The following is a 57,671-nucleotide window of genomic DNA, read 5'->3' on the forward strand; positions in this document are numbered from 1 at the left end:
GAAAATCGCTATGCCACAGCCTTGGCAGGCCATTGCGCAGCGATTTTGTTCAATTGGAATTTTGCGAAGGAGAGGTTTCAATGAAAAAAATCGGTTTAGGTATTGCGATACTACTTTTTGCTATCATAATTTCTCTTTGTTCATCAGGAATGGGGCTACTCGTTATCGGAATTGGGATTGTAGGGTTGATTTTTTCAATTATAGGATTTATAGAAAACAAGTAGTAGGAGCTTCCTGTATAATAAAAAGCGTAGACGTTGAAAATTGAAAATACCTCAGAGTACAATAAGACTACTGACTGGCAGGTTAGTAAAAATCTTATTGAACAGAGAGGTATCTACAATGAAGTCTAACACACAGAACGCAAAAATTGAAGCTATTACAGAAAAAACTTTGGTACTCGGAATCGATGTTGGAAGTGAAACGCACTATGCCAGAGCTTTTGATTACAGAGGAATCGAGTATTCGAAGAAACCATTTAAGTTTAGCAACACAGAGGCTGGATTTGTGACATTTAAGGAATGGATCCTGGATCTCAAAGATAGACATAAGAAGGATAAGGTGGTTCCAGGTATGGAACCGACTGGGCACTACTGGTTCAATCTTGGAAAGTTTCTACAGGATAATGAAATGAAACCGGTTCTTGTGAATCCTCACCATGTGAAAAAATCAAAAGAACTCGACGATAATAATCCAACTAAAAATGACCGTAAGGATCCGAAAGTTATAGCAGGATTAGTGAGAGAGGGACGTTACATGATCCCATACCTGCCGGATGGTGTTTACGCTGATCTTAGAACAGCATCAAACATAAGATTCCAGTTACAGGCGGAACTTACAAGAATTCAAAACAGGATCAGTCGTTGGTTCAATATATATTTTCCTGAATATAAGACGGTATACGGAAAGCCGGATGCCAAGAGCGGAATGCTGATCCTTAAAGCAGCACCACTTCCTGAAGATATCCTGATGTTAGGTATCGATGGAGTGAACCAGATCTGGCGGGATGCGAAGTTAAGAGCAGTTGGAAAAGCGAGGGCGAAGACCCTGATAGAAGCTGCTGAGCACAGCGTTGGAAGCAAAGAAGGTGCGGTGTCTGCAAGAATGGAAATCCGAATGCTTCTGGAGGACTATGAATCCAGAAATACGCGTCTACAGGAAGTTATGGTTCTAATTGAAGAACTGGTAAAAGGGATTCCGATGGCTGAAAAGCTGTTAGAGATCAAAGGTGTGGGAATCAGGACAGTGTCAGGGTTCCTTGCAGAAGTAGGTGATATTAGCCGCTTCAACAATCCGAAGGAACTGCAGAAGCTTGCAGGATTGGCATTGGTTGAAAATAGTTCTGGAAAGCACAAGGGCGAGACAACAATAAGCAGACGAGGTCGAAAGAGACTCAGATACCTGCTCTTTGAGGCTGCAATGTCGCTTGTGGCGAAGAACCCGGAGTTCAGGGAACTCCATAATTATTACACAACCAGGAGGCTGAATCCATTGAAGAAAATGCAGTCGCTTATGGTAATTGCAGCTAAGCTGATACGAGTCTTTTATGCCATGTTGACTAAAGGTGCGGATTATGATCCGAAAAAGATGGTCAGTGACATCAAGAGACCGGCAGTTTATCTACAGGCTGTGTAAGAAAGACAAGTAACTATAATGGAGGCTGTCATGTGGACAGCCACTGAATCAAGCGGAATGTAACAGATAACGTCCACTGATCACAGTGCTGGAACAGGAAGCGAGTCAGTAATCAATAATACAAAGAATGAGCCAGTAGTCGGAAGGAATATTTTCCATGGGGTGAGACCCCGTATAGGAGCATGGCTGACACCCTGGTTATGGGCAGGCAGGACGAAGGAAGTTAGGACCTCTGGAGACAGAGATGATCCTGGTGGATATAGGAGGTTAGCTGCCATAGAGGGAAGGGTATACACAAGGCCAGTAAAACGAAAACAAAGACGTTTTATTTCGTATACCATTCAACCACTATTTCAGTACCTGATACATCGAAATGCTCATAGCTGTGGCTTATTCGCTGAGATATGAAAGGTTGAAAAACCTTGAATTTTCAATAAAAAACACTTGATTATATGAGGAGGTGTTTTTATGTATGGATTGCTTGTTTTGAATTTCATCATACCTTTTGTAATGGTTTTTGTAGGATATATCTTAAAGAAGCACCCGGTAAAAGATATGACATCAGGTAACGGATACAATACGCCTACATCCCGGAAATCACAAGAGCATTGGGATTATGCACAAAGCATAGCGCCTAATATTTTTATTGGTACTGGCAAAACATTAGGTTTGGTAGAAATCGTTTTGTGTATATCCTTACTTCTTCTTAATATTTCCGCACAGTCTACCGTATTCGCAGGAGTAGTCGTTGGAATTATTTTTCTGATTTTGGGGTTTTATAAAACAGAAACAGGGATTACAAGTAAATTTGCGAACAAATAGCTTTCCATCTTCGGGCCAACATGACCCGAACTTTCAAAACTGAATACCAGCCGCCCACCGGCGGCACCACCGAGCAGGAAATCTTGAAACAGGTTCCCTGCTCTTTTTATGCCCGGACGCCGGGAGAAAGGAGGACACTGCTTGCCATGCCCGCACTTTGATGTGAAAATCATCCAGCGCAGCAAGCGCCAGTCAGCCGTTGCGTCTGCCGCCTATCAGAGCGGGGAACGGCTGTTTTCCGAATACGACCAGAAACAGAAATACTATTCCCATAAAAGCGAAATCGTCCACACCGAAATCATGCTGCCGCCCCATGCCCCGCCGGAGTACGCAGACCGGAATACCTTGTGGAACGCCGCCGAAGCGATTGAAAAACAATGGAACTCCCAGCTTGCCCGGAGGTTCGTGCTTGCCATACCGAGGGAACTTCCCCGGTCACAGTACGCCGACCTTATCCGGGACTACTGCCGGGAGTTTTTCGTTTCCAAAGGCATGATTGCCGACTTTGCCATCCATGACAAGGGGGACGGCAACCCCCACGCCCACATCCTTCTTACCATGCGGGCGATGGACGAAACCGGGAAATGGCTCCCAAAGAGCCGGAAGGTCTACGACCTTGACGAGAACGGCGAGCGTATCCGGCTTGCGTCCGGCAGATGGAAAAGCCACAAGGAGGACACCGTGGACTGGAACGACCAGAAGTACGCCGAGATATGGCGGCAGGGCTGGGCTGACACGGCAAACCGCTATCTGGAAGCCATCGGCAGCCCGGAGCGCCTTGACCTTCGCTCCTATGCCCGACAGGGGATTGATAAAATTCCCACCGTCCACATGGGGCCAGCGGTCAGCCAGTTGGAGAAGAAAGGCATACAAACCAACATCGGCAACCTGAACCGGGACATCAAAGCCGCCAATTCCCTCATGCAGTCTATCCGGCAGATGGTACGCAGCTTAAAGGGCTGGCTGTCCGGCCTGAAAGAGAAAAAGGCGGCGCTGCTGGAAGCGCTGGAACAGGCAAAGGAGCCGACCATCCCCGAACTGCTTTCCCGGTATCTGGATAAACGGAGCGAGGAACGCACCGACTGGACTTCCAAGGGGAAGCTGAAAGGCACTGTTGGAGATTTCAACAAGGTCATGGAAGCCCTTGACTTCCTGCGGCAGAAAGAGATTTCCACCGTGGAGAGCCTTGACGCCTATCTGGATGAAGCCAGCGCACAGGCCGTTTCCATCCGTGAGGAAATCAAGCCGATGGAGAAACGTGTGAAAGAGATTGACCGGCTGCTTTTCCATATCGGGAACTTTGAAGCAAACAAGCCGGTTCATGTGAAATATGCCGCTATCCGCTGGAAGAAACCCAAGGAGAAATATGCCGCCGACCATAAGGAGGAACTGGACGCCTACAACGCTGCCCTGCGGTATTTCAAGGTTCACCTTGATGGGGCGAAGTACAGCACAAAGAAGCTGGCCGGGGAACAGGCACAGCTTTCAGAGAATATCGCTTCCAAGACGGAAGCGCTGACTGCCGTACAGGAGGATGTAAAGATTTTGCGGGATGTGCGCCACTGGCTCAATCAGGTTTTGCCATCCGAGCAGTACCGCCAGACCGCAGAGCCGGGAAAGAAACCGTCCATCCAGCAGGCAGTCAAAGGCCGGGAGCAGCGTATCCGGGAGGAACAGGCAGAGAAACGCCAGCAGCCCCGCCGCCAGCAAAAACAGGATATGGAACTTTAACCAATCAGGCGCTTGCCTTTCCTTTGTGAGAATGGCAGGCGCTTTTCTTGTATCAGGAGGATTTGCCTATTGAATGTATTTGAAGCCGTGAAGCAGTCTGTTACCACCCGGCAGGCCGCCGAGCATTACGGCGTCCGGGTGGGAAGAACCGGGATGTGCGTCTGCCCCTTCCATGACGATAAGAACCCCAGCATGAAGGTTGACCGGCGCTTCCACTGTTTCGGCTGTCAGGCAGACGGGGATGTGATTGACTTTGTTTCCCGTCTGGAAAACGTCAGCCCCAAGGAAGCCGCCCTCATGCTGGCGCAGGACTTCTCCATCCCCTATGAGGATAAGGAGCCACCCGGCAGAAGCCGTCCGAAGCGAAAGCCCCGTCAGGAAAGCCCGGAGCAGCAATTTAAGAGCATGGAGCGATACTGTTTCCGGGTACTGTCCGACTATCACAATCTGCTGCGCCGCTGGAAGCGGGACTATGCCCCCAAGACGCCGAACGAGGAATGGCACCCGTTTTTCGTGGAAGCCTTGCAGAAACAATCCCATGTGGAATATCTGCTGGATGTGCTGCTGTTCTCCGATATGAGGAAACGGGCTGCCCTGATTGCCAGCTATGGAAAGGAAGTGAGGAACCTTGAGCGGAGAATGGCAGACCTTGCCGCCCGAACTGCGGCAGGCCGTGATGGACACCATCGAAGCCGCACCCCCGCCCCGGAGCGTTGAGGAAGTGAAAGCCATGCTGGAAAGCACCGAGAAAGGCGGCGTGCGCAACAGTATTCAAAACTGCCTGACGGTATTCCAGTATGACCCCATTCTTTCCGGGGCGGTTGCGAAAAATCTCCTGACCGAGCGTATTGACCTTCTAAAGCCCATCGGCAGGAAACGCAGAACCGGCAGCAAGGCCATGACCGATACGGACATGAAATATATCCGGCTGTATCTGGAAAAGACCTACGGCCTGACAAGCGAGAAAAGGATAGCGGACGCCGCCGACCTTGCGGCAGACGCCAACAGCTACCACCCCATCCGGGACTACCTGAACGGCCTTGTCTGGGACGGGAAAGAGCGTGTCCGCTACTGCCTGCGGCACTTTCTGGGAGCCGACACGGACAACTACACCTTCCAATCGCTGCGGCTGTTCTTGCTGGGAGCCATCCACCGGGCGTTCTGTCCCGGCTGTAAATTTGAAGTCATGCTTTGTCTGGTGGGCGGTCAGGGAGCCGGGAAGTCTACCTTCTTCCGGCTGCTGGCCGTGAAGGACGAGTGGTTTTCCGATGATTTGCGGAAGCTGGACGATGATAACGTGTACCGTAAGCTACAAGGCCACTGGATTATCGAAATGTCGGAGATGATTGCCACCGCCAACGCCAAGAGCATAGAGGAAATCAAGTCTTTCCTCAGCCGCCAGAAGGAGGTCTATAAAATCCCCTACGAAACCCACCCGGAGGACAGGCTGCGGCAGTGCGTGTTTGGCGGGACTTCCAACGCCCTGGACTTCCTGCCCCTTGACCGTTCCGGGAACCGGCGCTTCCTGCCGGTCATGGTCTACCCCGAACAGGCCGAGGTACACATTTTGGACGATGAAGCCGCTTCCAGAGCCTATCTTGAACAGGTATGGGCGGAAGCCATGACAACCTACAAAAGCGGCGATTTTAAGCTGTCTTTTACCCCCGAAATGATACAGTACCTCAAAGAACACCAGCGGGATTTCATGCCGGAGGACACCAAGGCCGGGATGATACAGGCATACCTTGACCGCTACACCGGCAGCGCCGTATGCTCCAAGCAGCTTTTCAAAGAAGCCCTGAACCACCCCTTTGACGAGCCGAAACAATGGGAAATCAGGGAAGTCAACGACATTATGAACCACGGTATCACGGGATGGAAGTATTTCTCCAATCCCCGGATATTTGAAGGGTACGGCAGGCAAAAGGGCTGGGAACGGGAAGCCCCGGCAACGGGCGCTGACAACGGGCGTGAAAAAACGCCGGACGGATTTGTGGAGGTCACGGAGCAGATGGAACTTCCCTTCTGAAAAATCCGGGGAAATGACAGCCGGTTGCCGACCCCGTTGCTATCCCGTTGCCGGGCTGGTTGCCGGGAAAAAGCCCGTAACTGCGGGCTTTTCTCCCCTCTGACAACCAAAGCAACAGAAAAATAAAAGAAAAAGTAATAAATAACCAAACCGCCAGACAGAGATTGTTTTCGAGGTTTTTTGAAGCCCGTTGCCGGACTTCGTTGCCGACCCTCTCCTGTCTGGCATATTTCATTTATGGAGGTAACTGCCTATGGCAAAAAACAAAACAGAAATCCATGTCACAACAGTATTTGACGGCGAACTGGACGCTACGGACGTTTTCGTGAGCCTGATTGCACAGAAATACAGCCAGAGAAATGATAAAGAATATCTTGCGAAAAAGCAAGATTTAGGATATAATAAAGACAAGGTTCAGAGTGACCGTGTTCCGTCTGGATTGTGCGGGTAACGGTTATGATGAACGGATTTGAATATACAGGCGTAGACGCAATACTGGCAGGCAGCTTCCGGGCGGCTATCTATTGCAGGCTTTCCAAGGACGATGACCTTGACGGGGAGAGCGCCAGTATCGCAAACCAGCGGGCTATGCTGGAAACCTACTGCGAGAAGCAGGGATGGGAGGTTGTTGCAGTCTATCAGGACGATGGCTACACGGGGCTGAACATGGAGCGCCCCGACCTGAAACGGATGTTGAAAGCCATTGAGCGCAGGCAGATAAACCTTGTGGTCACGAAAGACCTGTCCAGACTGGGTAGGAATTACTTGCAGACCGGCTTCCTGATTGAAGATTTCTTCCCCCGCAACGGCGTGCGGTATATCGCCATGAATGACGGTATCGACACCATGCGGGACAACAACGATATTGCACCGTTCAAGAACATCCTCAACGAGATGTACAGCAAGGATATTTCCAAGAAGGTTCATTCCTCTTATCTGCTGAAAGCGCAGAAAGGCCAGTTTACCGGCTGCCTTGCCCCCTTCGGGTATCGGAAAGACCCGGAGGACAAAAACCATCTGCTGATTGATGAGGAAACGGCTCCCATTGTCCGGCGTCTGTTTGCGTGGGCGCTGGAAGGACACGGCCCCAACTACATCCGGCGCAGGCTGGAAGATGAAAAAATCCCATGCCCGACCTACTGGAACCGGGTGCGGGGCTTTCGGAACGTGTCAACCAAGTGGGAAAAGAAAGACCCGGTAAACGGGCGGTATATGTGGGATTTCTCCGTGATTAAGGACATCCTGATGAACCCCGTCTACACCGGCGCTATCGCTTCCCAGAAGAAGGAATACCGCTTCAAAATCGGCACCATCGGGGAGAAGAAGCCGGAGGACTGGATTGTGGTGGAGAACCAGCATGAGCCGCTTGTTGACCGCAAGACCTTTGACATCGTGCAGCGCAAGCTGAAATCCCGGCAGCGCCCCCGCCAGACCGGGGAAATCAGCCTGTTTGCGGGGCTTATCAAGTGCGGCGAGTGCGGGAAGTCGCTCACTATCCGCTACACCAACGACAAGCACCCGAAGCAAATTTATTCCTGTAAAACCTACAATGCCTACGGCAAGCAGCACTGTACCCAGCACCGGGTTGAGTACGACACCCTTTACAGCCTTGTGCTGAACAAAATCCGGGAGTGCGCCAGAGCCGCCCTGATGGACGGGGAAGCCGTTGCCGGGAAGCTGACCGACACCTGCGAAGCCGAGCAGAAAGGCCAACGGGAAGCATTGGAGCGTTCCCTTACCAAAGACGAGGAACGGATTGACGTTCTGGAAAAGATGGTGCTGCGGCTGTATGAGGACATGGTTGCCGGGCGTATCAGCGAAGCGAACTTCAATCTGCTGATGGAAAAGACGCAGGCGGAACAGGCCGAGTTGAAAGCAAAGGTCACGGAAGGCCGGAAGAAGCTGGCCGATGAAATCCGGCTTGCGTGTGACGCCCGCCAGTGGGTGGAAGCCATTCAGGAATACGCCGACATCACGGAACTGGACGCCGCCACCCTTAACCGCCTGATTAAAGAAATCGTTGTCCATGAGAGCATAGACAGCGATAAGACAAGACACATTTCTATCGAAATTCATTTCAATCTCAAACCCATCCCGGAGGTGGAGCAGGTCACAGCCTGACCTGCCCCCGCCGGGGCGGTTCTTAAAAACTCCATAGATATTTCTTGACACGCCGCCGCCCGCCATCGAGCCGTTTTCCTACACCTATTTGGGGATAAAACAGCTTATGGCGGGCGGCGGCGTTGCCCTTATCGGCATGACCCTTGTACCGCTGCTTTCCGGGCTGTTCGGTTAAGAAGCGCGGGTAAAGGCTTATGCAGAGCATACTTGACGCGATTAACGAATGGATAAAGGAAATCCTCATAGGAGCCATAAACGGTAATCTGTCAACTATGTTCGGGGACGTAAACGAAAAAGTCGGCACTATCGCCGCAGAGGTAGGGCAGACCCCGCAAGGGTGGAACGCAAATATATTCTCCATGATACAGACCCTTAGTGAGAATGTAATCGTACCCATTGCGGGGCTTGTCATTACCTACGTCCTATGCTATGAGCTTATCAGCATGGTAACGGAAAAGAACAATATGCACGACGTTGACACTTCCATGTTCTTCAAGTGGGTGTTCAAGGCGTTTGTGGCAGTCTACCTTGTGACGCACACCTTTGACATCACTATGGCGGTGTTCGATATGGCGCAGCACGTTGTTTCCGGCGCGGCGGGGGTAATCGGCGGCAGCACAGAGATTGATGTTGCCGCCGCCCTTGCTTCCATGCAAAGCGGGCTTGACGCTATGGAAATCCCCGAACTGCTCTTACTTGTCATGGAAACAAGCCTTGTGAGCTTGTGCATGAAAATCATGTCCGTACTGATAACCGTTATCCTCTACGGGCGTATGATAGAAATTTACCTTTACTGTTCGGTATCGCCTATCCCGTTTGCAACTATGACTAACCGGGAATGGGGGCAGATAGGAAACAACTACCTAAAATCCCTGTTCGCTATCGGTTTTCAAGGCTTCCTCATTATGATATGCGTCGGCATTTACGCGGTTCTGGTAAACAACATGATAATAGCGGACAATCTGCACAGCGCGATATTCTCCCTTGCAGCCTACACCGTTATCCTCTGTTTCTCCCTGTTCAAATCCGGCGCACTGGCGAAGTCGATTTTTTCCGCGCATTAGCGGCGTGTCAAGGGCAGGGTGGAGATTTTCAGAGCGAAGCGGCGAAAATACGACCCGACCTTGACGCGGATAACCCCCATATAATACGGGCGGGCAAAGGGCATAGATTGACCTTTGCCTTGATTACCCTTATGGAAAATTACAGCAACACCAAACCCAGAGAAAGGAGGTTTTCACTTGGCGTATGTACCCGTACCCAAAGACTTATCCAAAGTCAAGACAAAAGTAGCGTTCAACCTTACCAAACGGCAGATTGTATGTTTTGCGGCGGCTCTCCTGTTCGGCTTGCCGCTTTTCTTTCTGCTCAAAGACAGCACAGGCACCAGCCTTGCGTCTATGGCTATGATTGCCGTCATGCTGCCCTGTTTCCTCTTTGCCATGTATGAGAAGCATGGACAGCCCCTTGAAGTGGTGGTGAAGAACATCATTCAGACAAAATTCATAGCCCCCAAAGAACGACCATACAGGACAGACAACTTTTATTCCGTCTTAGAACGGCAGAGAAAACTTGAAAAGGAGGTATCAGCGATTGCAAAAGGAAACACGAAGAAACAGCGCGGCGGGAAGCGCAAAGCCTAACCCGCCCCGCAAGCTCACCCGCGCCGAGAAAAAGCAGATTGCGGAAATCATCAGACAGGCAAAGGGCGACGGGAAAGCGCACACCGCGCAGCAGACAATCCCCTATATCCAGATGTACCCGGACGGTATCTGCAAGGTTACGCAGCGCAAATACTCAAAGACCGTCGCCTTTGAAGATATTAACTATCAGCTTGCACAGGCAGACGACAAGACCGCCATTTTTGAGAACTGGTGCGACTTCCTAAACTACTTTGACGCTTCCGTTTCGGTGCAGCTTTCTTTCATCAATCAGGGGACGCAGCGGGGCGAAGCGGAAAAGGCGGTCAATATCCCGGCACAGGAGGACGCTTTCAATTCTATCCGCACAGAATACCGGGATATGCTGAAAAACCAGCTTGCAAAGGGCAACAACGGGCTTGTCAAGGCGAAGTATATCACCTTTGCCATTGAAGCCGACAGTCTGGGCGCGGCGAAATCCCGCCTTGCCCGTATCGAAACGGACGTGCTGAACAACTTTAAGCTCTTGGGCGTAGCTGCCCGCCCCATGACAGGCTATGAACGCCTTAAAATGCTGCATGGCATTTTCCACCCGGAGGGCGGGCAGTTTTCCTTTGATTTTTCTTGGCTTGCCCCGTCCGGGCTTTCCACAAAGGACTTTATCGCCCCGTCCTCTTTCCGTTTTGGCGAGGGGCGTTATTTCCGCATGGGGCGCAAAATCGGCGCGGTTTCATTCCTTGAAATCCTTGCCCCGGAGTTAAACGACCGTATCTTATCGGATATTCTGGACTTGGAAACGGGCGTTATCGTCAATCTGCATATCCACAGTATCGACCAGACCGAAGCCATAAAGACAATCAAGCGGAAAATCACCGACCTTGACAAAATGAAAATCGAGGAACAGAAAAAAGCGGTACGCAGCGGCTATGACATGGATATAATCCCGTCCGACCTTGCCACGTTCGGCAGCGAAGCGAAGAACCTCTTACAGGACTTGCAGAGCCGGAATGAAAGAATGTTCCTCTTGACGTTCCTTGTGGTGAACATGGCGGACACGAAGCGGAAACTGGAAAATGACGTATTCGCGGCGGCGGGCATAGCACAGAAGAACAACTGCGCCTTAACCCGCCTTGACTACCAACAGGAAGCGGGGCTTATGTCCTCTGTACCGCTTGGGGAGAACCTTATCCCCATTCAAAGAGGGCTTACCACGTCAAGCACCGCTATCTTTATCCCCTTTATCACACAGGAGCTTTTCCAGACGGGCGCGGCTTTGTACTACGGCTTGAACGCCCTGTCTAACAACATGATACTCTGCGACCGCAAGCAGCTAAAGAACCCCAACGGCTTAATCTTGGGTACGCCGGGAAGCGGGAAATCCTTTGCCGCCAAACGGGAAATGACAAACGCTTTCCTCATTACAGACGACGACATTATTATCTGCGACCCGGAAGCAGAGTATTTTTCCCTTGTGCAGCGGCTTGACGGGCAAGTGATACGGTTATCGCCTACGGGCAAGGGCATTGACGGGAAGCCCCAGTATGTGAACCCTATGGATATTAACCTCAACTATTCCGAGGACGACAGCCCCCTTGCGCTGAAATCCGACTTTATCCTCTCCCTCTGCGAGCTTGTCATAGGCGGTAAGGAGGGCTTGCAGCCTGTCGATAAGACCGTCATTGACCGCGCTGTTAGGAACGTGTACCGCCCTTTCCTTGCAGACCCCGACCCGGAGAAAATGCCTATCTTGGGCGACCTCTACGACGAGCTTTTGAAGCAGCCGGAGCCGGAAGCGGCGCGTATCGCGGCGGCATTGGAGCTTTACGTTTCCGGGAGCCTTAACGTATTCAACCACCGTACCAACGTGGAGCTGAACAACCGCCTTGTCTGCTTTGACATCAAGCAGCTTGGGAAGCAGCTCAAAAAGTTAGGTATGCTCATTGTGCAGGACCAGGTATGGAACCGCGTCACCGTCAACCGGGCAGAAAGGAAATCCACCCGGTATTTTATGGACGAATTTCATCTTCTCTTGAAAGAGGAACAGACCGCCGCCTATTCCGTTGAAATCTGGAAGCGTTTCAGAAAATGGGGCGGCATACCCACAGCCATTACGCAGAATGTCAAGGATTTGCTTGCTTCCCGCGAAGTGGAGAATATCTTTGAAAACTCTGATTTTGTCCTCATGCTCAATCAGGCGGCGGGCGACCGGGCTATCCTTGCAAAGCAGCTCAACATCTCCCCGCAGCAGATGAAATATGTCACCCACACCGAAGCGGGCGAGGGGCTTATCTTCTACGGGAACGTGGTGCTGCCCTTTGTAGACCGCTTCCCGAAAGACACCGAGCTTTACCGGGTAATGACGACGAAGCCGGAGGAAGTAGGCGAAGCATGAACGGGCTGAAAACTGACACCATCATCAACCGCGACGCGCTCTATGCCTTGCGGGAGCTTCCAGAGGAAAGCGTACACTGTTGCGTCACAAGCCCGCCCTACTATGCGCTTAGAGATTATGGGCTTGATATGCAGATTGGGCGGGAGGACACGCCGGAGCAGTACATTGACAGGCTGACCGAGGTTTTCCGCGAGCTGCGCCGGGTACTGCGTTCTGACGGTACGCTCTGGCTGAATATCGCGGACACTTACTGCGGCACAGGAAATAAAGGCTACCATGCAGACCCGAAGAACCCGAAAGGCAGAAACGGACAGCAGATTGCAAGAAACAACCGCGTTTCCGGCTGCAAACAAAAGGACTTAATCGGTATCCCTTGGCTTTTAGCCTTTGCCCTACGCGCTGACGGGTGGTATTTACGGAGCGACATTATCTGGCAGAAAGAAAACCCCATGCCGGAGAGCGTGAAAGACCGCCCTACCCGCTGCTATGAACATATCTTTCTGCTTACGAAGTCAAAGAAATATTTCTATGACGCAGCCGCCATAGCCGAGCCGTTAGCCCCCACAACGGCGGCGCGGTACCGCACCGGGCGCAGCGCGGGACAGAAATATGCGGACGAAATACCCGGACAGGGGAAAGTACAGGGGCTTAACCGGGCGCGAAGCGGCAGCTACTACGACGAAGCCCTCATGCCGACCATGCGGAACAGGCGGGACGTGTGGCTTATCAATACCGTTCCCTACAAGGGCGGGCATTTCGCCGCGTTCCCGCCAAAACTTGCCGAAACCTGTATCAAGGCGGGCTGTCCGAAAGGCGGCGTTGTGCTTGACCCCTTTTTCGGCAGCGGCACGACGGGGGCAGCCGCAAGGCAGCTTGACAGGCATTATATAGGCATTGAGATAAACGCCGAGTATTGCGCCCTTGCAAGGGCGCGGATTGGAGGGACAGAAAAATAAAACAGTATCGAGCGCGTGAGAAAGTCACGCAGAAAATGACCCGCGAGGGGGCTGTCGAGGTAAACGCCGCCACCGGGAAAAAGAAACGTATCAGCAAGCGGATAAGGGACGCGGACTTTGCAAAGACCGAAGCACCGCAGCCGCCGGAACAGGCAGCGCAGCCCCTACCGGGCGGCGCAACTTCCCCGCCCTTAACCGACACGCCGCCACTTCCCCATGCGCCGGGGGCAGAACGGGAACAGGACACCGCCGCAGCCGAGCGCGTCTTGGAGCGTATCGACGGGGCGCGTACCAGAAAGGCGAGCAAAAAGGCGGCGAGGAAAGCACAGGCAGAAGCCACAGCAAAAGAAAAATCTTCCCGCTTGCAGTTTACCGACGAGGAACGGGCAACGCCGGAGCTTGAAAAGTATATCCGAAAATCGGACAAAGCAGCCGACCGTCTGGACGCGGCAAAGGCGGCTATCCCCAAAGAAAAGAAACTTGTACGGGAGCGCACCTTTGACGAAGCTACCGGGAAAGGCAAGACCCGCCTACGCTTTGAGGAACGGGAAAAGCCCATAGGAAAGAATAAGCCCCACAATAACCCGCTATCCCGCCCCGCACAGGAAGCGGGTATTTTCGTCCACAACAAGATACATTCCGTTGAAAAGGACAATTCCGGCGTTGAGGGGGCGCACAAATCCGAAGAACTGGCAGAGCGCGGCGCAAAGTACGGGGCGAGGAAAGTCAAGGAGGGCTACCGCAGCCACAAGCTGAAACCCTACCGGGCGGCGGCAAAGGCAGAGAAAGCGGCGTTCAAGGCAAATGTGGATTTCCAGTACCACAAAGCCTTACATGACAATCCGCAGATTGCGAGCAATCCCCTTTCCCGCTTCATGCAGAAGCAGCAAATCAAGCGGCAGTATGCAAAGGCAGCGAAAAAAGGGGGCGCAGCCACAGCAAAAAAGGCAGCGGAGAATACAAGGAAAGCGGCAAAGAAAACCGCCGAGGAAACCAAACGGGCAATCGCTTTTGTAGGGCGGCACCCGGCGGGCGTATGTATCGCCGTTGCCGCGCTGCTCTTATTCATCATGGTATCGGCGGGGCTTTCCTCTTGCGGTTCCATGTTCTCCGGCTTGATGAACGGCATACTTGGGACTTCCTACACGTCGGAGGACAGCGACCTTGTGGCGACGGAGAACAATTACGCCGCAAAGGAAAACGAGCTTCAGCAGCAGATTGACAATATCGAAAGCACCCACCCCGGCTATGACGAATACCGCTATGACCTTGACAGTATCGGGCATAACCCCCATGAGTTAGCGTCCTACCTCACCGCCCTTTTACAGACCTACACCCCGCAGAGCGCACAGGCAGAACTAAACCGCGTCTTTGCCATGCAGTACACCTTGACGCTGACGGAAGAAACGGAAATCCGCTACCGCACAGAAACAAGCACCGACCCGGAAACAGGGGAAACGACCACCGAGGAAGTACCCTACGAGTACCATATCCTTAATGTGAAGCTGACGAACAAGCCCATTTCCGAGATTGCGGAGGAACTTCTAACGCCACAGCAGCTTGAAATGTACCGCGTCTATCTGGAAACAAGCGGAAACAAACCGCTGATTTTCGGCGGCGGCTCCCCCGATATGGGCGCGTCCGAGGATTTAAGCGGCGTACAGCTTGTAAACGGCACACGCCCCGGCAACACCGCCGTTGTAGACCTTGCAAAGCGGCAAGTCGGCAACGTGGGCGGGCGACCCTTTTGGAGCTGGTACGGATTTAACAGCCGCGTGGAATGGTGCGCCTGTTTCGTTTCATGGTGCTACAATCAAGCCGGAAAGAGCGAGCCGCGCTTTGCCGGGTGCCAGTCACAGGGCGTACCCTGGTTCCAGTCACGCGGGCAATGGGGCGCGAGGGGCTATGAGAATATCGCCCCCGGCGACGCTATCTTTTTCGACTGGGACGGGGACGGGAGCGCAGACCATGTGGGGCTTGTTATCGGAACGGACGGGGAGCGCGTCTATACCGTCGAGGGCAATTCCGGCGACGCCTGCAAGATAAAGAGCTACCCCGTCAATTACTCCTGTATCAAAGGCTATGGGCTGATGAACTGGAATTAACATATTTTTGAGCAAAGAAAGGAGAAATTTATTTATGGCTATGAACAAAATTGAACGTATCGACAGGGAGATTGCAAAGACCCGCGAGAAAATCACCGAGTACCAGAACAAATTAAGGGGGCTTGAAGCGCAGAAAACCGAAGCGGAAAACCTGCAAATCGTACAGCTTGTGCGCTCCATGCGCCTTTCCCCGCATGAGCTTTCCGCTATGCTTTCCGGGGGCGGTATTCCGGGCATGGAAGCCGCGCCGGGCTACCCCGCAGAACCCGCAGACCATGACACCGAAGAAATGGAGGACACCGAGAATGAATAAGAAAATCCTTAGAACCTTGACCGCACTTTGCGCCGCCCTTGTACTTATGGGCGGCTTTTCCGTCACCGCTTTTGCACAGACCCCGGAGGGAGAGGACGACACCAACGACAGCGGCGTTGTCTACGAGGAACCCCAAAAGGAAGAACCCCTTACCCCGGACGGGAACGCGACCCTTGTAGACGATTTCGGCGGCAACAAGCAGCTTATCACCGTAACGACCAAAAACGGCAATTACTTTTATATCCTCATTGACCGGGACGACGAGGGCGAGGACACCGTACATTTCCTTAATCAAGTGGACGAAGCCGACCTCTTAGCACTTATGGAGGACGGAAGCACCGAAGCAGCCCCGCCCGCCGTTTGCAGTTGCACCGATAAATGCGAAGCCGGAAAGGTAAATGTGAGCTGCCCTGTCTGCAAGGACAACATGACCGCTTGCAGTGGCAAGGAAGCGGAGCCGGAAACCGAGAAACCAACAGAGCAGCCCAAAGAGAAAGGCAATACAGGCGGGCTTGTGCTTTTCCTTGTCGTGGCACTTCTTGGCGGCGGGGGCGCGTTCTATTATTTTAAGTTTATGAAGCCAAAGCAGAACGTCAAGGGCGACACCGACCTTGAAGATTTCGATTTTGACGATTACGACGAGGACGAGGGGGACGGGCTTTCTGATGAAGAACAGGAGGACGAGGAAGCATGAGGCTTTTCACCGAAAATCCTTTGGAAAAAATGATGGTACAAAGACCCACCGGGCGGCGTGACAGTGCGCCGCCCGTTCCAAAATCCCCGGCGTGTGTGCGCTGCCCTTATAAGGCGCAATCCCCCTGTATCGGCTATTGTCTGAAACAGGCACAGGAGAAGAAGCACACCGCGCCGGAACGCTGAAAGGAGGATTTTTTCATGGCACTTAGACTTGTGATTGCAGAAAAGCCGAGCGTGGCGCAGACTATCGCCGCCGCGCTTGGCGTTAAGGAAAAGAAAGACGGATATATCGAGGGCGTCGGCTACCTCATTTCATGGTGCGTCGGGCATTTGGTACAGCTTGCGGAAGCTGCCGCCTACGGGGAGCAATATAAAAAATGGAGTTTTGACAGCTTACCCATTCTGCCGGAGGAATGGCAGTACGCCGTTGACCCGGACAAGGGGAAGCAATTCAAGACCTTAAAAGAGCTTATGCACCGCGCCGACGTTTCCGAAGTGGTGAACGCCTGCGACGCGGGGCGCGAGGGAGAATTGATTTTCCGCTTTGTCTACGAAGCGGCGGGCTGCAAGAAGCCCATGCGCCGCTTGTGGATTTCCTCAATGGAGGACGGGGCGATTAAGGCGGGCTTTGCTTCCCTCAAAGACGGGCGGGACTACGACGCGCTCTTTGCGTCTGCCCTCTGCCGCGCAAAGGCTGACTGGCTTATCGGCATTAACGCCACCCGGCTTTTCTCCTGCCTGTATGGAAAGACCTTGAACGTGGGGCGCGTCCAGACCCCGACCTTAAAAATGCTCACCGACCGGGACGCGGCTATCTCCCATTTCCAGAAAGAAAAATATTATCATGTTCGCCTTGATTTATCCGGCGCGGAAGCGGCAAGCGAAAGGATTTCAGACAAGGCAGAAGCCGACGCGCTGAAAGGGGCTTGCGAAACAGAAACGGCGGTATGCGTTTCCCTTACCAGAGAGAAGAAAACCGCAGCCCCGCCGAAGCTCTTTGACCTTACCTCTTTGCAGCGGGAAGCGAACCGCATTTTCGGCTACACCGCGAAACAGACCCTTGACCTTGCACAAGCCCTTTATGAAAAAAGACTGCTTACCTATCCGAGGACGGACAGCAGCTTTCTTACTGACGACATGGGCGGCACCGCAGCGGGCATTATCGCGCTGCTTTGCGAAAAGCTCCCCTTTATGGCGGGCGCGGACTTCACGCCGGAGGTTGCAAAGGTAACAGACAGTAAAAAAGTATCAGACCACCACGCAATCATTCCCACTATGGAGCTTGCAAAGGCTGACCCGGACGCGCTGCCGGAAAGCGAGAGAAATATCCTCACCCTTGCGGGGGCGCGTCTGCTCCTTGCCACCGCCGAGCCGCATATCTTTGAAGCGGTTACGGCGGTTTTCTCATGCGCCGATACGGAGTTTACGGTGCGGGGAAAGACTGTTATTTCTGACGGTTGGAAAGAGATGGAACGCAGATACCGGGCGACGCTGAAAGATAAGCCCGAAGCGGAGGACGGGGAAAATGCAGACGTGACGCTGCCGGAGCTTTCCGAGGGACAGGGCTTTCCTAACCCCGCCGCAAAAGTAACGGAGCATATCACAACGCCGCCGAAGCCCCACAGCGAAGCAAGCCTTTTGTCGGCTATGGAACGCGCCGGGAACGGGGACACCGACCCGGACGCGGAACGCCGGGGGCTTGGCACTCCCGCCACCCGCGCCGCCGTCATTGAAAAACTGGTAAAGGGCGGCTTTGCAGAGCGCAAAGGCAAGCAGCTTATCCCCACGCAGAATGGAGCCGCCCTTGTATCAATCTTGCCGGATATGCTCACTTCCCCGCAGCTTACCGCAGAATGGGAAAACAATCTGACGCAGATAGCAAAGGGAGCCGCAGACCCCGGCGAATTTCTGTCCGGCATTGAAGCTATGGCGCGGGAGCTTGTGCGGACACACGCCGCAGCACTTGACGGGAAAAAGGATTTGTTCCGGGAGGAAAAGCCCTCTGTCGGCAAATGCCCCCGTTGCGGTTCCCCCGTCCATGAGGGGAAGAAAAACTATTATTGCAGCAACAAAGAATGTGCCTTTGTCATGTGGAAGAACGACCGCTTTTTCGAGGAACGCAAGACCGCTTTTTCCGCGAAGATTGCCGCCGCGCTCCTTAAATCCGGCAAGGCAAATGTAAAGAAGCTCTACTCCCCGAAAACAGGCAAGACCTACGACGGAACTATCGTTCTGGCTGACACTGGCGGAAAATACGTCAACTACCGTATCGAAGTACAGAAGAACTAAAAACTTGAATAGCAAGCATAGGAAGCGGGTACCCACTTCCGTAAATCCCCGTTGCGACGCTGACGCGCCGGACGGGGATTTTGCTTGTTGGGAAGTTTCCCAAACCCTCTTTTGCGGAGGGCTTCACCCTCTAAAAATTTTCAAAAATATTTGGCAGAAATGCGGGCGTACCCGTAGTAGACCATGCAGCCAAAAAATGCAGCTTATGACGCTGCCGCAGAGAAAGGAGGTTTTTCACTATGGCAAGTTTACGGGACACCGTAAAGGACTATCAAGACGAGCTTAGGGACGGTATCGCATGGGTGGCGTTCTGGAAACAGGGGCGTTCATGGAACGCGGAATATTTTCATCTTGATATGGACGATACGCTCTACCCGGAGGACAGGAGCCGGTTAGAGGAAATAAAAAGCATTGACCCCGCCGCCGTTATCTTAAACGGCTACTATTGCGGGCATTTAGGCGAGGACATGAGCCTTGACGAGCTGACCGCCGGAGTGCGTTACCACTACGAAAACAGCATGAACGACATTGACGGTTTTATCGGAGCGCATGACGACAGGCTTCCCCCGGAGGTTATCGAGGAAGCGAGGGCAGCCGCCCATGAAGCGGGGCTTCCCTTTTCCGAAAAGCCCTACCGGGACGGGGAGGATTTTAACCCCTATGTATTTGACGGGAGCATGAGCATTGAGGATTTTGAGCTTATGCACCGCATGATTGAAAAAGAAAGGAGCGAACAAATGGCAGAACCGATTTTAAGCGGCTATCTTTCCAATCTTGGGAAGTACACCGAGGGCAGACCCGCGGGCGAATGGGTGACATTCCCCACGACTGCCGAACATCTGAAAGAAGTCTTTGACCGTATCGGGATTGACTTCAAGCACTATGAGGAATGGCATTTCACAGAATTTCAATCCACTATCCCCGGCTTGACGGAGCATTTAAGCGAGTATTCCCACCCCGACGAGCTGAACTATTTAGGGAAGCTCTTGGAAATGCAGTTTGACGACGACCGGGAGAAATTCATTGCAGCCATTGAATACGGCGACCATGCCGACAGCTTACAGGACATTATCAACCTTGCACAGAACCTTGACTGCTACTGGATTTATCCGTCCGTCCACAATGAAGAAGAATACGGGCGTTATCTGGTTGATGAACTGGAAGAACCGGAACTTCCCGAAGAAGCGAAAAAGTATTTCATGTATGAGGAATACGGGCGGGACGCTTCCATTAACGACGACGGTATGTTTACCGAAAAGGGCTATATCTACAACAACCGCAACACCTTTACAGAATGGTACGACGGGCGCGACGTGCCGGAGGAATACCGGGTAACGCCGCAGCCCCCGCAGCCGGAAAGACCCGACCCGTCAAAGGTAGAAATGGACGCAGCCGCGCCGGGGCAGAGAACGGCGCAGACCGCAGAGCAGCCACAGGAGCCGCGCCCGGTTATCCCTATCGTGCTGACGAGCGAGAAGCCCGCCGAAAAGCTCAAAGAGATTACCGACCGTCTGGAACAGGGTATTGCGGAACTCTTTGACAGCGAGCGTTACCGGGAATATCTGAAAGTCATGTCAAAATTCCATAATTACAGCTTCCGAAACACCGTCCTTATCGCCATGCAGAAGCCGGACGCTTCCCTTGTGGCGGGCTTTTCCGCTTGGAAGAACAACTTTGAACGAAACGTGATGAAAGGGCAAAAGGGAATTAAAATCATTGCTCCGTCACCCTATAAAATCAAACAGGAAATGCAGAAAATCGACCCGCACACGCAGAAGCCCGTTATCGGCAAGGACGGGAAGCCCGTCACCGAGGAAAAGGAAGTCACCATACCCGCCTACAAGGTGGTATCCGTCTTTGACGTTTCCCAGACCGAGGGAAAGGAGCTGCCGGACATTGCGGTTGACGAGCTGACAGGCGACGTTGACCGCTACAAGGATTTTTTCGCAGCCCTTGAAAAGACTTCCCCCGTTCCTATCGCCTTTGAGAATATCGAGGGCGGCTCTCATGGCTACTACCACTTGGAGGACAAGCGCATTGCTATCAACGAGGGCATGAGCGAATTACAGACCTTAAAGACCGCTATTCACGAAATCGCCCATGCGAAGCTGCACGACATTGACCTCAACGCGCCAAAGGACGAGCAGCAGCCCCACGTTGACCGCCGCACCCGCGAAGTCGAAGCGGAAAGCGTCGCCTATACTGTCTGCCAACATTACGGGCTTGACACGTCGGACTACTCTTTCGGCTATGTCGCCGGGTGGAGCAGCGGGCGGGAGCTGTCCGAGCTGAAAAGCTCCCTTGAAACGATACGCAGCGCAGCCGCCGAGATTATCAATTCCATAGACGAGAACTTAGCGGAGCTGCAAAAGGCACAGGACAAGGAGCAGACCGCCGGACAGGAGCAGCCCACCAGAGAGGGACAGGAAGCCGCGCCGGAGAAGCCGGAGCCGGAAGCAGCCGCACCGGGAAAATCCGGCGCACAGGAAAAAGCGGGCGCAGCCCCGAAAGAAGCCTTTACCCCGGAAACGATTTACAGAGTGCGCCGGAACCTTTACAGCGACAGCCGGGAAAACAGCTACCTCTTGCAAGCCTATGTGACACAGGAGAACGGGCGGGCGAAAATGGGCGACGTGCTTTATACGGGAACGCCGGAGAAATGCCGCGAGCTTATGGGGCAGCTCAAAAGCGGCGAGCTGACCGAGGGCGACGTGAAGCAGCTTTACGCAAAGGCACAGGAAACGGCGCAGACCGCCGGACAGGACAAAGACACCTTTTCCATTTACCAGATAAAGGGCGGGGACGAAACAAGGGATTTCCGCTTTGAGCCATACGACCGCCTGCAGGCGGCGGGAAATGTGGTTGACAGGGCGAACTATGAGCTTGTCTATTCCGCGCCCCTTGCGCCGGAAACTTCCCTTGAAGATATTTACACCTGTTTCAATATCGACCACCCCAAAGATTTTAAGGGACACAGCCTTTCCGTTTCCGACGTGGTAGTGCTTCATCAGGACGGACAGGACGCGGCGCATTTCGTTGACAGTGTAGGTTTTCGGGAAGTGCCGGAGTTTTTACAGGAGCAAAAGCAGCTTACCCCGGACGACTTGGAAACGGGCGAAACTGTCAAGACACCGAGGGGGACTTTCCATGTGACCGCCATGAGCCGGGAGCAGATAGAAGCCGCCGGATATGGCTTTCACCACCAGTCGGACGACGGAAAGTATCTGATTATGGGGAATGGGACGCGGGCGTTTGCCGTTGCCGCAGAACAGGCGCAGCGGGACAATCCCTTGAAAACCGCCGAGCAGACCACAGAGCAGAACGGGAACATGATTGACGGTATCATCAACAACACCCCCACCGTTGACGAACTGGAAGCAAAGGTAAAGGCGGGCGAGCAGATTTCCCTTGTTGACCTGGCTAACGCTGTCAAAGCCGACAAGGAGCGCGGCAAGGGAGCGAAGCCGGAAAAGAAACCCTCTATCCGGGCGCAGCTTAGAGCCGACAAGGAAAAGGCACAGAAGAAAAACGCAAAGCAGAAGTCACAGGACTTGGAAAGGAGCTGACCCATGCCGGAACAGAGCAAATTTGAAAACATGGATTTGTTTGCTTCCCTTGAAGCGATTATGAAGCAGAACACAGGCTTTTACCAGAGCGACTTAGACATTGACAAAGAGATTATCGCAAAGGCGGCGGCAAGCCCCCACAGGGAGGACAAAACACTTTTGTGGTTCTGCCGCCCGTCCGGGACGCACTGTTTCCGGGAGCGCGACGTTTTCCTCAAAGACACCGCGCCCCACAACACATGGCGTTTCTACATGGAGCAGACAAGCGACCGCGTTCTTGCCTATGCAATCGAGCTGACGGGAAAGGAGCGCGGGAAAATCAAGGGCAATCTGTACGAACTGGACTACTCTAAACATTATGAGCGCGTCAAGGAAAAGGAGCTGCCCGCCGATACGGTGAAGCTGATTTATGAGCATGGGGAAAGGGTACAGGAAGCCGGGAGATATTTTGACGGAACCCCAGACCCGCAGCTTGGGAAATTTGAACGCTTTGAAGCCGTACCCAACGACCCGGACGCGCTGCAATCGCTCTTACAGGAAGAACGGCGCAGCCGGGAGCAGCTTTCGCCGGGGGATTTCAAGGCGCATATTGCCGCTTTGCGGGACGGGCTGATTGAAACGGAAGCGCGGCGCATTGTGCGAGAAATGAAGCGGCATTACGAGCCGAACAGCCCGAACAAGACCCATTTCATGGCAGAGCTTTCCCCGGCGTTCATGCGGCTTGCAGCCACAAAGGACACTGACCGCCTTTTCTCCATGCTGCCCTACAAGACCCTTTCCTTTTCCAAAATCGAGGGCAGACATGGGACGTATGCGCTGATTGACAAGGGGGAGAACCGGGACAGGGAGATAAGGAAGCCCCGCCCCTCTATCCGGGCGCAGCTTAAAGCAGACAAGGCAAAGACCGCCCCGAAAAAGGCGGCGGCAAAAACAAAAAATCACGATATGGAGGTATGAGCATGATTAGACTGACTGTTGAAGAAACAAACCTTTTGAGCATTTACAACGAGGGCGGCAAGCGGGCTTTGATTGAGAATGTCAACGCCGCGCTGCCCTACATGGACGCGGATATGCGGGAGCTTGCAAAGCGCACCCTTTCCAAAGTGGACGCTTTGACCGAAGCGGAATTTGCAGAGCTTCCCATTTACGCCGCTGATGAAGTATGAACGGGGTTAAGCGGCTGACGCCGCCCCAGAGCCGGAAAGTCAACGCCCTTGTGCGCCGGACGTGCTGCAATTATGATAACGGGAACTGTATCTTACTGGACGACGGGGACGAGTGCGTATGTCCGCAGCTCATTTCCTATTCGCTTCTCTGCAAGTGGTTCCGGGTTGCGGTGCTTCCCGCCGACAGGCTGCTTTATGCGGAGCTTTACCAGACAGGGGATAAGAAGAAATGTACCGAGTGCGGCGCGTTCTTTGCGTCAACCTCTAACAGTGTCAAATACTGCCCCGTCTGCCGGAAACGTATCACCCGCAGACAAGCCGCCGAGCGCATGAGGAAAAGACGCGCCCCTGTTACGCAGTAGGCGCGGAAAATCCCTTGATTTACAGGGCTTTCCGGGCGTGAAAATCGGATAGGCGATACTTTATACCTTTACCCCCAAAAATGGCGTTCTACTGCGTAACATTCACGAAAACAGCACCCATAAAAAGACAGGGCGCGGAAGTCATATACTGGCTTCCGCGCCCTGTTCTTTTTTTGCCTATCTGACATTTCCCTTTTCCATTTCTTCAAGCGGGAACTGCGGGAGGGCTTCTATCAGCTTCTTTGTGATGGACTGGCGCATATCTTCGTTGATTTCCTGTTTCGTGCTTCCGTCCGGCTGTCTGACCGCTACCGTCGATAGCCTGTCGATTTCGTCCTTGTAGCACTCCACGACTTTCTCCACCGCCCATTTTTCCCCGGCAACGGCGGCGCGTATGGTTTCATATTCCGGCATTTTCTGGTTTTCCATGCTCAACGCTCCTCTGCTTTTTGATAGCCCTATCATAGCACAGCGGCGGGGATTTTGCTATCCTTATCCGCGCTCTGTTCCCTTTTCCCGTTCCGGCTGCCTGTCTGCCTGTAAAATGCTGTCAATGTTCTGCTTGATAATATCGTATTCCCGGACTTTCTTTTTCAGCTTCCCATAGTCGGCATAAAGGGCTTCTTTCTGCGCTTGGAGGGCTTCATATTCCGATTGCAGCGCGGCAAGGTTCGGGAGCTTTGCAATGCCCGCCGCTTTCAGCGACCTTGCGGCGGCTTCATGTAGGATAATCGCCTGTTCCTGTCCGGCGCGGTACTTCTCCCTGTTCCTTGCCTTGCGGTATGCGTCATAGACGGGCTTTGTCTTTTGGTAGGTGGAAACATTCTTGATAAGCACCGCCATGTCCGCAAGCCGCTTTTCCGCGTCCTTCAATGCGTCTGCCGCCTGTCCGCTTTCCGCTGCCATTTCTTCAATCCGGCTGACTAAATCCGCGTACTGTTCAATCTTATGTTCCGTCAAGAAATTCATGGTCTTTGCTGCCTGTTTCAGATTGTGGATTTTCGCCCACTGTTCATAGCCCTTACTCTGCGCCGCCTTGATACTGTTCTCAATGTCGATAAGCAGCGAAACGCCGCGCTGCTCTCTGGGGGCTTTCGCCGCCTTTGCCCGTCTGCCCGCTATCCGTTCCCTTATGGCTTCCTCTGTATAATCCGCGCCGAGGGTTTTAAGACGGGTGAAGCGTTCCTGTCCGGGGGCGCGGCATGACACATATTTCCCCGGCTTTATCTCATAGCCCGCCGCCTGTAACCGCTGCAACAATTCCTCAAAACTGGAAACTTGGGGGATAAGCGCGTCAACGGCAATCTTTAGCTTGCCTTTCCAACTTGTACCCGTCTTTTCTGCCTGGTACTCCGCATAGCTCTTTCCCTTGCTGCCCTTGCCGGGAACGACGACGGACAAGCCATTTTCCCGACACAGCTTGTCGCTCATGTTCCGTATGCCGTAATAGCTCCTTTTGTTGGAATTATATTTGCGGTGGTCTACGAAATTTACGGCGCAGAAAATAATGTGATTGTGGACGTGTCCTTTGTCAATGTGCGTCGTGAGTACATATTCATGCTGCCCCTTTGTTACCGCGTCGGCAAGCTGCTTTCCGATTTCATGGGCTTTCTGATAATCGACTTCCCCCGGCTCAAAGGACTGTATCAGATGAAAGGCTAAATTGTTCCCCTTTTGGAGTGCTTGGGACAAGGTATATTCAAATTCAATATCTGCCGTTTCATAGGAGCAGCCGAAAGAGGACACAAGCATTTTTCCGTCCGTCTTGTCCGGGTTTTCGATATAGTCAAGGGCTTTGCTTAGAGTGCTTTTAATAGGCTTAATCTTTGTAACCGCCATATCTCCGCAAGCACCCCCTTTATTTCCTCTATGTCCTCTTGGTATGCGTTCCCCGTCGCGTTTACGCGGCGTGCTATCTGGTTGACGTTGACACCGATTTTCTGTATCTCTGCGGTCATTGCCTTTATATCGGCATGGTCTATCTGAATGATATACCCGTCAATGGCAATCTTCCGCAGATATGCCGCCATGTTCCGGGTGGGTACGAGCTTCATTTTTTCCAGTATTAAATCCCGTTCCGCTTCCGTCACTCTGAATTTGATTTGCACCGTTCTTTTGCGTCCGTTCATGTATTCGCTCCTTTCCTTTCCGTTCCGAGGGTTTGGGACACTTCCCAACAAGCAATTTTCAACCGACGCGCCGCAGCGCGGGAGGGGAAAATACGGAAGTGGGTACCCGCTTCCTATGCTTGCTACGAATGTTTTTATCCTTTAGGCTCTTATCACCTACTACGGAGAAAAAGCGATTTTGCCAAACTTACGCAAAAGAAAAACGCTGCAACCTCAAAAAAGATTACAACGCTTTCTAAATCCTGTTCAGTTTTAAGTCGGACATTCCTATTCGCCCTCTTTTTCGACTTCGGAAATCTCCTTTGCCGTTGCGGTTACAATCCGTATGCCTGTATCGCTCATACCGTCAAGAAGCGCGTCAAGCTGCCGCCGCTGCGTGTTCTTCTCCGGCGGCGTTTCTAAAAGGAATTGGTCTACGGATATATGGTAACGCTGTATCAGCTCAAAGAATATCTGTAAACTTGGGTGCTGCCCCTTGTTCTCAATGTTCGCAAGGTAGCGCGGCGAGATAAACATTTCGTCGCCTACTTTCTTGCGGCTCTCCTTGCATCCCTCACGCGCTGCCTTTATCGCTGCCCCAAAAGCCTTAAAGTCGTATCGTGGTACTGGTCTTTTTGCCATAGTTATTCACCCTATTACATTTTACTGTTCCCCTTTCTTCTTGGATATGTCTACGTAGTTCTATCAGTTAGCCAAAATAATTCATATATATATATGTTGACAACAAGCTGCTTTTGTATATAATATTATATAAAAGGGGGGGAATGTTTATGTTACATAGCATGCGTATTCGATAAGCATTGAAATCAAAAAAGATTTTTCCCATTTTCAATATGGGCTTTTTTGTCATGCTTATTTTGCGTATGCTATACAACAAAACTAACGACGTATAGACATAGTATAAAAACTATGCCTTAATTTTGTTGTAGTATTATATGTATAAATGCAGGTCAATGCTCATGTTGAGAATTGACCTGCATTTTTTTGCGCAAAAGGAGAAATATTATGCTTGAAAAATATTGGATAAAATGTCCAATTTGTAACGGAAAGACGAGGGTTCAAGTATTTTATAATACGGTATTAAGAAATTTTCCTCTTTTCTGCCCTAAATGTAAATTAACGCATATCGTTGATGTTGAAAAACTAGAAATCATAATCAAAAACTCTGAAAAACAAACTTTTTAATTTTGAAAAGGAAGGATATTTAAATGAAACACTTACCTAAAAGTACACCTACGGAAATATTGAATGACCCATACGGATTTACTTACAAAGAAATGTCGGAAGTAATTGGAGAGGATAAAGCAAGAGCCTTATATACGGAATTGTATAAACAGCCATTTCACAAAGAAAATCTATCAATATCAACAAAAAAAGTCTATAAAAGTAGCGATACTGAAAAGTATGTTTATGAATTGAAAGATAACAGGTATATTGAAACGGTTTTTATTAAACGGCGAGATGGTGGGACTGTTTGCGTAAGTACGCAAGTTGGTTGTTCTGTTGGCTGTATTTTTTGTGAGTCCGGACGCAATGGTTTTGTTCGTAATCTAACACCGTCTGAAATTGTGCAGCAGGTTGTATTGATACGTCAAAAAGTAAATCGTATCGTTTTTATGGGAATGGGAGAACCTTTATTCAATTACGACAACTTGATTGCAGCAATCCATATTCTTCGAGATAGAAATGGACTTAACTTTCCAACCGACGGCATTACCGTATCAACAGTTGGTCCAGTTAATCAATTAAAAAAATTGCGCGAAGAACATCTAAAAATTCAGTTGACAATATCTTTACATGCAGCAACACAGGCTGCGAGAAACTGTATCATTCCTCATATGCACATGTACGCTATTGAAGATGTTGTTAAGCAAGCATTGTCCTATTCTCAAAGGCATAATCGAAAAGTGGTATTTGCGTATTTGCTTTTACCAGGTATAAATGACCGTTCCTCAGATATAAGGCAACTTGCAAAATGGTTTAAGGGCAAAAATGTTATGATTAACGTGCTGCAATACAACCCGACGAGTAATTCAAAAATTAGAGCACCACAAAAACAAGAAATGGTTGCGTTCAAACATCAATTAGAGCAAACAGGACTTGAAGTTACCATGAGAGTTTCTCATGGTAGAGAGATTAAAGCAGCTTGTGGACAGTTAGCTAATACATATAATAAAGCCAAAAAACAACAGAAATAATTTAATTAAAAGAGCCAGACGCACAGACGCAGAGCCGATAATATGCAGTTTGAAATACTGCTGTTATCGGCTCTTTTTTGATTTTAATTTGTGCCCCTAATAACCATATTGGAGCAAAATCAGAACTGTTGCTTGTCGTTCTTTGATTTCCGCAGCAGCTTTGAAAAATCAAAGCCGCCGTTTCTTTTTATCTTCTAATGAAATGACGCGGTATCACTGTTGAAATCGGCGGCTAAAGGAGGTAGCCGCCATGAAGCAAAAAGCATATCGACAAAATCCGACAGTTATTGACTTATCAAAAAAAGCCCGCCCACCACCGGGGGAAACTACGCTTATATATATGAACTGTCTAATCATCTGGATACTGCTTACAATGCCTATGCGCCCGTCCGGGCTTTTCGGACGGGCGCATTTTGTACGTTCAAAAAATTTTTGAAGAAATTTCAAAAAATCTTCGGCGTTTTTGAAAAACGCCGTATTGCCCCGCGAAAAGGGGGGAAGCACCACCAACTTTCCAACGAGAAAGGAGGTGAGAATGTGGAACCTAATAGCAGGGAGTTTTACAAACAGTGTGCTTTTCAGAAGTTTTGTAATACGGTATTGCACAATGAAGCTTGCGACACCCATAGAGAACTTCGCAGACACAAGGCAAAGGAAGTGACCTTTTCCGACATGACCTTAGACGAAGCGCGGCAGCTTCATACGTTTGATGAATATTTCAAACGTGAAGCCGCCGAAACCGTCTTTGAGAAAGCCGGGAAGAAAATCACGCCAAAGCTGCTTCTTGAAGCAATCCGTACTTTGCCGGAAGAAAAGCGCAAAGCCATATTGCTGTATTACTTCGAGGGAATGAACGATACCGAGATTGCGGAGCTGTTCAACACGTCGAGAAGCACGATACAGTACAGGCGGACAAGCTCTTTTGAGAAATTAAGAAAATATCTGGAGGAAAATGCTGATGAATGGGACGAATGGTAACGAACCCGGCTACCCGGAAAATGCCCTTGTTCCTTATCCTGTCATTGTGGCAGCGACAAAGGGCGACCCGGACGCCATGAAGATTGTCTTGCAGCATTTCAGCGGCTACATAGCCCGCCTCTCCATGCGGAAGCTGTACGACGAGCGCGGGAACGTCTATTTTGGCGTAGACCACGACATTCGGGAACGGCTGCAAGCAAAACTGATGATGGCTGTCCTCACCTTTAAGGCAGAGGAATAAACCGCAGCGGCGGCGGGACGCTTTCTCTCTCCCCCTTTTCCGTTCCGCTGCTGACGCGGCAGCAAAGCCATTCTGAACCTTGACAAAGAAAGCGGCGCAAGATAACGGCGGCGCAGCATAGGGCAAATCGGATACGTTCCTTTTGCGCCGAGCCATACGGCGGGTGCGCCATGACGCTATCCGGGTGAGGTTATCCCCGCCCGGACAGCCGAGCGACCAACACCGCGCCGGAAAGCAAGTGTAGCGGCTTGCGGGCGACGACACGCAGAATATACAATGATACTTCCTTACAGCCACAGTCCGAGCGTTAAGAGCGTCGCAGGCAATGGGTAGGGCGGCATGAGAACCATGCCGGGGTGAAATTCCCATGAGGTTATGCTAATAACCGTCCGATTAAAGCCTTTGTTTTATTGAATAGTGGACTTGCTGCTATTCATAGACTATATTATATGTTTGCGAAAGAAAGGGGGATTTTCTTTGACGCAAAACCAAACGCCCGTTACCACAACGGAGCATAAAATAGGAAAAGTTACTTACCTTGTATGTTCGTCCGCAAGTGAACGCGCAACGGACACACTGGATAAAAAGATAAAAAAACTCATTCGCAAAGACATGGAACTGAACCCCGCAAACGCCCGGAAATAGGGCGTTTCTTCACATTTTATACATGACACAGGCAGCGGTATGTGGTATAATATAGACAGTACAAATACCATGCTTGTCTGTCGTCGGAAAGGAGGACAAAATGTTACAGACAGACAAGATTACCGCTTTATATTGCAGATTGAGCCAGGAAGATATGCAAGCCGGGGAAAGCGAGAGCATACAGAACCAAAAACTGATTTTACAAAAGTATGCTGACGAACACCACTTTTTCAACACGCGCTTTTTCGTAGACGACGGATTTTCCGGCGTGAGCTTTGAGCGTGAGGGGCTTCAAGCCATGCTGCATGAGGTTGAAGCCGGGAACGTGGCGACCGTCATAACAAAAGACCTTTCCCGTCTGGGACGTAATTATCTGAAAACCGGGGAGCTGATAGAGATTGTCTTTCCCGAATATGAAGTGCGCTACATTGCCATTAACGACGGTGTAGACACAGCAAGGGAAGATAACGAGTTTACCCCTCTGCGGAACTGGTTCAACGAGTTTTACGCCCGCGACACCTCAAAGAAAATCCGGGCTGTCAAACAGGCAAAGGCGCAGAAAGGCGAGCGCGTCAACGGCGAAGCTCCTTACGGCTACCTTATCGACCCGGATAACCGCAATCATCTGATACCCGACCCGGAAACGGCGCACGTCGTAAAACAGATTTTTGCAATGTATGTACGGGGCGACCGTATGTGTGAAATCCAGAACTGGCTGCGGGACAATGAAATACTGACCGTCGGGGAACTGCGCTACCGCAGGACAGGGAGCAAACGCCACCCCCGCCCACAGCTCAACGCATGGTACAACTGGCCGGATAAGACGCTGTACGACATTCTGACAAGGAAAGAATATTTAGGGCATACCATAACCGGGAAAACCTACAAGGTATCTTATAAGTCGAAAAAGACGAAAAAGAACCCGGAGGAAAAAAGGTATTTCTTCCCCAACACTCACGAACCTTTGATTGATGAAGAAACCTTTGAACTTGCACAGAAGCGGATTGCCACCCGGCAACGCCCGACAAAGGTTGATGAAATTGACCTGTTTTCCGGGCTGCTCTTTTGCGGGGACTGCGGCTACAAAATGTATGCAGTACGCGGAGCCGGGACGCTTGAACGGAAACACGCCTACACTTGCGGCAACTACCGCAACCGGGCAAGAAATGATATGCTCTGCACTACGCATTATATCCGCAAAAGCGTATTGAAAGAACTTGTCCTTGCAGACTTGCAGCGAGTAACGTCTTATGTGAAAGAGCATGAACAGGAGTTTATCGAAACAGCCAACGAGTGCAGCGCAAAGGCAGTACAAAAGACGCTGACACAGCAGCGGAAAGAGCTTGACAAGGCGCAGAACCGTATTAACGAGCTGAACATCTTATTCCGCAAGCTCTACGAGGACAACGCTTTAGGGAAACTTTCAGATGAACAATTTGCTTTTCTGACTTCCGGCTATGATGAAGAAAAAAAGACGCTGACCCGGAGGATTGCGGAGCTGTCACAGGAAATCGACAACGCCACCGAGCGCAGCGCGGACGTAAAAAGGTTTGTCGCACTGGTACGCAGATACACAGCGATTGAAGAACTGACCTACGAAAACGTCCATGAATTTATTGACCGTATTCTTATTCACGAACTGGATAAGGAAACGAACACCCGCAAAATCGAAATCTTTTATAGCTTTGTCGGCAGAGTTGATACAGGTGACAAGCCTACCGAAAGTATCTCCTATTTCAGACAGATAGGAGCCGACGTAAAGAGTTATGCTATCTAACATACATCAAAAAGAGGTAAGATAACACCCTCTGCAAAAAAGGTATCGTTATCTTACCTCAACAAACATAGTATAAGTTTAACCATCAACGGGGACCCGGTTGATGCCATTGTGAAGGATAACCTGACGCTTCTGGATTTTCTTCGTGACCAGCTGTTTCTGACCGGCACGAAAAAGGGGTGTGAGGAAGGGGAGTGCGGCGCCTGTACCGTGATGCTGGACGGCAGGCCGGTTAACTCCTGCTGTACCCTGGCCGTGGAGTGCGACGGCCATGAGATTATTACTGTGGAGGGAATTGCCAGGGACGGGATGCTTCATCCCATTCAGAAGCAGTTCATTGAGAAGTGGGCCATGCAGTGCGGCTACTGCACCCCGGGTATGATTATGTCCGCCAAAGCGCTTCTGGATGTGAATAAGCATCCCACGGAACTGGAAATCCGGGAAGCCATTGAAGGCAATCTGTGCCGCTGTACCGGCTATGCAAAGATTGTGGAGGCAATCCAGGCAGCCGCTGCGCAGATGAACTGGGAGGAGGAAGCAAAGAATGCATAAAGACTGTGACAAACATTATTTTAAGAAACCGGAATTTTACCGTCTTACCGGCGAGAACAACTATGTCAGAATTGACGCTGAAGACAAGGTGACAGGACACGGCCAGTATGTGGGTGACATCATGTTCCCTGACATGCTTACCGGAAAAATGGTCAGAAGCCCTTATGCTTCCGCCAGAATCCTGTCCATTGACACCAGCGAGGCGGAGAAGCTTCCGGGTGTAAAGTGCATCCTCACAGCCAAGGACTTTGAGTGGAAGTCCCTGGTGGGAAACGGGGAATTTGCAGCTGAGTTCGCGGACAAGGAAGTATTGTGTTCTGAGAAGGTGCGCCAGGTGGGGGACGATGTGGCAGCCGTGGCAGCTGTGGATGAGGAAACAGCCCAGCGGGCCGTGGAGCTGATTAAGGTGGAATACCAGGTGCTTGCGGGGGTGTTTGACCCCTTTGAGGCAATGGAGGAGGATGCCCCTGAGGTAAACTGGGAGGGCAAAGGCATACACAATATCGGCATGCAGTCCGTGATGAAGGCGGGTACGGATATTGATGAGGAATTTGACCATGCATCCTATGTGCAGCACAGGGATTACAAGACCCACCGTATGGTGCATGCGGCCATGGAGCCCCACGGCGCAGTGGCAACCTACAGGAATGGAACCTACACCATCTGGATGTCCACCCAGATGTCCTTTGTGGACCAGTTCTGGTATGCCCGCTGCCTGGGCGTGGGCGAGAACCAGGTGCGGGTAATCAAGCCCCTTGTGGGCGGAGGATTCGGCGGCAAGCTGGATTCCTATTCCTTTGGCCTGTGCGCTGCCAAGATGGCGGAGCTGACCGGACGCCCGGTGCGCATGATTCTGTCCCGTGAGGAAGTGTTCCAGACCACACGCAACCGCCATCCCATTTACATGCATATAGATACTGCCTTTGGGACAGACGGCAGGCTGCTGGCAAAAAAATGCTACCATGTGCTGGACGGCGGCCCCTACGGGGGGTCCGGTGTTGCGGCCTGCGCCCAGTCCACATTGTGGGCCAACTTCCCTTACAAGATGAATTCCGTGGATTTCCTGGCAAGGCGTGTGTATACCAATAACCCTTCTGCAGGAGCCATGAGAGGATACACGGCCTGCCAGGTGCATTTTGCCCATGACCTGAACATGCAGTTCGCGGCAGACCAGATGGGCATTGACCCGGTTGAGTTCCGTAAGATAAGCGCGGCAGACCCCGGATACGTGGCTCCGGCCGGGCTGGCAATCACCAGCTGCGCATACAAGGAGACGCTGGATACGGCGGCAAAGGAAATTGGCTGGTATGAGAAGAAGGATAAGCTGAAAAAGGGTGAAGGCATTGGTTTTGCGGGTACCGGCTTTGTATCAGGCACCGGATTCGCGGTGCTGGAAGCGCCTAACCAGAGCTCTGCGTGTGTGACCCTGCGCATGAACAAGCGGGGCATGGCCACCCTTTATATCGGCTCCCACGACATCGGCCAGGGTTCCGATACGGTCATGACAGCGATTGTGGCCGAGGAGCTGGGGCTTCCCATGGACATGGTCAAAACTTTTATGTCCGACACCTTCCTGACGCCATGGGATTCCGGCTCTTACGGCAGCCGTGTTACCTTTCTGGCCGGCAATGCGGCCCGCCGCGCTGCCGTGGATGCAAAACACCAGCTGTTTGAGGTTATTGCTCCCATGTGGGGCGTGATGCCGGAGACGCTGGAGTGTCTGGACGGAAAGGTAATCAGCAAGGAGAAGGCTGAATACCAGATGTCCATCGGCGACGCCATGTTCAAGTATATGACGGTCAAGGGCGGTGATGAGCTCATTGGCGTGGGCTCCTACTACCACCGTACCGACAACTCACAGTACAACGGCAACAATACCACCAACTATGCGCCTGCATACAGCTTCTCCACCGGAGCAGCCCATCTGACGGTGGACGAGGAGACTGGCGTCCTGGATATTGATGAATTTGTATTTGCCCATGACTGCGGCCGAGCCCTGAATAAGAGGGCCGTGGAAGGCCAGCTGGAGGGCTCCATCGGCATGGGCCTCGGCTATGCTGTCTATGAGCACAATGTAACCAAGGAAGGAAAGATTCTCAATCCCAACTTCCGCGACTACCGGCTGCCCACTGCCCTTGACATGCCAAAGATGCGCACCTTCTACGACTTTACACCGGACGAGGAAGGACCGCTGGGTGCAAAGGAAGCAGGAGAGGGCTCCGCTGCGCCTGTGGCTCCTGCCATTGCCAATGCGGTCAACATGGCAACCGGCGTGTATTTCACAGAGCTGCCCCTGGACCCGGAGCATATCTGGAGAGCGCTGCACGGCATGAAGGATGACAGGAATTCAAAATAAAGGCAGGTCAGGGAATCGCTTGATGAAACCAGGAAGGCGGCTTCACGCCGCCTTCTTTCAACCGGAAAGGAGGCAGTCATATATGGGCCGCCAATTAAAGAAAATGCGCCTGCCAAACGGCGTGGAAGCAGAGGAAAAGGCCTGCGGCGATTATGTCTGTAAGTATTGCGGGGGCAAGGCCACTGCCTGTAATTTTGTGGCTGGTATGTGCCTTCAGGTATATGCCCGCCATCAGGGCATGTGCGGGGCTTATATTGAGAGTGAGAAATATGTGGGCTATGTCACGGATTGCAGCACCTGCCGCTGCCAGGGCGTATCCGGGGAATGCAGATTTGAGGGCAGGGCTGCCATGGGGCAGGTAGTATGACTGAATGGAAATGGAGATAAAAAAGGAAAAAGGGGCATCCGCGCATGGGTCAGTCGCTATGGGGGATGTCCCTTTTTATTATGATATTTTACTAAAACTGATTCTGGGGTGAATGAGGGGATTTAAGTTCACCCACAGCCTGTTTTGCAATCCTGATGGCTGCCTTTGTCACGAAAAAGGCGAATACATAGCTGATGATAAACATGATGGGCCAGTCGTGAAGCACGCCCTGCAGAAATACGGTCCGGGTGTCCGGAAGGAAGCCGGCTGCCACAGCAGCCTCAATTTCCGGATTGTGAAAGACATTGACCGCTGTGAGGACGATGGTGGCCGCGGTGTTAAAGAACAGGGTGGCCACAAAGTTTTCCACAAGCACATGGGGCAGGGTTTCGGGCCTGAGTCCCATTTTCCTGCCAAGGGCAAATGACCAGTCCGTCAGAGGAAAGGCCATTCCGGTCAATGAAATCACCAGAAAAGCCGTGCCCCAGTTCCTGATGAGCAGGGGTACCGTAAAGGTGAGTCTGTCAACAAAGATTGCCGATGCGGCCATAATCAGGGAGATACAGATAGCCACAACAGAAGATATAATCATACCAAAATGATTTTTGTAAAAGTTCATAAAATACGCCCTTTCTGGTCTTTAATACAAAGCATGGCGTATCCTGGGAGATTCGCCATTCAATTTCTCTACAACCAGGGTTGGATAACCGGTGTACGGCTGCACAGGCTGACAGCGTTGTACCGGCTGCTTGATTACAGCCCCGAAGAATTTATTTTTTCCCATCCCTCCTTGTCTGTACGCTGCTTGCGTATTCCCCAATACAGATGCATGCGTTTTTGGCGGCGGGCAGTTATGCGCCCTTTTCCATCCTCAAAACCGCGGGGCGAAAGCCGGAGCGTGCCGTTTAAGAGTAATTTAAGACACGCAGCAGGAGAACGTAATGGTTTGGCTTTTTTGCCTGCGGCTGCTGCCGTTCCCGGATTCCATACGTCCGGAATCCGGAAGTTGATTGTTTGTTCTATGATTTCCCATCCTACGGATGTACAATCATCACTGTGCCGTCTAAGTCCCCAACCGGAAGCATAAGCAGTGCGCCGTATCTGGCTTCCAGGTCCTCCACTGCTTTTGCAACGCCCCTGTACCGGGTGTCGCTGCATCCGCTCAGGAGGATGACTCCGCCTCTGCCCATGCGGGGAAAGAAAAATTCCAGACCGGCCAGAGTGGGCTGGTACAGGCAGGCATCCATGCAGACAAGGCAGAATTTTTCATCTTCAATGTCAAAGGCGGTTTCAGGAAACCATCCCTTCCGGATGACAACCTGTCCGGGCAGGGGCATCCGTTCCATCAGTTTTTCCCTGTCTGTCCCGGAATACAGGCCCGCTATTGCGTCGGAACATCCCAGTTCCCGTTCCCTGGCAACATCCCGTTCATCGAAACCCTCAAAGGTGTCAAAAAGATACAGCTTCCGGTCCGGCATCAGCACGTTGAGCTGCCAGGAGGTGCCGCCTTGGTAACAACCCAGCTCCGCCACATTTCCCTCCACCCCCAGTCCGGTGAGACGCCGGCACAGACGGCGCAGGACGCTGCACCGGATAGAGAACTGCTCATACAGGTTCCGGATAAATACAATGTCGTTCAGGAAGCCGGCGCGGATGGCCATGTATTCCAGGGCATGGCTTTTTTCGGCATCCGTGGCGGCGATGACCAGGACGTCCGGCTGAAGGGCAACCGCCAGGTCTACCGGCATAATTGGCATTCCTTCTATTTCCTCCTTCAGTTCCCCTTGTTCCAGGTCTGAAAATACATTCCAGGTCTCCGGCCTGGTGTCCCCCAGACCGACCAGCTTCATTTCATGTGGATTTAGCATATCCGCCACAGCCATTCCCAGACTGTCGGCGCCCAGAATAACAACTGTCTTCATGAGCCCTCCCCCTTATTCCCTTATCATACTGTCTGCAGACATTGTAGGACAGGAATGCAGCAGACACAAGTAGCCCAGGTCACATGTGATGCCAAATTACAATTGCTGCCTGCCATCCAGCTGTTATATGCCATACTTAAAATGGAGGGTTCTGCTAATCCCGGGGCTTTACAATAACCGCGCTGCCATGAAGGTCGCATAAGGGAACAAGGCACAGGCGGCTGTATTGTTTTTCATATTCATCCACAGCCTGCCCGGCTCCGCGGAACCGTTCATTGTTGTAATCGTGGAGCAGAATCATGCCTCCGGGTACAAGACGGGGGTAGAAGAATATAAGGCCGGCCAGAATGGGAGCATACAGGTCGGCATCCAGGCTTACCAGGGAAAAGCGCTCCTGTTCCAGACCTGCCGCTGTATCCGGAAAATATCCCCTGCGCATGACGGCCCGGTCAGGAAAGGGGAGCCGTCCCAGCACTGCCTGCTCGCTGGTGTCAGAGAATTCCCCTTCCCTGGCAAAGGAACACCCCATATTTTTTTCTTCTTTTATATCCCTTGCGTCAAATCCCTGGAATGTATCAAATAAATAAAGCCTTTGCTGCGGAAACAGGGCGTTGAGCTTCCAGGCCGTATCGCCCTTAAAGACGCCCAGTTCCGCTATGCTTCCCTGGAGGCCCTGTCCATGAATCCGCTCAGCCAGCCGTTTCAGGGTGGCGCTTCGTATGTCAAAATACCGGTAAAGCTGGCTCAGCATCAGAAATCTGCCCTCATATCCTGATTCCAGGGCCTGTTCCTTAAGCTGGCCGGAACGCAGCGGGTCCGTCACACCGATAATGACATAATCAGGTTTCAGCAAGAGGGCTTTTTCTACCGGTAAAATTGGGATATTGGCTGGAAATCCTTTTTCTGTCCGTTCTGGTTCGGTCAGCCGGTGCAGTGCAGGGTTATTATCCCCAAAGGCCAGAAGGGCCATGTTTTCCTGATTCAGCAGTCTGGCAGCGCCGCGGCCAAACTGGCCCGCGCCCAGGATGATGACAGTTTCCATATAGTTCCAATCCTCCTATCATATAATGATGCAGTCCTGTTAATCCCATCCCATACATTGTATCACGGAACCGTAATCTGTGGATAGTTACCGCTGCAATATATATGACACTTACATCACATGTAAAAATTTGATATAATGTAGTATAAGCTACTAGTTGTTAAAATACTAACAGTGTTATAATTTTGTTAAAGGACACAGGCGTTTTTGGGGATTCATATGGTGAAAAGCCATAAAAGAGAGGGTGGTTATATGGTGGGTCAGGAGTGTAATACCGCAGTACAGATGCCGCATGCTAATTTTGTATCACGTCTTCTATATCTGCCCAGGGGAATATCACGGCTGGAAAAGCTGGGACAGAGAAAGGTATTTCCAAAGAACCACATGCTGGTGCAGGCAGGTACAATGCCCAACTATTGCTACATAGTCAAGACCGGACGGGTGGCGGCGTTTGAGACAACGGTTACAGGCGAGGAGCGCATTTATAATTTCAATGAGAGCAATTCCGTCCTGCTGGAAGGAAACCTTCTCTTAAATCAGGAATCGGCTGTGAATTTCAAGACCGTGCAGCCCTCTGAATTAGTCTGTATCACCAGGGAGATGCTGCTGCAGGGCATTGCCCATGACCCGCAGCTTTCCATGGATATTATGGAGTCCCTATCCACCAAGTTTCTGTCGGCCATGGAACAGGTGCGCCATACCAATTTCCACAACGCCGGCTGGAAGATTTGCGACCTGCTGCTTATATTTGCAGAGCATTACGGGGTTCCCTATGACGGGAAAATACTTATCAAAGAAAAGATAAGCCAGCAGCTCCTGTCAAATCCGCTGGGCATTAACCGGGTAACTGCGGTCAGGGCCATTAAGGAGCTGAAGGAGATGGCGCTGATAGAGCAGATTAACGGATACTACTGCATCCGCAGCCTGGAGAAACTGAAACGGCACCAGGAGAGGATGTGCCAGTAGGAAAATGAATGAAAAACACGGAACCGGAGTAAAATCTGATTCCGTGTTTTTTGATGCACATGCATAGGGTGTATCCTGCACTACTGGAATCCTGTATTCCGGCCGGATATAATACCTGTAAGGCAACTTATTAAGACGGTCTTTGCAGGAAAGAGGCGGGAATCATGAAGAACACAGGAGCTGTCCTGGCAGCGGCAGGACTGTCCTCGCGCATGGGGGATTTCAAACCCCTGCTGCCCTTTGGGGACTCTACCATAGCATTTCATATCACGTCCATGCTCAGGAGGCTGGGGGCGGACCCGGTCATCGTGGTCACAGGCTACAGGGCAGAAGAGCTGGAGGACCACCTGAAAGGCACGGGCGCCTGTTTTGTCAGGAATACCGGATACCGTTACACACAGATGTTTGATTCCGTGAAGCTGGGAATTCAGGCTGCACTGGAAGGGTGTGACCGAATCATGGTCATGCCCATGGACCTTCCGGCCATAACGGATGATACCATAAAGCGGGTGATGGAGGCTTCCGGGCAGATTGTGCGCACGGTCCATGACGGTGAACCGGGGCATCCCATATGCCTGGACGGGCAGATTGCCAGGCGCATCTGCACCTACACCGGGGACCAGGGACTTAAGGGGGCCATTGAAGCATCCGGCGTGCCTGTGGAGGACCTGGAAGCCGGAGATGAGAGTATATACCTGGATGTGGACACAAAGGAAGAGTACAGGGAGCTGCTCCGCTGGGTTTGCAAACAGGAAATAAGCCGAAGAAAATGTAAGAGGCATTGAGGCGCTTTATATTTACAGCCATCCGCCGTATGTGGTATACTCAAATCAACGTTGTTTATGGGATTAAATAACGCTGTTTGAAGAATATGGCCTTTCTGGCTGCCTCATATTGTAATTTAAATGCTTCTGTGTTACACTGGAACTATAAACTAGGTCGGACGACCTATTCGGTATCGGCAATGCATGGAAACGAGGTGGCATATGAGGACGATATACCTGATAAGGCATGGGGAACCGGAACGCACCGGACATGTAAGCAGATGTCTTGGACACACAGATGTTGCACTGAGCATCAGAGGCAGGAAGGAGAGTATGGAGCTGGCTGACTGGTTCAGAAGCCGTCCTGTGGAGGCTGTTTATGCAAGCCCTCTTTCCAGGTGCATGGAAACGGCGGAGTACATTGCCGGAGAGCATCAGAAGGTTCGGCAGGACCAGGGACTGGTGGAGCTGGACGCAGGTGAATGGGAGAATATGGATTTTACTGAAATCCGCAGCCGGTATCCTGAACTCTATGAAGAGAGGGGACGTTCCATGGGCACGGTTCCGCCTCCGGGAGGAGAATCCTTTGCCCAGGGAGGAAAACGGCTTGAAGCTGCCCTGAACCGCATTCTGGAAAAGACCCGGGGGGATGTGGCTGTGGTGACCCACTGCGGCGTGAGCCGCGGCCTGCTGTGCGGTATTCTGGGCTGGGATATTAACCGTGTGCTGGAAGTTCCCCAGCCATACGGGGGTATCAGCCGGATTCTGGTTGACGGGGACGGCGGTTTCAGGGGATTTTATGAGCAGACCGGGGTAAAGCCCCTTCTCTATCCTGACCACGGCATCTGCCGCAGACTGTCGGACCGTTACGGTGTTCCGGAGCATATCCGGCTTCATGAGGCTGCCGTGGCAAGGCTGGCACATCAGTGGGCTGTCAGGCTGGGAGCGCTGGGTTATGACATAGACCCGGAGCTTCTGAGGACAGCCGGGCTGCTTCACGATATTGCGCGTCTTCAGCCGGACCATGCAAGGGCAGGGGCTGAGGTCCTGCGAAAGGAAGGATACCCGGTGATGGCCAGAATCATCAAGAGCCATCACAGGCTGGAGGGCGGGGAAGAGTGCAGACTGACGGAGAGCTCCCTTTTGTTCCTGGCGGATAAGATGATGCTGGAGGACAGGATGGTGGATATCGACCAACGTTTCCGGCAGAGCGCGCCCAAATGCACCACTCCCCAGGCCAGAGAGAACCATAGACTTCAATATAATCAGGCTCAGGCAGTCAGACATTGCCTGGAAACAGCCCTGGGAGGCCTAAAGGCAGCGGATGCTTTTAGAGCCAGTCCCCAGGCGTCTGTGGGCATGAAGGTCCGGATACGGGAATGGGCTGCCGGCTGAGCATAAGGAGATGAAGTCACATGGAAGGAAATAATTCAACCAAGACCAAACTGATTAAAGCTGGTATTAAGCTTTTTTCACAGTATGGATATGCAGCCACATCCACCAGGATGATTGCTTCGGAGGCAGAGGTAAACCTGTCGGCCATTGCATTTCATTTTTCCAACAAGGAGAGGCTTTACGTGGCATGCCTGGAATATATGCTGGAAAAGGTAAAGAGCTATTATGAGGCGTCCTACATGGAGATTGAGGGAACCTTTGAGCAGAACGCCATGACGCCCGGGAAGGCCTATGAATTTCTTGAAAAACTGATAGACCTTCAGATAGAGGTGGCCTTTGCGCCCCAGTATAAGACCACCCTTGCCCTGATATACTGGGAGAACAACGGCCCCGGGGATATGAGGCCTTTGTCGGCTGCTGCCTTTGACCGGCAGGAACGGGTGATGGCAGAGCTGATTCAGACCGTTGCCCCTGTTTCCACGGCCCAGGCAGTCATAGCCAGCAGACATATCAACGGCTCCATCATATCCTTTGGCGAGCACCGCGGATTCATAGAGGACCTGATTCCGGAACCCCTGGAGGGGGAGCCCGTGCCCTTCTGGATACGTGAGGAGATAAAAGGAAATTGTATGGCCATTGTAGAGCGGCTGACGAAGCCGGAGCTGTTTCCGCCCCATCTGACTATATGACGGCATCCCGGTTTTTGGCGGATTCTGGGGAAAATAGAGTATAAGGCCAAAATGGTACTTGGACGATATTCACAAACGAGAATAACCCTTTGAGGTGCATTGTGCACAACCTCGAAGGGTTATTTTAGGTCCTGATATATAAAAAATGCACAAATAAATAAATTGATATTTATATATCATTGACAAAAGTGTCTCATTGTGATAAAAATAAATCAAACGACCGACCTAGATTAGCACAATCTTAACAAATATATCCCATTCACTTAATCCAGATAAGGAGGCAAGGAAACGTTATGAAGAAACAGTATGTTACTCTGACGGTAAACGGGAGGGAATATCGTTTCTCAATCGGGGACGGATTCGGACAGGTTCCCCCCTCAGAGACACTATCCCAGACCCTGCGAAAGAGGCTCCAGCTGACCGGCTCCAAGGAGTCATGCAGTGAGGGGGCCTGCGGGTGCTGCACCGTGCTCATGGACGGAAAGGGGGTCACGTCCTGTATGCTGCTGACCGTGGATTGCGACGGAAAGGACATTGTTACCATAGAAGGACTGGAGGACCCTGAGAAGGGACTGGACCCGCTGCAGCAGGCGTTCATTGACGAGTACGCATTTCAGTGCGGTTACTGCACGCCGGGAATCATCATGGCTGCCAAGGCCCTGCTGCTGGATAATCCCCATCCCACGGGAGATGAAATCAAGGAAGCCATGTCAGGCAATTACTGCCGCTGTATCAGTCATTACACGGTACTGCGGGCCATTAACAGGGTGGCGGGGAACGAGGAAGACCATCTGGCCGTGATGCACAGGGCCAATGATGATGTGGAAAATCCCATTCCGGTACGCCAGGAACTGTTCTTAAGTCCCTATGCCAATGGTACAAACAGCGACCATTCATTGGATTAGAAGGAGGGTATTGAAGAATGAGCAAGCTTGAATATCGCGATATCAAACAGCCCAATTACCGCCATGTGGGCAAGTACACACCCAGAAAAGACGCAAAGGACATTGTGACGGGAAAGGCTATTTTCCTGGATGATTTTTCAGTGCCTCACATGCTGTACGGAAAGACAAAGAGAAGTCCTTATCCCCATGCCAGAATCCTTTCCATCGACACATCCAGGGCAGAAGCCCTGCCGGGTGTAAGGGCTGTCATTACCCATAAGAACATGCCGGAGCGGTGGGGGCTGGGCCTTCCTGTGCACAGGCTTCTGATGGAGGACAAGGTTTACTATGTAGGAGATTTGGTGGCCCTGATTGCAGCCGACACAGTGGAGATTGCAGAGGAGGCCATAGACCTTATCGACGTGGAATACCAACAGCTGGAAGCCGTGTATACGGCTGAGGACGCCCTGAAGGAAGGGGCGGTGGAGATATATCCCAGGTTTAAAGGGAACCATGTGGACAACGGTATCAAGTATTTCCAGCCCGACGGTCCCTGGTGGCAGATTATCCGAGGGGATGTGGAAAAGGGATTCGAGGAAGCCGCCTATGTGGCGGAAGATAAGGTGGCATTTGACAAGATGCCCTCCCCTCTGGCCCCGGAAACCCCGTCCTGCATCGCCAAATACGAGGGCGGGAATGAATATACCATATGGGCTTCATCCCAGAGCTCCCATATCCTTAAGCTCATGGGCGAGGGAAGAATTCCCAATTCCAACCTGAGCGTAAAGACCTTTAACGTGGGAGGCAGCTACGGCAACAAGCAGTCCCTTATGACAACCGTGCTCTCTGCCTCCATGCTGTCCCTGGTTACCAAGCAGCCGGTAAAAATCGTGCTCACAAAGGCGGAGCAGCTCATGGCCTACGAGGTGCGTCTGGGCAGCACCATTACCGCTAAGGTGGGAATGGACAAGGAGGGCTATGTAAGGGCCGTGGAAGGCGACTGGCTGGTGGATACGGGAGCCATAGCAGACTCCGTACAGGGCCAGGTGGGCGTGGGCCTTGGCGAGGCGCAGCTGGTGTGCGCCAAATGTCCCAACTGGTATATGGACAGCCATATTGCAGTGACCAACAAGCAGGCGGCAGGTATTGTACGAGGCTACGGCGGCCAGGAGCTGAACAGCTGTCTGGAGCGTCTGATGTGCGCCGTGATGAAGAAGGGCAATTTTGACCCCCTGGATGTGTTCAAGAAAAATTATATTGCGCCCGGGGACCGGTTCATCTGGCGGGACGGACGGTGGTGGCAGAGCCGTTCCTCCCTGTTCTTCCCGGAAGCAATGCAGAATGCGGCGGACCGCTTTGGCTGGGCCGATAAATGGAAGGGCTGGAATGTGCCCACATGCGTCAACGGCACAAAGGCCAGGGGAATCGGCATGGGCGTAATCGGAAATGCCGACATCAGCGAGGACAACACGGAGGCCATTGTCAGGATTGTTCCGGATTTGGTTGGAAGCCGCAGGGCGTCCACAGCCATTATTGAGTGCGATATCACGGAGTCCGGCATGGGAACCAGAAGCAATGCGTGTAAGATTGTGGCCGAGGTTCTTAACGTACCCGTGGAAAAGGTGTCCATCACGGAGCCAGGCTCCAAGTTCAATCCGTCCAACTACGGTCTGTGCGGTTCCAGAGGTACCATCACCACAGGCAAGGCAGTATCCCTGGCAGCCATGGAGGCAAAGAAAAAAGCTCTGGAGCTGGGCGCCCTCTACTTTAAGCGTTCCGTGGACCAGCTGGACACAAAGGACTTTATGGTCTATGTGCGGGATAACCCGGAATTGGTGGTGCCTATGTTTAAGCTGGCTCCCAAGGAGCTCAGCATTGTGGGATATGGAAAGCACATGGAAATGTTCAATATCCCCAGCTGCATGGCCATATTCGTGGAGGCAGAGGTGGACCTGGAAACAGGCAATACCAAGCTGGTGAAGGTGGCCGGAGGTACGGACATCGGCCAGATTATTGATTCCAAGGCAGTGGAGATGCAGCTGCACGGAGGCTTCGGCTCAGCCTGTATCGATACAGCCATATTTGAGGAGTGTATCCTGGACCCGTCCACAGGAAGGCTTTTAACCTCCAGCCTCATTGATTATAAGTGGAGGACATTCAATGAATTCCCGCCATATGACGCCTATATCATGGAATCCCAGATTGATTCCTTCATGTTTAAGGCCCTGGGAATTGGCGAGATTTCCGGTGCGGCAGGAGCAAGCGCGGTGCTGATGGCCATATCCAATGCAATCGGCGTGGACATCAAGGATTATCCGGCAACTCCGGCAGTTATACTTAAGGCGTTAGGCAAAGCATAAGAGGGGAGGATTCACTGTGAAATATTTTGAACATGAGAGCGCTGCCACCTTTGATGAGGCAGTCTCCTTATTAAAAGAGTCCCCAAAAGGGAAAACCGTAGTAATGGCCGGAGGTTCCGACCTGGTTGGAGTATTGAAGGAACAGATTCTGGAGGAGTACCCGGAAAAGGTGGTTGACCTTAAGACCGTTGAAGGCGGGGAATACATAAAGCAGGACGGGGATATGATTGAAATCGGCGCCCTGACAAAGCTCTGCGACATCGTGAAGTCGGACCTTCTGAATGAAAAGGCGCCTGTCCTTTCACAGGCAGCCCGTTCCGTGGCAACACCGCTGATTCGCAATGTGGCCACCATCGGAGGCAATATATGCCAGGATGTGCGCTGCTGGTTTTACCGCTATCCCCACGGCATCGGCGGCAGGATGGACTGTATGAGAAAAGGCGGAAACGAATGCTATGCAGTCATGGGGGATAACCGCTACCATTCCATATTCGGCGGCATGAAGGTCCACACCACCCCGTGCTCTGTTAAGTGTCCGGCCAATACGGACATACCCGCCTATATGGACCGGCTGCGGGAGGGGGATACAGAGGGAGCCGCCCGCATCCTGATGGAAGCCAATCCCATCCCCATGATTACATCCAGGGTCTGCGCGCATACCTGCCAGGAGCAGTGCAACCGCTGCGACTTTGACGAGAGCGTATCCATTCATGGCGTGGAGCGCTATGTGGGGGATTATATACTGGAGCACGCGGATTTGTTCTACAGGGCGCCGGAAACCGAGACAGGCCATAAGGTGGCTCTTGTGGGAGCAGGCCCGGCAGGCTTAAGCGCCGCCTATTACCTGAGGAAGGCGGGCCATGACGTGACGGTCTTCGACAAGATGGAGGAACCGGGCGGCATGCTGACCTATGCCATTCCCAACTACAGACTGCCCAAGTCCTATGTGAAACAGGTGGCTGCGGCCTATGAGAAGATGGGTATCCATTTCCGTCTGGGGTGCTGTCTGGGTGAGGATGTGCAGGCCGGGGAACTGGAACAGCAGTATGACAATGTGTTCTATGCAACCGGCGCATGGAAACGCCCTGTGCTGGGATTTGACGGCGAGGAGTTTACGGAGTTCGGACTTCAGTTCCTGATGGAAGTCAACCAGTGGATGAACAAAAAGGACCGCCGCCATGTTCTGGTGGTGGGAGGCGGAAACGTGGCAATGGATGTGGCCATTACCGCCAGGCGCCTGGGCGCGGAGAGCGTTACGCTGGCTTGTCTGGAATCCGAGCCTGAGATGCCGGCCAGCAGGGAAGAGATTGCAAGGGCCAGGGAGGAAGGCATTGAAATCATGCCGTCCTACGGCGTGTCAAGGGCAATCTACGAAGGCGATAAGGTTACCGGTATGGAACTTATGCGCTGCACCTCTGTGAAGGATGAGCAGGGACATTTTAACCCCCAGTACAACAGGGAGGAGACACTGATTGTATCGGCGGATTCCATTCTGATGGCGGCGGGACAGAAGGTGGACTTAAGTTTCCTGGGAGATAAATACGGTCTTGCCCTGGAGCGCGGACTGATTCAGGTGGACAAGGATACGCAGGCCACAAGCAAGACCGGGGTCTATGCAGGAGGCGACGCCACCACAGGACCGGCAACCGTTATCCAGGCAGTCCGTTCCGGGCGCAATGCCGCGGAAGCCATTAACAAAGGCTACGGCATCATGCCGGAGCGCCGCAGGGAGGAGAAGTTTATCCACTTTGACGCTGCAGGCGTAAAGGAAGAGCATGCGGTAAAGGATAAGGAGCTGTCAGCCCAGGAACGGGCTCTGGATAAGGAGGACAGCTTCACGCTGACCGGAGAGGAGGCAGCCAGGGAGGCAGGAAGATGCATGAACTGCGGATGCTACTCCGTCAATGCTTCAGACATATCCCCGGTGCTTATCCTGCTGGACGCCCAGATTGTGACCACAAAGAAAACAGTGAGGGCGGCTGACTTTTTCACCACCCATCTGAAAGCAGTGGATATGCTGGATGCGGACGAACTGGTGACAGCTGTCCGGTTTAAGATTCCGGAAGGCTATACCACGGCCTATGACAAATTCAGGGTGCGTGAGGCAGTGGATTTTGCCATTGTCAGCCTGGCTTATGCTTACAGGATGAAGGACGGCGTTATAGAGGATGCGAGAATCGTTCTGGGCGGCGTGGCCCCGGTGCCCATGGAACGGAAAAAGGTGGAAGCATTCCTGACCGGCAGAAAGCCGGAGGAAGGCATGGCGGAATCCGCCGCGGACCTGGCAGTGGAGGGGACCACGGCCATGGCCAACAATACATATAAGATTCAGGAGGTAAGGGCTCTTATAAAGAAGATGATTATGGACATGGGGGCTATCCAGGCATAACAGCCCGCTGCATCAATGACTGTATATTTATGGTTTCGCCTTCCCGGGGTGTGTTTTCAGATACGCTCCGGCGGGGTGAAGCCGTAAATACGTTTTTCTTGAAAATGTTAAAAAAATAACAAATAATGGCAGGTCTTTTAAGTACAAGGAAGAAGGTATTTTATGGATTTGATGAAAAAAAGGTGGGCGGTTCTGATTGCCAGTGTTATTGTTAATATATGTATTGGTACGGGGTTTGCATGGAGTGTTTACCAGACAGGGCTGTTTAATGAGGGGGCAGTGATATTCGGGGCAGAGGTACAGAAGTCACAGCTGGCTTTGGCCTTTACAATCTGCAGCGGCGTTGCGCCGATTCCCATGATTGCGGGAAATGGGCTTCAAAAGAAGCTTAAGGGGCCAAGGAACGTGGTATGGCTGGGGGGAATCCTGTTCAGCGCAGGACTGATTTGCACCAGCTTCATCCACAGCCTTACCATGCTGTACGTGACATACGGACTTCTCTGCGGCTTTGGCATCGCCTTTGCCTACGGCATTACCATTGGAAACACGGTGCGGTTTTTCCCGGACAAGCGGGGATTGATTGCAGGTATTTCCACGGCTGCCTACGGGGCTGGCAGCATTATTTTCCCGCCAATCATGCAGTCGCTGATTGCTTCCGGCGGCGTTATGTTTACCTTCCGGGTGCTGGGAATCCTGTTTGGGGTAATGATAATCATAGCCGCCTGTTTTATCACCGAACCTCCCGAGGGATGGCTGCCAAAGGGGTGGGCGCCGCCGGCGGCCAAAAACAGTTCCTCTTTAGCGGCTGACGGAAAGAACTGGAAGCTGATGCTGGCTGACGGAAGGTTTTATCTGATGATTATTGCATTTACCATATTTGCCACAGGAGGACTTATGGTGGTGAGCCAGGGCTCGCCCATGGCCCAGGCCATAGCCGGGGTGGACGCGGCAGTTGCAGCAACCGCGGTCAGCATCATTGGCCTGGCCAACACGGGAGGCAGGGTGCTCTGGGGATGGGTTTCCGATAAGGTGGGAAGATATCCGGCCCTCAGCATCATGGCCGTCATTGTGGCGGTAAGCGGTTTTGCCCTGTCCGCTTGTACGGACAGCGGTTCACTGGTCCTGTTCCTTGCATTTGCCATGCTGATTGCCATGTGCTACGGCGGAAGCATGGGCGTATATCCGGCCCTGACGGCCGATGCCTTCGGAATCAGGTATAACGGGGTCAATTACGGCATTATGTTTATCGGATTTGCGCTTGGCGGTTACATAGGGCCGATTCTGGCCAACAGTCTCTACGACAGCACCGGTTCATACGGCGTGCCGCTGATGGCAGTGGGCGCAATGGGCGTGGTGGCGCTGATTATATTGTTTGTTCTGACAGCTATCAATAAACGGGCACAGAGATAGGGGAAGGTTCGATGGAAGACCTGATTGACGGAAAGAGAAGAATACAAGCAGTGGTTTGCAGGGGTGAGAATGGTCCCGGGGACGCCTCCTTTCTCTTTGACAGGGCTGGCCGCCTGCTGGCTTTTGAGGGGACCATGTCCGGTTCAGAGGCTTTCGGGGAAATGCTTTCGCAGATGTGCAGGAACCAGCCCGGAATATCCGGCCGGGAGGGTTTGGAAACCGAGTGGGAAGGCGCGGCGTATCATGTCTGTCTCAACCGGTACATTCACCTGACCCTGGGTGAGCTGGCAGATATACAGGCGCAGCGCTTTCCTGACAGGGAGGCTGTGGTTGACAGCCTGGCAGATGTGCGCCTTACCTTCCGGGAGGTCAAAAAGCGCAGCGACAGTCTGGCCAAGGGGCTGATTCACATAGGTATCTGCAAAGGGGACCATGTGGCGGTCATCATGGATAACTGCTGGGAAAATGTAATCACAAAAATAGCGATTGAAAAAACCGGGGCAGTGATAGTAAACCTGAATATTCACGAAAAAAGGGACATGCTGGAATGTCTGCTCCACCGGACGGATGTGAAGGCGGTCATACTGAAGCAGGGAATCAAAAACCGGGAGCACATGGACATATTTTACCAAATCAGCCCGGAGCTTAAAACAGCGGTTCCTGGAAGGCTCTATGTGCCCCGCCTGCCCAGGCTGCGCCATATAGTTGTCACGGACCCGCTAAGACCCAGAAGCTGCGCCTGGCAGTTTGAGGCGCTGATGGAACAGGGAATGCGGATGGATGACGTGATTTTGGAGGAGAGGATGAGGGAAATCAGTCCCTTTGACGACGCCACCATCATCCATACCTCTGGTACCAGCGGCGTGCCCAAGGGAGTGGTGCTGTGCCACTGCCAGGTCCTGGAAAATGCATGGAGCCATGTACAGTATCTGGGACTGGAGAAAGAGGACCGCCTGTGCATGACGCCTCCCATGTTCCACTCCTTTGGATGCGTGGGCTCGGTGCTCAGCGCCATGATGGCAGGTGCAGCCCTGGTCTGTTATGAGAAGACGGACAGAATCTGTCTGCTGGACATGCTGAGGAAGGAACGGTGCACCGTACTGTGCAGCGTACCAACGGTCTATATCCGCCTCATCAGGGAGATGAGGGAGGGAAAAGCGGGCAGTAAGAATTTATGCCTGCGCCTGTGCGTTACGGCCGGAGCGCCCTGTCCGGAATATACCTTGAGGGACATGAAACATGTTATAGGGGCAAAAGCCGCGGTGGTCATGTACGGCATGACAGAGGCCGGACCGGGAATCAGCAGCACAACCATGGACGACAGCCCGGAGGTGACGGTTTCCACTGTGGGCAGGCTGTGGCCGGGGGTTGCGGGGCAGATACGGGATTTAACCACGGGCCGGGTGCTGGGGCCTGGGCAGACCGGTGAACTGTGCATCAGGGGCTACGGCGTGATGAAGGGATATTACAACAATCCGGAGGAAACAGCCAAAGCAGTGGACCGGGAGGGCTGGCTTCACACAGGAGACATTGGTGCCCTGTCGGAGGACGGGCTTCTGACCCTGAAGGGAAGGTGCAAGGATTTAATCATACGGGGCGGGGAAAACATAAGCCCCAAGGAAATAGAAGATTTTATACGGAATTATGAACCTGTGGAGGAAGTGGCTGTGTGGGGGCGCCGGATGAACAGTACGGCGAGCTGGTATACGCCTTTATCCGTCTAAAGGAAGGGACTGTGATTACAAAGGAGGGCCTGAGGGACTGGTGCAGGGGTAGAATCGCCACCATTAAGATTCCGCAGGAGATAGAACTGACAGACCATTTCCCGGTAACAGCTACCGGGAAAATATTAAAAGGACGTCTGCGGAGCCTTGCCAGGGAGCATCTGGAGGAAAGGGCGCCGAAGCGGACGGATGCGGAACCAGGCGGGCCGGAACGGACGGATATGAAAGCGGGCGAAGAAGGGCGGATGCCCATGGAGACGGGAAAGGACGGTATGGATAAATGGCAAAAATCATAACAGTTAAAGAGGCTGCAGAGCTGGTTCAGGACGGCGCGGTGATTGGCTCGGCAGTACAGGGAATGACAGGCTGGCCTGAGGAAATAGGGCTGGCAATTGAGCAACGGTTCATGGAAACAGGGCACCCATCGGACATCACCCATATCCATGGGGCCGGCCAGGGGGATTTCGGACGGATGTCCGAGGACGGAAAGACCTGCCGGGGAGAGTGCGCCCTGGCCCATGACGGACTGCTTTCCTGCAGCATACACGGTCATGTGGGATGTTCCTTTAAGGTGACAAAGCAGATAGTGGACAATAAGATTCTGGCCTACAACATTCCTCTGGGAGTGGTGGGACAGATTTGGAGGGAGATGGGACGCGGATTCCCGGGCCTTATGACAAAGGTGGGACTGGGCACCTTCATGGACCCCAGATACGACGGGGCCATGATTAACGAGAAGACAAAAAAGGAAGGTAAGCAGATTGTTACATACATTCCTGATTTCCTTGGGGAAGAGTATCTGTTTTATACATTGCCAAAGCTGACAATAGCCCTGCTGCGGGCCACTACGGCGGATGAGGACGGCAATCTGACCTATGAAAAGGAATGCATGCCCTGTGAACCCCTGGACCTGGCAATGGCTGCCAAGGCAGCGGGAGCCATTGTCATTGCACAGGTGGAACGGGTGGCCGCCACAGGGACCCTGGACCCCAGGAATGTGAAGGTGCCGGGGATTCTGGTGGATTATGTATGCGTTGCAGAGCATCCGGAGCGCATTATGCAGACCCACATCACTCATTTTAATCCTGCTTTTACCGGAGAAATCCGCATCCCCATGAAGAACAGCTCTGCCCCGTTGCCACTGGATGACAAGAAGGTGTTTACAAGGCGCACTGCCATGGAAATCCATGCAGGGGACAAGTGTAATCTGGGTATCGGAATGCCCGGGCTGGTTCCCAATGTGCTCATGGAGGAGGGCGTGGATTCACAGGTGACCCTCATATCAGAGTCCGGCCTCATAGGAGGAATCCCTGCGCCGGGAGGCGATTTCGGTGCCCATTTCAATCCGGTGGCAATGTATCCCCAGACAGACCATTTCAGTTTCTTTGACCAGGGCGGTCTGGATGTGGCTGTGTTCGGCCTCAGCGAGGTGGACAGGGACGGCAATGTGAACACCACCTTCCTCAATGGAAAGATAGCCGGAGTGGGCGGGTTCCCCAATATATCCGCCAATGCAAAACATTCCATCTTTGTGGGCTCCTTTACGGCCGGAGGGCTGAAATGCCATATTGAGGACGGTAAGATGTGCATTGACCAGGAGGGACGTTTCGACAAGTTCGTGGAATCCTGCGCACAGCTTTCCTTTAATGCGGAGCAGTGTCTGGCAAAGGGAAACCGGGTTACGTTCATCACGGAGCGGTGTGTGATTAAGAGAACCCCGGAGGGCATGGTGCTGGCCGAGGTGGCCCCGGGTATTGATATACAGACACAGATATTGGACCACATGGGCTTCGCGCCCATTATACCTGAGGGAGGGCCTGCTCTCATGGACGCAGGACTGTTCTGCGAGACATGGGGACGCCTGGGAGACCATTTTTAGAAAAAAGAGGTAATATATGAGAAGGATGGAATCAGATAACTGCTTTGTCTGCGGCGCCCTGAATCCCATAGGACTGCACCTGGACATTACGGAAGGGGAAGGCTGGGCCAGGGCGGCCTGGACCGTGGAAAAGCCTTATGTGGGATATGAAGGAATGCTTCATGGGGGCATCATGGCTTCCATTATGGATGACCTTATGGCCCATGCCCTCTACTATACGGACCTGGATGTGGTTACGGCCCATCTGGAGCTGGATTACAAGGCTCCAATCTATGTGGGGGAGCGGATTGAGTGCGAGGCCCGGGTGACAGAGTTCGGTAAGGGGCGCTCCATCCGTGCCCAGGGCACCATCAGCCGGGACGGCGAAGTGGCCGCCCTGGCAAAGGGAGTCATGGTAATTGTGAAGGAACCGGGGACCAAGGCAGGGCTGTGACCTGATTAGGAGGTGTATCATGGAGAGAACCGGAGCAGTGATACTGGCGGCAGGGCTGTCATCCAGAATGCATGAGTTTAAGCCCCTTCTGGAGCTGGGAGACAGCACCATGATTGTCAGGGCCATTGAGAATCTTAAGATAGCAGGGGCATCTCCGGTCATCATAGTGGCCGGATACAAAGCAGACCAGCTGATGGATTACCTGTGGCCCCTGGATATCATGTTTGTGCGCAATGAAAATTATGCCTCCGGCCAGATGTTTGATTCAGTCAAACTGGGCATATCAAGGGCCGCGGATTTGTGCGGCAGAATCCTTATTACGCCTGCGGATGTCCCTCTGATTGGGCAGTATACCTTTAAGCAGGTGATGGAATGTCCGGGGGCCCTGGTGCGCCCGGTCTGTGACGGCCGTCCGGGCCACCCGGTTATGGTGGATTCACGGCTGGCGCCGGATATCTGCGCCTATCAGGGGGGCGGAGGTCTTAAGGGAGCCATGGAGAACCTGGGGGTGCCAATCACGGAAGTGGAGGTGGAGGACCCCGGAATCTACCTGGATGCGGATACGCCCCAGGATTATATGAATCTCAGATACTGGAATGATTACAGCCAGGTGCAGAAACAGGGCTCTAAAATGATACATTTCCGTATATCCATAGGAATGACCTCATAGGGAATAAAATGGAAATGGTCAGGTGTGCCGCAGCAATGGAACACCTGGCCATTTTCCTCTGAATGCCTGCATCCGCACCTGTTTTCCCGCGGTCCGGACTGTTACAATAAATTCGCATTTGTAGTGTATGTGTCTTTACAAAATCAAAAGCAGGTGTTATTCTATATGTAATGCGTTATTTGAAAATATAAATAACGGGCGGAGGTTAAACAGAATGAAACTGATACAGACAGTGGATGCGGAAGGCACCGTGCTGTGCCACGATATCACACAAATCATCAAGGGAGTGACAAAGGATGCGGTATTCCGCAAGGGCCATGTGGTCACCAGAGAAGATATCCCGGTCCTCTTAAGCGTGGGCAAGGACCAGCTCTATGTGTGGGAGAAGGAAGAAGGAATGCTTCATGAAAATGACGCTGCTGAGATTCTCTGTGATATGTGCAGAGGACAGCATATGGAGCGTTCCCAGGCAAAGGAAGGCAAGATTGAACTGACAGCTGCATGCGACGGATTGCTGAAGGTGGACAACCGGGGGCTTAAGGCGGTAAACGGATTCGGACAGATGATGATAGCCACCCGTCACGGCAACTTTGCAGTGAAGAAGGGGGACAAGCTGGCCGGGACCAGAATCATCCCTCTGGTGATTGAGAAAGAAAAGATGGAGGCAGCCAGAACGGCGGCTGCGCAGGCAACAGGGGGATGTCCCATACTGGAGCTGAAGCCATTTTTACATAAGAAGGTGGGCATTGTTACAACGGGCAACGAAGTGTTTTACGGACGTATCAAGGATACCTTCACCCCTGTGATAGAGGGGAAGCTTTCAGAGTTTGACACAGAGGTCATAGACCATGTGACATGGAACGACGACGATACCAAGGTGACGGCCAGTATCCTGGACATGATAGAAAAGGGCGCGGATGTGGTGGTCTGTACAGGCGGTATGAGTGTGGACCCGGACGACAAGACACCCCTTGCCATCCGGAACACAGGAGCCCGCGTTGTATCCTACGGCGCACCGGTGCTTCCGGGAGCCATGTTCCTGCTGGCCTATTACCAGGTCAGGGATGGGGAGAATCCCCGTACCGTTGCCATTATGGGACTTCCGGGCTGTGTCATGTATGCAAAGCGCACCATATTTGACCTGGTTCTTCCCAGAATCATGGCAGACGACCAGGTGACGGCGGATGACCTGGCTGCGCTGGGCCAGGGCGGGCTCTGCCTTAACTGTCCGGAATGCACCTTCCCGAACTGCGGATTCGGCAAGGGACTGTAACAAAGGGGTTGAAAGGAAACAGACATGGAATTTACACATTTTGACGACCAGGGAAATGCCCTTATGGTGGATGTGGGGGATAAGGCGGAGACAAAACGGGAGGCAGTGGCCAGGGGCAGTATTTTCATGAGCCCGGAGTGCCTGGAAAAAGTGGCCCAGGGAACCATGGCAAAAGGAGATGTGCTGGGCGTTGCCAGGGTGGCAGGCATTATGGGAGCCAAAAAAACCTCTGAGCTGATTCCGCTGTGCCATATACTGAACCTTACCAAGCTCACCGTGGATTTTACCATTAAGAAAGAGACAAATGAGATTGAGGCAGTCTGTACGGCCAGGACCACGGGAAAAACAGGAGTGGAGATGGAAGCCCTGACCGGGGTGTCCGTGGCGCTGCTGACCGTCTATGACATGTGCAAGGCTGTGGATAAGGCCATGGAAATCGGTGACATTTACCTGGAACATAAGAGCGGAGGCAAGAGCGGGGAATTCCATAACCCCAGATGTGCCCGGAACAGGGGATGAGCAATATGAAGGATGCATTGGGAAGAACCATTGACTATATGAGGATATCCATTACGGACAGGTGCAACCTGCGCTGCAGGTACTGTATGCCCTATGGTGTGGAGTGCGTGCCCAGATGGGATATCCTGACCCTGGAGGAGATTCAGGCCGTGGCTATCTGCGCAGCCGGTCTCGGCATACGCCATATTAAGGTGACGGGAGGAGAACCTCTGGTCAGAAGAGACTGCTGCCAGCTGGTAAAGCAGCTTAAAAGCACTCCGGGGATTGAGAAGGTAACCATAACCACCAACGGCGTGCTGCTGGAGCGTTATCTGGATGATTTGGCGGAGGCCGGGATAGACGGCATCAACATAAGCCTGGATACCCTGGACAGGGACCTGTATCAGAGAATAACGGGGACCGATGCCCTGGGCACTGTGATGGAGTCCGTCAGGCGGGCCAGCGCCATGCCCATATCTGTTAAAATCAATGCGGTATCCATTGATTTCAGCCAGATGGAGGAGGACTGCGGGGAATGTCCGGCCGGAAATCAGGATGGCTGGCAGCAGATGGTGGAGCTGGCAAGGGAGTATCCGGTGGATGTGCGGTTCATTGAGATGATGCCCATTGGATACGGCAAGAATTTTAAGACCATCAACCACCGGGAACTGCTGGAGGAGATGGTGAAAGCATATCCACGCATGGAGGAGGATGACCAGGTCCATGGTTTCGGACCGGCTGTCTACTACCGGATACCGGGATTTAAGGGCAGCATTGGACTAATCAGCGCGATTCACGGGAAATTCTGCAGTGACTGCAACCGGGTGCGCCTGACCTCCCAGGGTTATCTGAAACCCTGTCTGTGCTATGAGGACGGAGCGGATTTAAGGCGGATTCTGAGAAAAGGACAGGAACGGCCGCAAGAGGAGGGGCATTACCGCTGGCCCTATGCAGGCTGTCCGTCGAACCAGGAACTTCAGGGGAAACTGAGAAAGGCCATGGAACAGGCCATATTGTGCAAACCGGCGGCCCATTGCTTTGAACGGCCGGGGCAGATAACAGAAGCGCATAACATGATTGCTATTGGAGGATAACGTATATGTCAGAGCAGGCAAAACAGAGTGTCTGTCCCACCGGAGTGGTGAAGGCTATCTGTATCAGTGATAAAAGGGGAATTGAGAAGCGGGCCATTGACCAGGGCCATTTTCTGGTGGATTTCGGTATTGAGGGAGATGCCCACGCAGGCCACTGGCACCGCCAGGTAAGCCTTCTCTCTTATGATAAAGTGAAGGCATTCAATGAGCGGGGGGCCGATGTCATAGACGGGGCCTTTGGCGAGAACCTGGTGGTGGAGGGCATTGATTTCAGAAGCCTTCCTGTAGGTACCAGGCTGTATGTGGGGACAGTCCAGCTGGAGATGACCCAGATTGGGAAGGAATGTCACAGCCACTGTGCTATTTACAAGCGCATGGGCGAGTGCATCATGCCGAAGGAGGGCGTGTTTGCAAAGGTTATCAAGGAAGGCATGATCCGTCCCGGTGATGTGATGCGGGTGGAGCCGCCGGCAGAGGACAGGCCGTTCACTGCCGCAGTCATTACCCTGAGCGACAAGGGCGCCAGGGGAGAGCGCAGGGACGAGAGCGGTCCGGCTGCAAAGGAGCTGCTGGAAGCAGCCGGTTATGAGGTAGCGGAGCTTCTGCTTCTGCCGGATGAGCCGGCCCAGCTGAAGACACAGCTCATCCGTCTGGCTGACAGCCGCCAGGTTGATTTGGTGCTGACCAGCGGCGGAACAGGCTTTTCCCTCAGGGACCAGACGCCGGAGGCCACCATGGCTGTGGCTGAGCGCAATGCACCCGGAATCGCGGAGTTCATCCGCATGAAGTCCATGGAGGTTACGGACAGGGCCATGCTCAGCAGGGGCGTGTCCGTTATCCGGGGAAGGACCCTGATAGTGAATCTGCCGGGGAGCCCCAAGGCGGTCAGGGAAAGCCTGGGCTTCATCATGAACAGCCTTGACCACGGCCTTAAGATACTCAGGGGAAGCGCATCGGAATGCGCCGGAAACCAGTAATAGAAATCCGGCAGTCAAATCCTAAACCGGCCGCCAAGGAGAAATCCGGCAGCCAAATAGGAGTTCAACGGTGATATAAGGATACAGGTGCCTGTTCGGTACAATGCCCATCCGGTACAGATGGGCATTTATGTGGGGAACGATATGGTCACATAAGTATAACGCATACCTGTATCTGTATATAGAAATTTTAAATCCAGGAGGATGAAATTATGAAAAAACAGCTTTGCATGATG

56 protein-coding genes and 1 pseudogene (1 of these 57 running past the window's edge) are annotated in these 57,671 nt (G+C 52.4%); 50 read left to right on the forward strand and 7 right to left on the reverse strand.

The window, feature by feature from the left end; genetic code table 11:
• From FGS84_RS31265 to FGS84_RS24280, 22 genes and pseudogenes are all read left to right on the forward strand, one after another.
• The coding region (locus FGS84_RS31265; protein ID WP_207671139.1) for a hypothetical protein at positions 1-224 on the forward strand (224 nt) is incomplete at its 5' end.
• A 118-nt stretch (positions 225-342) separates the two neighbouring features.
• Positions 343-1,635, forward strand: coding sequence for an IS110 family transposase (locus tag FGS84_RS24170; RefSeq protein ID WP_138310881.1), 1,293 nt, complete (start codon positions 343-345; stop codon positions 1,633-1,635).
• A gap of 468 nt (positions 1,636-2,103) precedes the next feature.
• Positions 2,104-2,457 carry an SdpI family protein gene (locus FGS84_RS24175; protein WP_009249959.1) on the forward strand — a complete coding sequence of 118 codons (354 nt, stop codon included), beginning with the start codon at positions 2,104-2,106 and terminating at the stop codon, positions 2,455-2,457.
• Positions 2,458-2,598: 141 nt separating this feature from the next.
• Entirely contained in the window at positions 2,599-4,188 is a 1,590-nt protein-coding gene (gene mobQ, locus FGS84_RS24185; RefSeq protein WP_138310883.1) for a MobQ family relaxase, read from the forward strand.
• A gap of 69 nt (positions 4,189-4,257) precedes the next feature.
• Positions 4,258-4,905, forward strand: a complete 648-nt coding sequence (locus tag FGS84_RS24190) for a CHC2 zinc finger domain-containing protein (protein WP_138310884.1) — start codon at positions 4,258-4,260, stop codon at positions 4,903-4,905.
• Positions 4,865-6,217, forward strand: a complete 1,353-nt coding sequence (locus tag FGS84_RS24195) for a virulence-associated E family protein (protein ID WP_204987869.1) — start codon at positions 4,865-4,867, stop codon at positions 6,215-6,217. The genes FGS84_RS24190 and FGS84_RS24195 overlap by 41 nt, the downstream gene beginning before the upstream one ends.
• Before the next feature lie 253 nt (positions 6,218-6,470).
• On the forward strand, positions 6,471-6,668 hold the full coding sequence (locus FGS84_RS24205; protein WP_009249963.1) for a hypothetical protein: 198 nt from the start codon (positions 6,471-6,473) through the stop codon (positions 6,666-6,668).
• A 5-nt stretch (positions 6,669-6,673) separates the two neighbouring features.
• Positions 6,674-8,338 carry a recombinase family protein gene (locus FGS84_RS24210; protein ID WP_009249964.1) on the forward strand — a complete coding sequence of 555 codons (1,665 nt, stop codon included), beginning with the start codon at positions 6,674-6,676 and terminating at the stop codon, positions 8,336-8,338.
• A gap of 91 nt (positions 8,339-8,429) precedes the next feature.
• A pseudogene (locus tag FGS84_RS24215) lies at positions 8,430-8,513 on the forward strand (Maff2 family protein); the annotation flags it as partial.
• A 19-nt stretch (positions 8,514-8,532) separates the two neighbouring features.
• Positions 8,533-9,402: a VirB6/TrbL-like conjugal transfer protein, CD1112 family gene (locus tag FGS84_RS24220; RefSeq protein ID WP_002584320.1), complete on the forward strand. Its 870-nt coding sequence runs from the start codon at positions 8,533-8,535 to the stop codon at positions 9,400-9,402.
• 177 nt (positions 9,403-9,579) lie between these two features.
• On the forward strand, positions 9,580-9,981 hold the full coding sequence (locus FGS84_RS24225) for a PrgI family protein (protein ID WP_002569171.1): 402 nt from the start codon (positions 9,580-9,582) through the stop codon (positions 9,979-9,981).
• The gene (locus FGS84_RS24230) at positions 9,932-12,370 is read left to right on the forward strand and encodes a VirB4-like conjugal transfer ATPase, CD1110 family (RefSeq protein WP_117534033.1); all 2,439 of its coding nucleotides are present in this window, start codon (positions 9,932-9,934) and stop codon (positions 12,368-12,370) included. Before FGS84_RS24225 ends, FGS84_RS24230 begins: the two co-directional genes overlap by 50 nt.
• Entirely contained in the window at positions 12,367-13,326 is a 960-nt protein-coding gene (locus tag FGS84_RS24235) for a site-specific DNA-methyltransferase (protein WP_002585097.1), read from the forward strand. Before FGS84_RS24230 ends, FGS84_RS24235 begins: the two co-directional genes overlap by 4 nt.
• A 35-nt stretch (positions 13,327-13,361) precedes the next feature.
• The gene (locus FGS84_RS24240) at positions 13,362-15,431 is read left to right on the forward strand and encodes a CHAP domain-containing protein (RefSeq protein ID WP_002585096.1); all 2,070 of its coding nucleotides are present in this window, start codon (positions 13,362-13,364) and stop codon (positions 15,429-15,431) included.
• Between the two features lie 34 nt (positions 15,432-15,465).
• A complete protein-coding gene (locus FGS84_RS24245) occupies positions 15,466-15,744 on the forward strand; it encodes a DUF4315 family protein (RefSeq protein WP_002585095.1) in 279 nt (92 codons plus the stop codon).
• On the forward strand, positions 15,737-16,438 hold the full coding sequence (locus FGS84_RS24250) for a DUF4366 domain-containing protein (protein WP_002585094.1): 702 nt from the start codon (positions 15,737-15,739) through the stop codon (positions 16,436-16,438). The genes FGS84_RS24245 and FGS84_RS24250 overlap by 8 nt, the downstream gene beginning before the upstream one ends.
• Positions 16,435-16,623 (forward strand): hypothetical protein, encoded by a 189-nt coding sequence (locus FGS84_RS24255; protein ID WP_002585093.1) that lies wholly within the window; start codon positions 16,435-16,437, stop codon positions 16,621-16,623. Before FGS84_RS24250 ends, FGS84_RS24255 begins: the two co-directional genes overlap by 4 nt.
• 15 nt (positions 16,624-16,638) lie before the next feature.
• Entirely contained in the window at positions 16,639-18,729 is a 2,091-nt protein-coding gene (locus tag FGS84_RS24260; RefSeq protein ID WP_074033657.1) for a DNA topoisomerase 3, read from the forward strand.
• Positions 18,730-18,968: 239 nt separating this feature from the next.
• The gene (locus FGS84_RS24265) at positions 18,969-22,295 is read left to right on the forward strand and encodes an antirestriction protein ArdA (protein ID WP_002585091.1); all 3,327 of its coding nucleotides are present in this window, start codon (positions 18,969-18,971) and stop codon (positions 22,293-22,295) included.
• 3 nt (positions 22,296-22,298) lie between these two features.
• Positions 22,299-23,252: a hypothetical protein gene (locus tag FGS84_RS24270; protein WP_002585090.1), complete on the forward strand. Its 954-nt coding sequence runs from the start codon at positions 22,299-22,301 to the stop codon at positions 23,250-23,252.
• Between the two features lie 2 nt (positions 23,253-23,254).
• Positions 23,255-23,461 carry a transposon-transfer assisting family protein gene (locus FGS84_RS24275; protein ID WP_002569181.1) on the forward strand — a complete coding sequence of 69 codons (207 nt, stop codon included), beginning with the start codon at positions 23,255-23,257 and terminating at the stop codon, positions 23,459-23,461.
• Positions 23,458-23,823: a cysteine-rich VLP domain-containing protein gene (locus tag FGS84_RS24280; RefSeq protein WP_002585089.1), complete on the forward strand. Its 366-nt coding sequence runs from the start codon at positions 23,458-23,460 to the stop codon at positions 23,821-23,823. Before FGS84_RS24275 ends, FGS84_RS24280 begins: the two co-directional genes overlap by 4 nt.
• A 177-nt stretch (positions 23,824-24,000) precedes the next feature.
• Here FGS84_RS24280 and FGS84_RS24285 read toward each other — a convergent pair whose 3' ends face one another.
• The 4 genes from FGS84_RS24285 to FGS84_RS24300 form a co-directional block, all read right to left on the reverse strand.
• Positions 24,001-24,252, reverse strand: a complete 252-nt coding sequence (locus FGS84_RS24285; protein ID WP_002585088.1) for a helix-turn-helix domain-containing protein — start codon at positions 24,250-24,252, stop codon at positions 24,001-24,003.
• A gap of 63 nt (positions 24,253-24,315) precedes the next feature.
• Entirely contained in the window at positions 24,316-25,662 is a 1,347-nt protein-coding gene (locus FGS84_RS24290) for a relaxase/mobilization nuclease domain-containing protein (protein ID WP_002585087.1), read from the reverse strand.
• Positions 25,623-25,952: a plasmid mobilization relaxosome protein MobC gene (gene mobC, locus FGS84_RS24295; protein ID WP_002585086.1), complete on the reverse strand. Its 330-nt coding sequence runs from the start codon at positions 25,950-25,952 to the stop codon at positions 25,623-25,625. The genes FGS84_RS24290 and mobC overlap by 40 nt, the downstream gene beginning before the upstream one ends.
• A 267-nt stretch (positions 25,953-26,219) precedes the next feature.
• Positions 26,220-26,573 (reverse strand): helix-turn-helix transcriptional regulator, encoded by a 354-nt coding sequence (locus FGS84_RS24300; protein WP_002569186.1) that lies wholly within the window; start codon positions 26,571-26,573, stop codon positions 26,220-26,222.
• Between the two features lie 384 nt (positions 26,574-26,957).
• On the opposite strand from FGS84_RS24300, the gene FGS84_RS24305 reads away from it, so the two are divergent.
• The 10 genes from FGS84_RS24305 (at position 26,958) to FGS84_RS24360 (ending at position 35,066) form a co-directional block, all read left to right on the forward strand.
• The gene (locus FGS84_RS24305; protein ID WP_002588768.1) at positions 26,958-27,137 is read left to right on the forward strand and encodes a cysteine-rich KTR domain-containing protein; all 180 of its coding nucleotides are present in this window, start codon (positions 26,958-26,960) and stop codon (positions 27,135-27,137) included.
• A gap of 23 nt (positions 27,138-27,160) precedes the next feature.
• On the forward strand, positions 27,161-28,150 hold the full coding sequence (gene rlmN, locus FGS84_RS24310; protein WP_002569187.1) for a 23S rRNA (adenine(2503)-C(2))-methyltransferase RlmN: 990 nt from the start codon (positions 27,161-27,163) through the stop codon (positions 28,148-28,150).
• 250 nt (positions 28,151-28,400) lie between these two features.
• Positions 28,401-28,586 carry a hypothetical protein gene (locus FGS84_RS24315; RefSeq protein ID WP_009243795.1) on the forward strand — a complete coding sequence of 62 codons (186 nt, stop codon included), beginning with the start codon at positions 28,401-28,403 and terminating at the stop codon, positions 28,584-28,586.
• A 101-nt stretch (positions 28,587-28,687) separates the two neighbouring features.
• Positions 28,688-29,128: a sigma-70 family RNA polymerase sigma factor gene (locus tag FGS84_RS24320; RefSeq protein WP_002569188.1), complete on the forward strand. Its 441-nt coding sequence runs from the start codon at positions 28,688-28,690 to the stop codon at positions 29,126-29,128.
• Positions 29,109-29,369, forward strand: a complete 261-nt coding sequence (locus tag FGS84_RS24325; RefSeq protein WP_002569189.1) for a helix-turn-helix domain-containing protein — start codon at positions 29,109-29,111, stop codon at positions 29,367-29,369. Before FGS84_RS24320 ends, FGS84_RS24325 begins: the two co-directional genes overlap by 20 nt.
• 417 nt (positions 29,370-29,786) lie before the next feature.
• Entirely contained in the window at positions 29,787-30,014 is a 228-nt protein-coding gene (locus FGS84_RS24340) for a transposon-encoded TnpW family protein (protein ID WP_004613661.1), read from the forward strand.
• 100 nt (positions 30,015-30,114) lie between these two features.
• Positions 30,115-31,791, forward strand: a complete 1,677-nt coding sequence (locus FGS84_RS24345) for a recombinase family protein (RefSeq protein ID WP_002569190.1) — start codon at positions 30,115-30,117, stop codon at positions 31,789-31,791.
• Between the two features lie 84 nt (positions 31,792-31,875).
• The gene (locus FGS84_RS24350) at positions 31,876-32,343 is read left to right on the forward strand and encodes a (2Fe-2S)-binding protein (protein ID WP_347563884.1); all 468 of its coding nucleotides are present in this window, start codon (positions 31,876-31,878) and stop codon (positions 32,341-32,343) included.
• Entirely contained in the window at positions 32,336-34,699 is a 2,364-nt protein-coding gene (locus FGS84_RS24355) for a molybdopterin cofactor-binding domain-containing protein (protein ID WP_138310886.1), read from the forward strand. The genes FGS84_RS24350 and FGS84_RS24355 overlap by 8 nt, the downstream gene beginning before the upstream one ends.
• A gap of 82 nt (positions 34,700-34,781) precedes the next feature.
• Positions 34,782-35,066, forward strand: coding sequence for a hypothetical protein (locus FGS84_RS24360; protein WP_138310887.1), 285 nt, complete (start codon positions 34,782-34,784; stop codon positions 35,064-35,066).
• Positions 35,067-35,157: 91 nt separating this feature from the next.
• Here FGS84_RS24360 and FGS84_RS24365 read toward each other — a convergent pair whose 3' ends face one another.
• From FGS84_RS24365 to FGS84_RS24375, 3 genes are all read right to left on the reverse strand, one after another.
• Complete coding sequence (locus FGS84_RS24365) at positions 35,158-35,685, reverse strand: hypothetical protein (RefSeq protein ID WP_138310888.1); 528 nt, start codon at positions 35,683-35,685, stop codon at positions 35,158-35,160.
• A gap of 415 nt (positions 35,686-36,100) precedes the next feature.
• Positions 36,101-36,988 (reverse strand): TylF/MycF/NovP-related O-methyltransferase, encoded by an 888-nt coding sequence (locus tag FGS84_RS24370; RefSeq protein ID WP_138310889.1) that lies wholly within the window; start codon positions 36,986-36,988, stop codon positions 36,101-36,103.
• Between the two features lie 154 nt (positions 36,989-37,142).
• Complete coding sequence (locus tag FGS84_RS24375) at positions 37,143-38,030, reverse strand: TylF/MycF/NovP-related O-methyltransferase (protein ID WP_138310890.1); 888 nt, start codon at positions 38,028-38,030, stop codon at positions 37,143-37,145.
• A gap of 252 nt (positions 38,031-38,282) precedes the next feature.
• On the opposite strand from FGS84_RS24375, the gene FGS84_RS24380 reads away from it, so the two are divergent.
• The 18 genes from FGS84_RS24380 to modA form a co-directional block, all read left to right on the forward strand.
• Complete coding sequence (locus FGS84_RS24380; protein ID WP_138310891.1) at positions 38,283-38,996, forward strand: Crp/Fnr family transcriptional regulator; 714 nt, start codon at positions 38,283-38,285, stop codon at positions 38,994-38,996.
• A 164-nt stretch (positions 38,997-39,160) separates the two neighbouring features.
• Positions 39,161-39,781 (forward strand): nucleotidyltransferase family protein, encoded by a 621-nt coding sequence (locus tag FGS84_RS24385; protein WP_138310892.1) that lies wholly within the window; start codon positions 39,161-39,163, stop codon positions 39,779-39,781.
• Positions 39,782-39,982: 201 nt separating this feature from the next.
• Entirely contained in the window at positions 39,983-41,155 is a 1,173-nt protein-coding gene (locus tag FGS84_RS24390) for a histidine phosphatase family protein (protein ID WP_138310893.1), read from the forward strand.
• A 20-nt stretch (positions 41,156-41,175) separates the two neighbouring features.
• Positions 41,176-41,844 carry a TetR family transcriptional regulator gene (locus tag FGS84_RS24395; protein WP_138310894.1) on the forward strand — a complete coding sequence of 223 codons (669 nt, stop codon included), beginning with the start codon at positions 41,176-41,178 and terminating at the stop codon, positions 41,842-41,844.
• Between the two features lie 293 nt (positions 41,845-42,137).
• Positions 42,138-42,749, forward strand: coding sequence for a (2Fe-2S)-binding protein (locus FGS84_RS24400; protein WP_138310895.1), 612 nt, complete (start codon positions 42,138-42,140; stop codon positions 42,747-42,749).
• Positions 42,750-42,766: 17 nt separating this feature from the next.
• Positions 42,767-45,088 carry a xanthine dehydrogenase family protein molybdopterin-binding subunit gene (locus FGS84_RS24405; RefSeq protein ID WP_138310896.1) on the forward strand — a complete coding sequence of 774 codons (2,322 nt, stop codon included), beginning with the start codon at positions 42,767-42,769 and terminating at the stop codon, positions 45,086-45,088.
• Positions 45,089-45,104: 16 nt separating this feature from the next.
• Positions 45,105-47,477 (forward strand): FAD-dependent oxidoreductase, encoded by a 2,373-nt coding sequence (locus tag FGS84_RS24410; protein ID WP_138310897.1) that lies wholly within the window; start codon positions 45,105-45,107, stop codon positions 47,475-47,477.
• Between the two features lie 162 nt (positions 47,478-47,639).
• Positions 47,640-48,887 (forward strand): OFA family MFS transporter, encoded by a 1,248-nt coding sequence (locus tag FGS84_RS24415; protein WP_138310898.1) that lies wholly within the window; start codon positions 47,640-47,642, stop codon positions 48,885-48,887.
• Positions 48,888-48,898: 11 nt separating this feature from the next.
• Positions 48,899-50,611 (forward strand): AMP-binding protein, encoded by a 1,713-nt coding sequence (locus tag FGS84_RS24420; protein WP_243130065.1) that lies wholly within the window; start codon positions 48,899-48,901, stop codon positions 50,609-50,611.
• Positions 50,557-50,907, forward strand: coding sequence for a hypothetical protein (locus FGS84_RS31650; RefSeq protein ID WP_243130066.1), 351 nt, complete (start codon positions 50,557-50,559; stop codon positions 50,905-50,907). Before FGS84_RS24420 ends, FGS84_RS31650 begins: the two co-directional genes overlap by 55 nt.
• Positions 50,892-52,490: a CoA-transferase gene (locus FGS84_RS24425; protein WP_138310899.1), complete on the forward strand. Its 1,599-nt coding sequence runs from the start codon at positions 50,892-50,894 to the stop codon at positions 52,488-52,490. The genes FGS84_RS31650 and FGS84_RS24425 overlap by 16 nt, the downstream gene beginning before the upstream one ends.
• A 16-nt stretch (positions 52,491-52,506) precedes the next feature.
• On the forward strand, positions 52,507-52,923 hold the full coding sequence (locus FGS84_RS24430; RefSeq protein WP_138310900.1) for a PaaI family thioesterase: 417 nt from the start codon (positions 52,507-52,509) through the stop codon (positions 52,921-52,923).
• Between the two features lie 19 nt (positions 52,924-52,942).
• Positions 52,943-53,593 (forward strand): nucleotidyltransferase family protein, encoded by a 651-nt coding sequence (locus tag FGS84_RS24435; RefSeq protein WP_138310901.1) that lies wholly within the window; start codon positions 52,943-52,945, stop codon positions 53,591-53,593.
• Positions 53,594-53,807: 214 nt separating this feature from the next.
• Positions 53,808-54,866 (forward strand): molybdopterin-binding protein, encoded by a 1,059-nt coding sequence (locus FGS84_RS24440; protein ID WP_138310902.1) that lies wholly within the window; start codon positions 53,808-53,810, stop codon positions 54,864-54,866.
• A 24-nt stretch (positions 54,867-54,890) separates the two neighbouring features.
• Positions 54,891-55,385 carry a cyclic pyranopterin monophosphate synthase MoaC gene (gene moaC / locus FGS84_RS24445; RefSeq protein ID WP_138310903.1) on the forward strand — a complete coding sequence of 165 codons (495 nt, stop codon included), beginning with the start codon at positions 54,891-54,893 and terminating at the stop codon, positions 55,383-55,385.
• A 5-nt stretch (positions 55,386-55,390) separates the two neighbouring features.
• Positions 55,391-56,458 (forward strand): GTP 3',8-cyclase MoaA, encoded by a 1,068-nt coding sequence (moaA, locus tag FGS84_RS24450; RefSeq protein ID WP_347563883.1) that lies wholly within the window; start codon positions 55,391-55,393, stop codon positions 56,456-56,458.
• Between the two features lie 5 nt (positions 56,459-56,463).
• Positions 56,464-57,435 (forward strand): MOSC domain-containing protein, encoded by a 972-nt coding sequence (locus FGS84_RS24455; protein WP_138310905.1) that lies wholly within the window; start codon positions 56,464-56,466, stop codon positions 57,433-57,435.
• Between the two features lie 212 nt (positions 57,436-57,647).
• Positions 57,648-57,671, forward strand: the 5' end (the start) of a protein-coding gene (gene modA, locus FGS84_RS24460; protein WP_138310906.1) for a molybdate ABC transporter substrate-binding protein. 864 nt of this gene lie beyond the right edge of the window; 24 of the gene's 888 nt are visible here — the first part of the coding sequence; the start codon lies at positions 57,648-57,650; its stop codon lies off the right edge, out of view.

Origin of the sequence: Clostridium sp. 1001271st1 H5 (genome assembly GCF_005845215.1) — a bacterium.
GTDB lineage: Bacteria > Bacillota > Clostridia > Lachnospirales > Lachnospiraceae > Enterocloster.

What these genes read in the sequence shown, in the direction of transcription:
- FGS84_RS24425 (WP_138310899.1), top strand. Translation starts at nt 50,892, where the DNA reads ATGGCAAAAATCATAACAGTTAAAGAGGCTGCAGAGCTGGTTCAGGAC.
- FGS84_RS24420 (WP_243130065.1), top strand. Translation starts at nt 48,899, where the DNA reads ATGGAAGACCTGATTGACGGAAAGAGAAGAATACAAGCAGTGGTTTGC.
- FGS84_RS24305 (WP_002588768.1), top strand. Translation starts at nt 26,958, where the DNA reads ATGCTTGAAAAATATTGGATAAAATGTCCAATTTGTAACGGAAAGACG.
- FGS84_RS24375 (WP_138310890.1), bottom strand. Translation starts at nt 38,030, where the DNA reads ATGGAAACTGTCATCATCCTGGGCGCGGGCCAGTTTGGCCGCGGCGCT.
- FGS84_RS24285 (WP_002585088.1), bottom strand. Translation starts at nt 24,252, where the DNA reads ATGGAAAACCAGAAAATGCCGGAATATGAAACCATACGCGCCGCCGTT.
- FGS84_RS24270 (WP_002585090.1), top strand. Translation starts at nt 22,299, where the DNA reads ATGCCGGAACAGAGCAAATTTGAAAACATGGATTTGTTTGCTTCCCTT.
- FGS84_RS24355 (WP_138310886.1), top strand. Translation starts at nt 32,336, where the DNA reads ATGCATAAAGACTGTGACAAACATTATTTTAAGAAACCGGAATTTTAC.
- FGS84_RS24265 (WP_002585091.1), top strand. Translation starts at nt 18,969, where the DNA reads ATGGCAAGTTTACGGGACACCGTAAAGGACTATCAAGACGAGCTTAGG.
- FGS84_RS24300 (WP_002569186.1), bottom strand. Translation starts at nt 26,573, where the DNA reads ATGGCAAAAAGACCAGTACCACGATACGACTTTAAGGCTTTTGGGGCA.
- FGS84_RS24235 (WP_002585097.1), top strand. Translation starts at nt 12,367, where the DNA reads ATGAACGGGCTGAAAACTGACACCATCATCAACCGCGACGCGCTCTAT.
- FGS84_RS24205 (WP_009249963.1), top strand. Translation starts at nt 6,471, where the DNA reads ATGGCAAAAAACAAAACAGAAATCCATGTCACAACAGTATTTGACGGC.
- FGS84_RS24400 (WP_138310895.1), top strand. Translation starts at nt 42,138, where the DNA reads ATGAAGAAACAGTATGTTACTCTGACGGTAAACGGGAGGGAATATCGT.
- FGS84_RS24415 (WP_138310898.1), top strand. Translation starts at nt 47,640, where the DNA reads ATGGATTTGATGAAAAAAAGGTGGGCGGTTCTGATTGCCAGTGTTATT.
- FGS84_RS24210 (WP_009249964.1), top strand. Translation starts at nt 6,674, where the DNA reads ATGATGAACGGATTTGAATATACAGGCGTAGACGCAATACTGGCAGGC.
- FGS84_RS24245 (WP_002585095.1), top strand. Translation starts at nt 15,466, where the DNA reads ATGGCTATGAACAAAATTGAACGTATCGACAGGGAGATTGCAAAGACC.
- FGS84_RS24170 (WP_138310881.1), top strand. Translation starts at nt 343, where the DNA reads ATGAAGTCTAACACACAGAACGCAAAAATTGAAGCTATTACAGAAAAA.
- FGS84_RS24455 (WP_138310905.1), top strand. Translation starts at nt 56,464, where the DNA reads ATGTCAGAGCAGGCAAAACAGAGTGTCTGTCCCACCGGAGTGGTGAAG.
- rlmN (WP_002569187.1), top strand. Translation starts at nt 27,161, where the DNA reads ATGAAACACTTACCTAAAAGTACACCTACGGAAATATTGAATGACCCA.
- FGS84_RS24260 (WP_074033657.1), top strand. Translation starts at nt 16,639, where the DNA reads ATGGCACTTAGACTTGTGATTGCAGAAAAGCCGAGCGTGGCGCAGACT.
- FGS84_RS24255 (WP_002585093.1), top strand. Translation starts at nt 16,435, where the DNA reads ATGAGGCTTTTCACCGAAAATCCTTTGGAAAAAATGATGGTACAAAGA.
- FGS84_RS24195 (WP_204987869.1), top strand. Translation starts at nt 4,865, where the DNA reads ATGGACACCATCGAAGCCGCACCCCCGCCCCGGAGCGTTGAGGAAGTG.
- FGS84_RS24315 (WP_009243795.1), top strand. Translation starts at nt 28,401, where the DNA reads ATGAAGCAAAAAGCATATCGACAAAATCCGACAGTTATTGACTTATCA.
- FGS84_RS24290 (WP_002585087.1), bottom strand. Translation starts at nt 25,662, where the DNA reads ATGGCGGTTACAAAGATTAAGCCTATTAAAAGCACTCTAAGCAAAGCC.
- FGS84_RS24430 (WP_138310900.1), top strand. Translation starts at nt 52,507, where the DNA reads ATGAGAAGGATGGAATCAGATAACTGCTTTGTCTGCGGCGCCCTGAAT.
- FGS84_RS24345 (WP_002569190.1), top strand. Translation starts at nt 30,115, where the DNA reads ATGTTACAGACAGACAAGATTACCGCTTTATATTGCAGATTGAGCCAG.
- moaC (WP_138310903.1), top strand. Translation starts at nt 54,891, where the DNA reads ATGGAATTTACACATTTTGACGACCAGGGAAATGCCCTTATGGTGGAT.
- moaA (WP_347563883.1), top strand. Translation starts at nt 55,391, where the DNA reads ATGAAGGATGCATTGGGAAGAACCATTGACTATATGAGGATATCCATT.
- FGS84_RS24390 (WP_138310893.1), top strand. Translation starts at nt 39,983, where the DNA reads ATGAGGACGATATACCTGATAAGGCATGGGGAACCGGAACGCACCGGA.
- FGS84_RS24385 (WP_138310892.1), top strand. Translation starts at nt 39,161, where the DNA reads ATGAAGAACACAGGAGCTGTCCTGGCAGCGGCAGGACTGTCCTCGCGC.
- FGS84_RS24175 (WP_009249959.1), top strand. Translation starts at nt 2,104, where the DNA reads ATGTATGGATTGCTTGTTTTGAATTTCATCATACCTTTTGTAATGGTT.
- FGS84_RS24435 (WP_138310901.1), top strand. Translation starts at nt 52,943, where the DNA reads ATGGAGAGAACCGGAGCAGTGATACTGGCGGCAGGGCTGTCATCCAGA.
- FGS84_RS24360 (WP_138310887.1), top strand. Translation starts at nt 34,782, where the DNA reads ATGGGCCGCCAATTAAAGAAAATGCGCCTGCCAAACGGCGTGGAAGCA.
- FGS84_RS24370 (WP_138310889.1), bottom strand. Translation starts at nt 36,988, where the DNA reads ATGAAGACAGTTGTTATTCTGGGCGCCGACAGTCTGGGAATGGCTGTG.
- FGS84_RS24380 (WP_138310891.1), top strand. Translation starts at nt 38,283, where the DNA reads ATGGTGGGTCAGGAGTGTAATACCGCAGTACAGATGCCGCATGCTAAT.
- FGS84_RS24325 (WP_002569189.1), top strand. Translation starts at nt 29,109, where the DNA reads ATGAATGGGACGAATGGTAACGAACCCGGCTACCCGGAAAATGCCCTT.
- FGS84_RS24405 (WP_138310896.1), top strand. Translation starts at nt 42,767, where the DNA reads ATGAGCAAGCTTGAATATCGCGATATCAAACAGCCCAATTACCGCCAT.
- mobC (WP_002585086.1), bottom strand. Translation starts at nt 25,952, where the DNA reads ATGAACGGACGCAAAAGAACGGTGCAAATCAAATTCAGAGTGACGGAA.
- FGS84_RS24280 (WP_002585089.1), top strand. Translation starts at nt 23,458, where the DNA reads ATGAACGGGGTTAAGCGGCTGACGCCGCCCCAGAGCCGGAAAGTCAAC.
- FGS84_RS24440 (WP_138310902.1), top strand. Translation starts at nt 53,808, where the DNA reads ATGAAACTGATACAGACAGTGGATGCGGAAGGCACCGTGCTGTGCCAC.
- FGS84_RS24395 (WP_138310894.1), top strand. Translation starts at nt 41,176, where the DNA reads ATGGAAGGAAATAATTCAACCAAGACCAAACTGATTAAAGCTGGTATT.
- FGS84_RS24240 (WP_002585096.1), top strand. Translation starts at nt 13,362, where the DNA reads ATGACCCGCGAGGGGGCTGTCGAGGTAAACGCCGCCACCGGGAAAAAG.
- FGS84_RS24220 (WP_002584320.1), top strand. Translation starts at nt 8,533, where the DNA reads ATGCAGAGCATACTTGACGCGATTAACGAATGGATAAAGGAAATCCTC.
- FGS84_RS24250 (WP_002585094.1), top strand. Translation starts at nt 15,737, where the DNA reads ATGAATAAGAAAATCCTTAGAACCTTGACCGCACTTTGCGCCGCCCTT.
- FGS84_RS24275 (WP_002569181.1), top strand. Translation starts at nt 23,255, where the DNA reads ATGATTAGACTGACTGTTGAAGAAACAAACCTTTTGAGCATTTACAAC.
- FGS84_RS24365 (WP_138310888.1), bottom strand. Translation starts at nt 35,685, where the DNA reads ATGAACTTTTACAAAAATCATTTTGGTATGATTATATCTTCTGTTGTG.